Raw genomic sequence first — 50,588 nt, forward strand, 5'->3', positions numbered from 1 at the left:
ACTTGGCTTGACAATCCGTCAAAAGAATAAATGAAGTGAAATCAAGGATGCCGCTGAAATCATATGACAATGCATCTAAGCTGTGAGGCTTTTGCCCTTTGGTTATCAGGTGTCAAGCACAGAAGCATATTCAGATAACACACGGCCGGACCTAAGATAAGAGCTATCTAAGGTCCGGTCACGTCATAGATGCGGAAACGTTATAAGAAATCCCCCAAAATAATCGAAATGAAAGGAGGACATATCATAGAACACTTTTCGTTTATTTATCAAGTTGAAACGGCAAGTTTAAATAAATAAATTAAAGAACTAGAAAGACTTATTCATTCCCTAAACCTGTCGGACCAATTAGAATTGCACGGAAAATTAAGTATACAGACATTACAAGTCATCAAGGATCATAAGGATCAGATTAGTATTCATAAGCATGTTAAAGAGCATATGATTTGGTACTACTTTAGACAGCAAGAGTGGACAGAAGCTGTTTTGGAAGAAGTAATTAAAATCTATGAGCAGGAAAGATTTATTGCAATGGAAAGCATTATTGTAAGTTCGTTAAAGGAAGATAAAGTAGAAGAACATCAGATTGAAAAGATAAGAAGAGCATTCAACACAAAAGAAGTTAAAAAGCAGATTGATAGATGGCTTAAAAGAAATAAGAAAGAATAATGCAACATAATCAATGAAGAAGAGGACATCTTATAGCATTATATTCACGCGTTGGACATTCGTCCTAGGTCCGGTAGTCGCCGGACACCCAGCATACGCTGGGTTCATGAATACAACAACGTTATGTGAAATACCATGCAACAATTTTAAAAATCTATTAAAACAAAAACAAGAAAATGAGGGAAACGCCCAATGACGTTGCAAGACTTATTTAATGACAAACCAACCAAACTATGGAACAAAAGAATGATTGAATATGGAGATGACCTTTTTACAGAAGAGAGATTATTAATGTGTGATAAAGTCCTAGATAACTATCTAAACCAATTAATATTATTACAAGAAACCAAATATCCTGAAAGTATTATGAAGGCTGTTGAAGAAATTGTAATTACGTTTAATGAATTGAATGATACGAACGATTATTTTATTGAAACAATGGAACGTGAAGAATTGGCTGAATTTATAGATAAGGCAGCAAGACTAGCTGGATTAGAAATTGAGGAGGATCAAGATATTACAGAAGAATGGAGAGAATGGTGATGCTGAATTAAACAGGATTTGTAAGTTGTTTCAATGAAGTCATGGTACTTCACATGACATAATATCCTCGCATCGGGTATATGCCCTCGGTCCGGCATTTAAGCATTTCGGAGAAGTAGCAGGCAGCTGGACACATCCGACTTCGCCGGACGTCGTGAATACAGAAACGTTAAGTGAAATTCTATTGCGAAAATGTAAATAAATAACAAGGAGAACAATAATGTACGTAATAAGAGCGACACAAAAACTGCTAAAAGAAATGGATTGTAAAGTACAAAAAACAGATATATCTATTCCGTTAAATACATGGCATGCCAATATGTTCACTTTGAATAGAAGAAAAACAATCGTATTCATGAATGACTTATCAAGATTAAGTTTAACGATCGTAGGAGTTAAAAAGGCACAATTAAAAAATGTAGAAGAGTTATTCGTTAATGAACTAAGGAATTATTTAATGAGTGAGGAAATCGAAGAAAAAGTAATCAGCAGATATATCGAAGACAATGAAGGTATGATTATCACAACTACTAATAATCGAAGTGTGATAGGAACATTAAATGAAATTATCTATACGATGAAAATCATAGAGCAAGAATTTAATGAAGGAATAGAAAGAAATCAATGGAATAACCGATTCATCTATAAAGCTATAAAATATGAGTATCCCATCGAGGTGTTTAAGAAGGCGATGGAAGAAAACTACGGAGGATAAATGAAAGTAAGCGTAAAGAGGCAATGGAATCAGATAACATACTATTCAAGCAGCGGCTCCTTGTGGAGCCTGGATTTGCGAGAAGGATTTCGAAGGAGGCATTTCAGCAGACAACCCTTCGGGTTCATGAATACAGAAACGTTAGACGAAACCTGTGCGAGATAAAATAATCAAAAACAAAAAAAGATAACTTAATATAGAATCAACTCAATGGAGGTGTAACTAATGTTGAAACTAGAACGAGCCATAAAAAATGATGCACAAAAACTTGCGGAAATACAAAAGGCCAGCTTTGATGAAGAATCAAAACATTTCAATAATAACGAAATCGGTGGTCCACTAGGATATGATTTCATAAGCTGGCAAGAAGAAATGATGCAAAATTGTGAATATTTCAAGGTGCTTTTTAATGGAGAAATAATAGGGGGGGCTTTGATATTTATAGAAAGCAACCAAGTTCATATATGGTCGAGTAAGATTTCCAAAGTATTGTTGAACATAATTTCATCAGTTCGAATGTTTAAGTCAAGACATGTCGAATATGTTTTTGATAAAGAAAATTAAAGAAAAATTCACTTCATGTGTAAAAGGGATATCAGCTGATTAGTTATAAACCTTTTCAAAAAGATGACAGGGATTTCGTCTGCTACTATGTAATTCAAGCAAAGGCTAAAAAAAATATCAGAGGCGATGAATATGATGAATTTAGAGTCAGAAAGATTACTTATTGAAGGGATTCCAAAAGGTCTTTATAACACAAGAAGAAAATCAAAAAACAAGGATTATGCAATTAAGGCTGTTAAATTAATAAAGGTACAACCAAATCTATTAGAAGACATTAAAGAACTATGGAACAAGGTTACTAATAATAGTGGAATATCACACAATCATCAAATGGATGTTGTAAAGGTGCCCTATAAGAAGAATTACATACAAGGATAATCCTCATGGTATTTTCAGGGATGGAATTGCAACGCATAACATAATATTCAAGCAACGGCACTGGAGGCGACTCAAAACGTCAGTATGTTGTCCGTGGCAGCGCGGTTGATGAAGGATCGCAGAGTATGGCGCTTAGTCTTGCCTGTTTAGCGCTTTACGGAATCGAAGCCACGCTGATCGACCTTGTGCTCACGGTATTCTGCATATTTGTCATCCTGCTGGGTATCGGCATAGCTCTTCCAAACTTGTCTGAGCATGGCCCTCGTGGATTACCATGATGTCCTAGGGACCTCAGGAGCTATGTTTGGACTCGGCTATTATTTGCTGGTGAGTATGATTACGAGCGGCATGAGTTTGATTCATAACGGTGCGCTACTTACGATGCCTTTATACTTTCTTGTACTGGTTCTGTCCATGCTGTTGGTCAGTTTGATGCAAAATCCCAAGGAACAACAGGCAGCAACATAGCCGAGCGTTTCCTATGCAGCAAGGAGCCATCCAACCAGCCTTCCTGCAATGTGAAGGAAACACAAAAGCCCGCGTCGGACGCGGGCTTTTCGTATTTATTTTCCCCTGATCAGCACGGGGTTCTTCATAATCAATTGTGGCGGATTCCCGATTAAGTGTTCATATCCTTTATTGCCGGAATATTAATTTCTTTAACGCAGGCTGCCTTGGACAGGTTGACTATGCATTTTACAATGGAAACCATATCCGCTAGGGGGATACGTGTCCCATTATATTCGTCAAGTGCCCGTTCACTTCCCTCTTCATATGGAATTTCAGCTGCCAGCTCCCCCGGGTTGATACACGTAACGGCAATGCCGTCGTGTCTTGTATGTTCTCTCAAGGCCTCCGTGATCCCTCGAATCGCAAATTTGGAGGCGACAAAAGCAACCTGGGTGTTGTTTGCATTATTCAGACCAGCTGTAGAGCCAATGAGAATGATTTTTCCAGCTTTCGATTGACGAAGGTGAGGTAATAACGATTGAATACATACAATGGCTGAGGTGACATTTACATGTATCAGTTGACTTATATCAGCAGGCTCATCTTTGTCGAATGTGTAGTGATCTTCAAATCCTTCCTTTTCCCAGATTCCGACATTGTAAATGAGAACATCCAGTGTGCCATTCCCGAGTTTATTGACGACAAGTGTGGCTGCGTTGAGATCAGACAGATCTGCCTGTATCCATATTCGTTCTACACCATCGTTCAGCTTCAAGTTGTCAGGCTTGGTGCGAGAAACTACCCAGACCTTATCGCCCTGTTGGGGCACACCCCTGACAAATGCATCTCCTAATCCTTTGCTTGCACCGAACACAAGATAGGTTTTCACTTCTAATTCTCCTTTTTTACGCACTTAATAGCAAAAATATGTTTCTGCGCCTATTCCTCCCCGGTAGCCAGCGGATTATCCTCATAGCTAATCCAATCGCTCCAGCTTCCATAATACAGCACTTGCAAATTTTACGTCCAGTTTGAAGTGATTGAGTGATATCTGAAGATCCCCACCGACTGATATTTTAACTTGCTAAAATTTAAGTTGATGTCCTTAAAAGTTAGATTTCTTGCTTCATCCGTACAACTTTCGCAGAGCCAAAATCAGCTCAATAGTACATGAAGCTAAGGTTTGATATCAGAGTCAACTCCAGCAATGGGGTGCTGCTTTGCCCAACTATATCTTGCACACTTGCCAGCATCTGAGGCTGTACGTTCACCTCAAAGGAAGACGGAATCTGAACGGGTACATCCGTAGTCACCGGAAACTTGGCATTTTGCCAAGCGGAGAAGCTTTCGTCCATGACATACACCTGTTCATGACCGATGTAGCGAAGCAGCCACCATAGCAGAGATGCATTCATCCCGCTTTGATCGTCATAAGCAACAATACGACTATTGGAGCCGATGCCAGCTTTGACAAGGCGGTTTGCAAGTGCAACCGGATCAGGAAGCAGGTGACGTCCTCCGTGCGCAGATCCCATGGGTTACAAGTGCCCTTCCCAGCGGTCAGACGAAGGGGTAATGGAGGAATCCATCATCAGAACACCGATGCCTGCACCAAAGTTGGCCATATACAGGAAAAAACTTTTCTCTGCCAGTAATCATTTTATACTAAAATTTGGGAATTGAAATTGAAATTGAAATCGAAATCGAGAGGGAATGATTGTGTTATATGTAAATGTAATTTACAATAATGACTGTAGAAAAATACATATTTTAAGGAGAGTTAGATGAGAAAAAAGTATATAATAGCGTTGTTAAGTGTGATTATGTTGTTTGGAGTAGTACCCGCATACGGGGTGGGAGCTCCTTGAGATTCTCTAGTTTGGGATAGTGATATTGAGTTTAAAAGATTCTTTGGAATTAACATTACGACATTCACAGATAACAAAAGCACAACAAAGACGATTTATCCTAAGTCTGTTCGAGATTCAAAAATGGTTGGAGAGTGGATATATTTCTTGGTAGCGGATGGGACAGATGAGTGGTTTTATAAGATTGCTAAAATTAAAAAAGATGGTTCAGCGTTTACTTATATAAGCCAGGATGCAGATTTTTCAAGTTTTGAAGTTGTAGGAGATACGATTAACTTTTTGAAAAGGAGAAAAGGCGAGGATTTTCAAACTCCATTGTCTTTTGGCTCAATGAGAACAGATGGCACAAAGGAAAAGATTGTTATGTCTAAACCTCCTTTTAACGATATCGGAATTAATAACTTTATCAGGATTAACAAAGGGTATATATACTATAAAGACTATGGTAATGGCAAATTGTATCGTATGAAGAAAGATGGTACAGGAGCTAAGGTAATATCCTCAAAAGGTGTGTCGACATACGAATTTTATGGCGATGTTTTGTTTTTTTCGGCGGTGGTGAAAGGACGCTATAATGACAGTTATATAGGTGTCCTTGCAGATCTGAATGGAACTAGAAAAATAACATTTGTCTCGAAGGAGGATAGTCTTTACCCTATAGCATATGTCGATAATAAGTTCTATTATACAACTGATAAGCCCCAAGACAACTTAGGCAATTTTAAGAGTGATATGCATGTTTATAATCGCTATACAGGTAAAAAGAACAAGTTGCTTTCTTTGGATACTAATGATCGGTTTTTGGGAAAAGTAGAGGGTGGTTTTGCATTCCTGTCTTTTAAGAAAGAAACCGTGTATAAGGTTGGATTTGATGGGAAAGTGAAAAAATAATAATTAGCCCTGATCCATGAAAAAACAGATAGACTATTGCAGCAGAGATATTAGACACTAGTGAAAGCCCACGGTGAGCGTGAGCTTTTTGTACTTTCCTACACTTATTTTATAATTCCCCGGTAGCCACCAGATTCTCCTCATAACTAATCCAATCCGACCAACTTCCGGAATACAACTTCACATTTGAGTATCCCGCTTCTTCCAGCGCAATCACATTCGGGCAATCTGCTCCACTTCAGTTCCTTGCAGATACAAATAAAGGGTCTTGTACCGTTCATACATCGGACGATCCTTTGCTTTTTTCATCGCGGTTTTGATTTCTTGAAATGCAACAGTGTTTACCATTTTTCTTTTCCTGCCTGTCTTAGTGGTTTCCTACTTACTTCGACATGCAGAAGCTAATTCCTTACCATTGTTTTCTAATCCTTAGTTCAACTTATCTAGTCGCTCCAGCTGCACTCATATGTATATGTTATAGCGTCTGAGTATCATATCGCCTATGTTACAATAGGGTGAAACAGGAGGAGTCATTTATTGAATAAACAAAAAATTGTGATTATTGGAGCAGGGATTGTTGGGGCGTCCCTGGCCTATCATCTGGCCAAACGAAATCAAGGTGTAACCGTTATTGAACGACACTCCGCCGCGGCGCGTGAAGTCACAGATAAATCTTTTGCCTGGATACATACGACTCATAGGGTGGCTCCCGAATACTGGCATTTGTACGATGCAGCTTTGGAAGCATATCATGCGCTTCAGCAAGAGTTACCCGAACTGAAAATTCATTGGCATGGGGCGCTGACTTGGGACACTCCACCCCTAAGGGAGCAACTTCACCTTCAAAAATTAAACCGGGAGCAGCTTGAGGCATTGGAGCCGAATCTGAAGGAATATCCGGATGAAGCGATATATGCCAGCGAAGAAGGTGCGGTAGACCCCATCGGGTTAACGGAGCTGTTGTTGAGCAAAGCGCGGGAGTACGGAGCCAATGTTCAGTTCGGTACCAACGTTACACAGCTGCAGCAAGAAGATTCCCGCCTGGTCGGCGTCCATACGTCCAAGGGTTTTCTGGAGTCGGATGTAGTGGTATTGGCCGCAGGTACAGGCATACCCGAACTTTGCAACCCGTTAGGTTGTCCCGTGCCGGTAACGTCGTCGCCTTCCATTCTGATTCGGATGAAGACTGCGAATAAACGGATACGTACATTAATCTCAAATGCGCAATTTGAAGCGCGTCAACTGACGGATTATACGCTGCTGGCTGCGGAAGATTATATCGACGAGTCGGAGGAAAACGGACCAGAGGCGGTCGGTAAGCGAGCGTTCGACACGTTGCGTCGCAGTCTGAAGGACGGGAATCAACTGGAACTGGAAAGCATAAAGGTTGGGATGAGACCCATGCCTGAAGACGGCTATCCGATCGTGGGCTTCCAAGATCACATCAAGGGACTTTATCTGGCGGTGATGCATTCTGCGATTACGCTGGCGCCGCTGATTGCGCATCTGGCTGCAAGTGAAATCATCGATCAGGAATCAAGAAGTGAATTAGACCCTTGTCGACTCTCACGATTCTAGGACTACTCGAAAACGCAAAAGAGTACATCGTTACATGAGCGATGTACTCCAAATTACATACTGTATATCTGCTTAAGCCTTCTACTCTTCCCCAGTCGCAATAGAATTCTCACTGTAAGAAATCCAATCGCTCCAGCTTCCCGGATATAACCGCACCTTACTAAATCCTGCCTCATTCAAGGCCAGAGCATTCGGGCAGGCGGATACGCCTGAGCCGCAATATACGATAATTTCTGCATTCCGATCAAGGCTGGTAAAGTGCTGTTCCAGTTGTTTCGCATTCTTAAAAGTACCCTTTTCGTCCAATACCTCTTTCCAAAAATAATTCACCGCACCGGGAATATGCCCTGCTGCTTGATCTATGGGCTCTTCCAGTCCCAGGTAGCGCGGCCGCTCTCTGGAGTCGATCAATGTATAGGAGCCAATGGGAACCGAACCTTCGGACACACGTCGCACTTCTTCCATACTTGTGAGCATTTGCGGCTGTACCTTCGCTACAAAGGTTGAGGGAATGCGAATCGGCTGGTCTGCCGTGACCGGGAACTTCGCTTCCTTCCAGGCGCTGTAGCCTTCTTCCAGCACGTACACCTGCTCATGACCCAAATAGCGCAGCAGCCACCAGAAGCGGGAGGCCATCATGCCGCCTTGATCATCGTAGGCGATGATGCGTGAATCTGCGTTAATTCCGGCGCGACTCAGGCGGGCGGCTAATGTGTCAGCATCCGGTAAAGGATGGCGTCCACCATGCTCACCTAGAGGAGCCGTGAGGTCTTCCTCCAGATCGAAGTGAACAGCCCCCGGGATATGATCCTCATTAAATTGAGCCCGTCCCGCTCCGGCTTGTCCGAGCAGGGAGCGGCAGTCGGCGATGATGATATCTGGCTCATATAGTCTAGCTAACAACCAGCGTTTGGATACGATGGATTTCATAGGTATTCCGCCTTTCCATTTTATTATTGAGATCGTTCAATTGAGTACCGTTCATGAAAATGGGGTAAATAAGTTATGAGCCTATCTTAAGGGGAAGCTCGTTGTCGGGCAATTCACTTTGGTGGACGACTTGCTTCTTGAAATCTGTTCCGTACCGGATAAAAATCCATACCCCGAACAGGATGAAGAAGCCTGCGCCAAATTGTAAGGCAGAAAGTTTTTCTCCTAGCAATACCCAAGCCAGCAGGGAAGAAATAACGGGTTCGCCGAGTACTGCCATCGACACTGCGGTGGCGTTAATGTATTTGAGCAGCCAGTTAAACAGGTAGTGGCCGAACAAGGTGGGCACTATGGCGAGCAACAGGAACAATCCCCATTCCCGTGGTGCATATCCGGTAAAAGGAATTGCGTTGACCATATTATACAGTGCAAGCGATGTGGCCGCGATGGCGAATACCCAAAAGTTATACACAAAGGCGCTCAAATGCTCGCGCAAATGCTTGCCCATCAGCATATGGATAGAGACGGCCACCATCCCCAGAAAAGATAAGGCATCTCCAAGCAAGGCTTGTCCCGAGGCATGAAAATCCCCGGCTCCGATCGCCAGCGAGCCAACAAGAGCCAGGCCCATTCCGATGAGCATAGCACGGTTTGTGCGTGTACGGAAAAATAAAAAAGAACCGAGCATGACAAGGATCGGCTCCAATGTCATAATAACGGTAGAGCTTGCAACGGTGGTCAGTCGCAGCGAGCCCATCCAGAGCAAGAAGTGCAGCCCTAGTGCAATACCGGACCAAAGGATCAGTATCCATTGCTTGCGGCTCAGGCTGAATAGCTCGGCACGGTATTTCCAGACCAAAGGCAGCATGACGAGATTGGTCAGGTACAAACGGTACATAGCGATGACGGACACCTCGGCTTCAGACCATCTTACGAAGATCGAGGAGAACGAAATAGCGATAATACCTACGATGTACAGTAATTCAAAGGAAAATGACGGTTTGTGCGCTTGATTCATGTGACAGCTCCATCCAGTACGGAGGAAGAATAATACGTGTAGGGTTCCTTCCATCGGTATCTCAAAAATTAGGTTTAATACAGCCCATTATACCGTGCCTGACATCTGTGTGGAATATAAAAAGCGATGCAGGAAGAAGGATTTTAAGTATGGAGCTGCGTAGAACTTTTGCAGAACAAACTCGTCTATCATAGTGGAGGTGGATTTTATGAAAAAACGCAGCACCTTTTCAATTATACTGTTAACTGTAGTGGCAGTGCTGGCTCTGTCAGCCTGTGGAACGAAACCGCAAACCAATAATACCGCACCTCAAGGGGGAGACCAACCACAGACGCAACAGCCACAAGTGAAACCGGAGCCAAGCGCCGAGTCGGAGGCCAAAAAGGGAACAGGCGTATACAACGGAGCCGCTGACCCGCACACGGTTGAAATTGAAACCAATGGCCAAGCCCAATCTTTCCAACTGGGTGAAGGACTGGACACGGTGGTAGCCGGACTTGAGGAAGGCGATTCAGTCGCATTTGAATACAACGAAAAAGCAGTGGAGGGCGACGCGGTTGCCAAGCAACTGATTTTGACGAAAATACAAAAAGTAGAAGCTGCAACAGACAGCACGCCAAACGGCAGCTCTAGTCAGGCAGTAGGCGGTGAACGCTCGAAAACGCAAGCTTTTGAGCTTAGCCTTGAAGGGAAAAAGGAAAAGCAGACAGCTACATTGGCAAAAGGAGAGGGATATACACTGTATGTGTTTGATCCCATGTCCCTGTTTCCTGATCAAAACCGTGTAGCCTTGGCTGTTGATGATAACTATTACGCTGAAATTACGAAGCTGCCCTCCGATGTAAATCTGGACGAGCTTCAAAAGAAAGGCGAAAAGGATCTGGCTTCCGTCGGTAAAGCGGTGAAGGTAGATAAAGCCGAAGTGCCTCAAGCGCTGACCAGCAGCCGTCTGTTCCTGCAAGCGAACGGTTCGAAGGTCACACGCCAATATATTGTTGTAGAACATAAACCAGGCGGCTTCATCCTGAAGGTAAACATTCCTCACGGCGAGCCTGCCGAGGGCTTCGAATCCTTCATTTATACATCGCTGGAGAGCCTGCAAGCCAACAAGTAACTCGAATCTGTAATTGCGGGACCTGTACTTTTGTGCTATAAAGGATGAGAGAATAAGATCATTCCGGCTTGCGAAGTCGTATGAAGCGATGAAGGAGTTGTTCGATTTACTATGTCCATCGAAATGAACACACAAGAAGTCATCAACGTGATTAAAAACAGTAAGAAAAAAACACCTGTTAAAGTATATGTAAAAGGGGCTTTGGCTTCCGCAGCATTCGGCGAGAATGTTCAAGCTTTTATTTCCGGAGACAGTGGCGTTGTATTTGGCGATTGGGCCGACATCAAGCCTGTTCTGGACAGTGTTAACGCTAATGAAGAAGACTATGTGGTGGAAAACGACCGCCGCAATTCCGCAGTGCCTATGCTCGATCTGAAAGGCATTAATGCCCGCATCGAGCCAGGCGCGTATATTCGCGATATGGTTGGTATCGGTAATAACGCAGTCATTATGATGGGTGCAGTCATTAACATCGGTGTCACCATTGGTGAAGGCACAATGATTGATATGAATGCTGTACTGGGCGGCCGTGTTAAAGTAGGTAACATGTGTCACATCGGTGCAGGCGTAGTCCTTGCGGGTGTTATTGAACCTCCATCTGCACAGCCTGTTGTGGTAGAAGACGATGTATTGATCGGTGCGAACGCGGTCGTATTGGAAGGTGTGCGAATTGGTAAAGGTGCAGTCGTTGCAGCCGGAGCTGTCGTAACCGAAGATGTACCTGAATACTCCGTAGTTGCCGGTACACCTGCACGCGTGATCAAACAGGTCGACGATAAGACCAAATCAAAAACTGAAATCTTGAAGGATTTGCGCGTTCTGTAAGACTGAAAAAGAGTTTTAAATGCACAATGGGTGAACGATACCTTGTCAGTGGCATGATGCATTGACAGCACAATTTAGGGACGAAGCACAACGGACAAGGCTCGGCGGCTGCGCCGGGCTTTTGTCCTTTTGTTCTTTTGTCTGATAAACCTGATGAGTTAGGAAAAGGAGGCGGATCAGCGGAATGAGCACGGTCGATTATCGTTCTTTTGTTCAAATACGAAGAGATTTGCATCAAATTCCTGAGCCTGGCTTTGAGGAATTTAAAACGCAGCAATATCTGCTGAATTATTTGGCAACGCTCCCTCAGGAGCATCTGGACATTCGTACATGGCGTACTGGCGTACTGGTGTTGATTCATGGAACGGCTCCTGTGCGCCGCTATGGATATCGCTGTGATATGGATGGTTTGCCAATTGTGGAAGAGACGGGCTATGATTTCCGTTCGACCCATCCCGGCTACATGCATGCTTGCGGTCATGATTTACATATGACAATTGGATTGGGGATTGTTTCTCACTTTGCAAGCCACCCGATCAAGGATGACCTGGTTGTATTGTTTCAGCCTGCCGAGGAAGGGCCTGGCGGAGCATTGCCTATGCGGGACAGCACGGAATTTGCAGATTGGATACCCGATGAAATCGTGGCGCTGCATGTTGCACCCGAATATCCGGTTGGCACGATTGCGACTCGCCCGGGCATCCTATTTGCCAATACGTCGGAGCTTTTCATCGACTTGAAGGGTACAGGCGGACATGCGGCATATCCGCACAAAGCGAATGACATGGTGGTGGCGGCCTGTCAGTTGGTCGGACAACTGCAAACGGTTGTGGCCCGTAATGTGAACCCGCTGGATTCAGCGGTCATTACGATTGGCAAGGTCGGCGGTGGTACGAAGCAGAACATTATTGCTGAAACAGCCCGTTTGGAGGGTACGATCCGAACGTTGTCAGCCGATACGATGACACTGGTCAAATCAAGGATTGAAGCGCTGGTGCGCGGTGTTGAAGCTGGGTTTGAATGCCATGCAGAAATTCATTATGGCTCGAATTATTTACAAGTGTTCAATGAGGCCAAGGTGACAGAGGAATTTATGAACTGGGTCCGTGAACGGCAGGATGTACAACTCATTGAATGCGGTGAAGCGATGACCGGAGAGGACTTCGGATATTTTCTGGAGCGGATTCCGGGTCTAATGTTCTGGCTTGGTGTTGATACGCCTTATGGTCTGCACCATGCCAAGCTGGAGCCTGCGGAGGAAGCCATTGGGGTGGCGATTCGTGTGCTGACAGACTATTTCACATGGAAATCCCAAGGTTCAAGGATATAGTCTGAATAAATAGGTTTAATGAAATGAATGAAATGGAATGAAGTCGAATGTTGAGGGAGGGTGTTATGGGAGAGCAAACCATCATCCGATTCGAACGGGTGACCAAGCAATATGACAACGATCCACCGGTGCTGGCTGATGTCAGCTTTGAGATTGAACGTGGCAAATTCTATACGCTGCTGGGGCCCTCCGGCTGCGGTAAAACAACAATTTTGCGTATGATTGCGGGTTTTGCAGAGCCGACGGAAGGCTCGATTTATTTGAATGACAAGCTGATTAATCGTGTTCCAGCCAATGAACGGCAGGTCAATACGGTTTTTCAGGACTATGCCTTATTTCCACATCTGAATGTGTTTGAAAATGTGGCTTTCGGTCTGCGGATCAAAAAGATGAACCAAAAGGCCATTCAGGAGAAGGTTGCGCAGGCATTGTCGTTTGTCAATCTGGAGGGCTACGACGAACGGGAAATTTCTGAGATGTCTGGAGGGCAACGCCAGCGTGTTGCCATTGCACGGGCTATAGTCAATGAGCCGGACGTTCTGCTGCTGGATGAGCCGCTGTCTGCACTGGATTTAAAGCTGCGGACAGAAATGCAGTACATTTTGCGTGAAATGCAGCAGCGTCTTGGGATCACCTTTATTTTCGTTACGCATGATCAGGAGGAAGCGCTGGCGATGTCGGACGAAATTTTTGTTGTGAATAAAGGAAAGATCGAGCAGAGCGGTACACCGAATGATATTTATGATGAGCCGATCAATCGGTTTGTTGCTGATTTTATCGGGGAATCCAATATTGTGCCAGGACGCATGATCGCGGATTATCAGGTGGAGTTTAACGGTCGACAGTTTGAATGTGTCGATGGAGGATTGCGTCCGAATGAACCGATTGAAATTGTCATTCGACCCGAGGACTTGGAGATTACAACTGTTACAGAGGGCAAGCTGCGAGTAAAGGTGGATACCCAACTGTTCCGTGGTGTTCACTATGAAATTAGCTGCTATGATGATTCAGGCCAGGAGTGGCTGGTGCATTCTACCAAAAAGGCGGAGCTGGGTAGTGAAATCGGCCTCCATTTTGACCCGGAAGCGATCCATGTGATGCGGTTCGGGGAAACAGAGGAAGAATTTGATCGCCGTCTGGAAGCCTATGAAGAGGTGGAGCAGCATGTCCGGTAATACGAGAGCAGCGTATCTGCTGCCTTACTATTTATGGATTGTGCTGTTCGTAGCAGCTCCGGTCGTGCTTGTGTTTTACTATTCGCTATTTGATGTAGACGGTCATTTCACGTTCAGTAACTATGTACAATTTCTGACACCTGTCTATTTGAGCATGACGCTTAGCTCGTTTTGGTATGCGCTGTTGATTACGGTATTTTCGCTGTTAGTGGCTTATCCGGCGGCGTATTTGCTGACCCGAACCAAGCATAAGCAACTGTGGCTGTTGCTCATTATTTTGCCGACGTGGATTAACCTACTGCTTAAAACATATGCTTTTATCGGGATTTTTGGTACTTATGGTCCGGTGAATGCTGTGTTGGGCTTGGTCGGGTTGGGTGGTCAGCAATTATTGTTTACCAGCTCCAGCTTTGTGTTTGTATCGGTTTATATTTTTGTGCCGTTTATGATTTTGCCCATCTACAACGCGCTGGAAGGGCTGAACCCTTCACTGCTAGACGCCGCGCGTGATCTGGGCGCTTCCAAGTGGACGGCGTTTCGCCGGGTTATTTTCCCATTAACGCTATCTGGTGTGCGATCCGGGTGTATGGCGGTATTCATCCCGGCGCTGTCGCTGTTTATGATTACCCGTCTGATTGCGGGCAACCGCGTCATTACATTGGGAACGGCGATTGAGCAGCATTTTCTGGTCACACAGGATTGGGGCATGGGCTCTACGGTGGCGGTGTTCCTGATTTTGGCGATGGCAATCCTTATGCTGATAACCTCGGGAACGAAACAGAGGGTGCGGCATGGCAAATAAAAACCGGTTCGGGAATATTTATTTGGTGCTCATCTTTCTCGTGTTGTATGCGCCTATTCTGTACTTGATGTATTATTCGTTCAATAGCGGCGGGACGATGCACGAATTTGAAGGTTTTACGCTCCAATACTATAAAGAGGTGTTTGCAGACACTCGGCTGATTATTATTGTCATTAATACTTTGGTCATTGCGTTGCTATCATCTGCGCTGGCCACGATTATTGGCATCATGGGAGCGCTGGCTATTCACCAGATGCAAAACCGTCGGGTCAAAAATACACTGTTGTCGCTCAACAATGTGCTGATCGTGAACCCGGACGTCATTATTGGCGCATCCTTCCTCATTTTGTTCACGATGGTGGGGATCAAGCTGGGTTTTTACTCGGTGTTGCTGTCCCATATTGCATTTAGTGTGCCGATTGCGGTCATTATGATTTTGCCGCGGCTTCAGGAAATGAGTCCATCGCTGGTGGATGCGGCCCGGGATTTGGGTGCCAGCCGGATGGATGTGCTGACCAAGGTGATTTTACCTTTTATCAAGCCGGGGATTTACGCGGGCTTCTTTATGGCGCTAACCTACTCGCTGGACGATTTTGCGGTGACCTTTTTTGTGACAGGCAGCGGCTATTCGACCTTATCGGTGGAAATTTACTCGCGTGCCCGCCAAGGGGTTTCCCTGTCCATTAATGCGCTGTCCACGCTCATTTTCCTGTTTACCGTGCTGTTGGTGGTGGGTTACTACTTTATTATGCGCAAGGCGAATCGGAATGGGAAAAAGGAGCCTGCGGCGGAAATGGGGGTACCTAGATGAAGTCGCTTGTGCGCGTGTTTCTGTCGATTTTTATCATCTCGTTCGGTCTGATGGGAGTGGCGGCATGGCTCAATTCCAGTCAAGGCTATTCCGGTGGCAATACGCTGACGGTCTACAACTGGGGAGACTATATCGACCCTGAGCTGCTGGCAAGGTTCCAGAAGGAGACGGGGATTACCGTCATTTATCAGACGTTTGACTCCAATGAGGCGATGCTGACGAAAATTGAGCAGGGAGGAACATCGTTTGATGTAGCGGTTCCTTCGGAATATGCTTTGGCTAAAATGAAGCAGGAGCACCTGTTGCTCCCGCTGGATCACAGCAAGCTGCCGAATTTGAAGCATGTGGATGCTCATTTTCTGAACCTTTCGTTTGACCCGAAAAACCAATACTCTGTGCCGTATTTTTGGGGTACGGTTGGGATTGTGTTCAACCCGGAGCTAACGAAGGGCATTGATTTTCATAGCTGGGATGGTCTGTGGAATCCAAAGCTGCGTAACAACCTCCTGCTGGTCGATGGTGCGAGGGAAGTCGTGGGTATGTCGCTGAACAGCCTCCACTATTCCTTGAACGATACGAATGAGGCGCATTTGCAGCGGGCTTTAGCGAAGCTGGAGAAATTAGCGCCCAATGTCAAGGCCGTTGTCGGTGACGAGATTAAAATGCTGCTGGCAAACGAGGAAGCTGCTGCCGGGGTTGTGTGGTCCGGCGATGCGTCCGAAATCATGGACGAGAACGACAAGCTGGATTACATCGTGCCGGATGAAGGCTCGAACCTGTGGTTTGATAACATGGTTATTCCGAAAACCGCCACCCATGTGGACGCGGCCCATAAGTTTATCAATTTCATGATGCAGCCCGACGTAGCCGCCCAAAATGCCGAATTTGTAGGCTATTCCACACCTAACGCGGATGGAAAGAAGCTGTTGCCCGAAGATATATCCGGTGATGAGCGCTTCTATCCACCATCTGAAATTACGGATAAGCTGGAGGTCTACGACAACCTGGGCAAGCGGATGCTGGCTCATTACAATGAATTGTTCCTGCAATTCAAAATGCATTTAAAGTAGGAGAGTGGAGGGGCGCGTGGATTCAGGTTTGAGCTTTAGAGGCCGCTGCGGGGGCGGATGATGCTTCCCATCGCCACCGCCCCCGGATTTCCGGAATGAAGCCAGGTTTTAGGGGGAAATCCGGGGACAAAAGCGACCGCATCGCTTGTCCAGCACCATTCCGCCCCCTCCGCTGTGCCGTGCTTCAAGCTACACGAATGAATCCACACGCCCATGTGGGAGTAGTAGTCGAACAAACAAGCTCTTGAATCACCTGTACGGGTGATTCAAGAGCCTGTTTTATTTTACTCACCGCGCAAAGCGGTGAGAGGGGTACTTCTTTTCCCCTGCGCCCCACACACGTTAGAGACTTGTGGGACTTTAAGGCGGGCAGTGAGCGAAGCGGGCTATTTGAATCTGAAGAAGCGACAGCGTTCGCCTTTGCAGGGGGATTCTTACCACTAAATGTTTTATACAATCCAAGAATCCCCCTGCAACAGCGATCGGAAGATCAAATGGACCGCGAAGCGCTTCCTCCCACCTTAACTCCTCACAATTCCTCTAACAAACCCTTCTATTTTATCCAACCCTTGCTCCAGCACATTCTGCCCATAAGCATAGGACAACCGAATGTACCCTTCGCCATAGGAGGAAAAGGCATCTCCGGGCACGACAGCCACCCCATGCTCTTCCAGCAGCTTCAGGGTGAAATCCATCGAGCTTAAGCCAAAATGGGCGATGGAAGGAAAAAGATAAAAGGCCCCCTCCGGCTTTTCAAGCGGAATGCCCATGTCGGTTAGTCTTCCATGCACATAATCACGGCGCTTGCGGTATTCCTCGCGCATCGGAAGTGCATCGTCGACACCGACGGTCAAGGCTTCCAGCGCAGCATATTGGCTAATCGAACTGGCACAAGTCACGTTGTATTGATGAACCTTGACCATGTGCTGTGTAATTGCCGCAGGTGCAAGTGTGAAACCAATACGCCAGCCTGTCATGGAGTGCGATTTGGATAAGCCGTTGATGACGATGGTACGCTCTTGCATGCCGGGAAGGGCTGCAAGAGACACGTGTGGCGCATCGTAAATGAGTTCACTGTATATTTCATCTGAAATGATAAACAGATCACGGTCTCTCAGCAAATCTGCGACGGCTTCCAGCTCTTCGCGGCTCATCACTCGTCCGGTTGGGTTCGAAGGATATCCGAGGATGACGGCTTTTGTCCGTTCGGTCAAATAAGGCTCCAGCACCTCAGCGGTCAGCTTAAAACCGCTGTTGCGGGTGTCAGCCAGCACGGGCACCCCACCTGACAAGCGGATCAATGGCTCGTAGCCGGGGTAGATGGGCACAGGCAAAATGACCTCGTCACCGGGTGACAAAATGGTGCGCAGGGTAATGTCCAGCGCTTCGCTGGCTCCGTTCGTTACGATAACCTCATCCTGTCCACGGTAATTCAGTCCGTATTTATGGGCTACAAACGCTGCTGCCGCTTCTCGCAGTTCGGGCAGTCCCGGATTTGGCGTATAGGAGGTGCGTCCTTCGTTAATCGCCTGGTGGGCGGCTTCCATAATATGCGGAGGGGTAGGGAAATCCGGCTGTCCAATCGTTAAGGACAGGGTTCCGGGCAATGCGGCAACTTTATTGGCAATTTTGCGGATGCCGCTGATTTGAATGTTTTTAACCTGATCGTTAAGCAAGTGCTCCATAGCGTGTGTGCCACCTTTTTCTGTATTAGAACAAGTTTACAATAATTTGATCTGATTATGCTACGGCGGGAAGCATTCATTTTACATAATTCAGGTACTGGTTTGACTATTTTATGGTATGTTTAAACATGGAATATATATTGTAAGCGTGACCATAGCTAAAATTGGGAGGAGCGCGTCTTTTAATGAAACAAGAATACATAGCAGTAACGTTACCCAGGAAATTAAAAAGGTTTGGGGTCACATGGCTCAGTGTGGCATTGGTACTGTCGGGTGGAGGGCCGGGGTTACTGTCCGATGGAAAAGCTTCAGCAGAGCCTGCATCTTTAGTAGAAACGGGGGTACCATCATCACCCACGTCTGTTGGGACAAGCGTATACGTAGATGTCTACGTGCCGGGTAAGCTCCGTATCCATGATATACAAGGAGCGGCTCATCGTTCACCTTATGAGGGGCAAAAGGTAACGGATGTTGAAGGAATAGTGACGATGGTGAAGGGAAGCAACTTCTTTATCCAGGAGGCGGACGATAGGGTGGATCAGGATGAAAAAACATCCGAGGCCATTTTAGTGTACAAGTCTGGCAGCGGTGTGCAGGTTGGGGATGAGGTATGGGTCAGCGGCTCTGTGAAGGAATATACAGAAAGAACCTATGCCAGCAAGCCAGTCGACCTGACGACCACGGAAATTGTTGCTTCTTCGGTTTCGGTGATCGCCAAGGATCGTCCACTGCCGACTCCGATTTTGCTTGGAAAAGAGGGGCGCGTGATGCCGACATCTGTTGTGGATAATGACGGAATGACGGTGTTTGATCCGCAGGAGGATGGATTGGACTTTTTCGAAAGTCTGGAGGCCATGCGCGTAGAGTTGAAGGATGCACGAGTCATCGGCCTTTATGGTTATGAAATTCCGGTCAGGATTGATAACGGGGCGAACACAGGCGAGGTATTGACCGAAGCAGGCGGCTTGATGCTGACCGAAGAAAGTCTGAATCCGCAGCGGATTTTGATCGACGCCAAACCTTCGGTTCCGTTGAAAACAGGGGATCGTTTTGCGGGTCCCATCACGGGAATTGTGAGCTATAGCTTTAGCAATTTCAAGCTGTTGCCGGAGCGTCTGCCGGATATTGTGTCAGGTGGTCTCCAGCCAGCCAACACACGTCTGGTACAGGATGATCGTAAGCTGACGGTCGCTTCCTTTAACGTGGAAAATTTCGATCCCGGTGATGGAAAACGGATTGATCAGCTCGGACAGGCCATCGCCGTGAATTTGAACCACCCGGATATTGTAGGACTGTTAGAGGTTCAGGACAATAACGGTGAGAAGGATGACGGCACCACAGATGCTTCGGAAAGCTTTCGGGTGCTGATTGAGGCGATTCGTGCTCATGGAGGACCGGAGTATGCTTTTACAGATATAGCACCTGAAAATAATAAGGATGGCGGCGCTCCTGGCGGCAATATCCGGGTCGGCTTCCTCTACAATCCGCAACGTGTCACGCTGATGGACAAGCCGAAGGGAGATTCGGTTACATCTGTGACCTATGGAGAGCAGGGGCTTTCACTCAATCCCGGTCGTATTGATCCGCTGCATGCGGCATTTGAATACTCACGCAAGCCGTTGGCTGCTGAATTTGAGTTTGACGGTCAGCAGGTGATCGTGATCGCGAACCATTTTAATTCCAAAGGAGGCGATCAGGCGCCATTCGGAGGGATTCAGCCCCCCGTACGAAGCAGCGAAATACAGCGGGCGAAGATTGCAACGATTGTGAATGGTTTTGTGAAGTCGGTACTGGCTCAAAACCATCAGGCGAATATCGTCATATTGGGAGATTTAAATGATTTTCAATTTTCCGAAACGCTCGCTTGGGTCCGGGGACAGGAATTGACGAATCTGGTAGATAAGCTGGATGAGAAGGAGCGGTATTCGTATATTTATGAGGGGAATTCGCAAACACTGGATCATTTGCTGGTCAGTCCGTCCATAAGTGAATCATCCGTGCTGGATATTGTTCATATCAATGCGGATTTTAGCGCGGCGGACGGGCGGGTAAGTGATCATGATCCATTGGTTGCTCAAATTGGCTTGCCACGCCAAACAGTGGAACCGCCAACAGATGGCGAGAGTGGTCGGAATAAAGATGATGACGATGATCAGCAGGAGAGCAATGGCAGCAACAACACCGGGAATCATAGTGGAACGACGAATAACGGACAGGGTGAGACTGCGAATAGCGGGCAGAATGGTAACGGTTCGTCAGGTGTTAATGTGGTGCAAGCCAAGTCCATAGTAACAGAGCAAAACGGACTGAAAAGAGCAGTCGCACAGGTACCAGCCGCTGACATACACAATGCGATTCGGAACGGGGCGAATGGTACGCTCGTAGTCCGTGCAGGAGAGCAAGCGGATGCTAAGCTATTCGAAGTGAATCTAAACGGAGATGCTTTGGGTGCCGTCTTGAACGACCGTATTCACACCCTGCGAGTAGAAACGCCACAGGGCGGCTATGAAATAGCAACAGGTCGTTTGTCTGTTCAAAAGCTGGCTGACACCTGGCAGGTGCCTGTACAACAAATTTCCCTGAGCTTTACGGTTACGTCGAACGAAGGATTGACTAATCGCACAGATTTTCCGACAGGGCGCAGGCTGGTGCGGGCTGTTGATGTTGTGGCCGAGTTACGAAGCGAAGATGGACGCAAGCAGCCGTTGGCAGGTAGCGATAATTTCAGTAAAGGGTATGAACGTTATCTGCTACGTGTTCCTGCAACGGTAGCTATGAGCCAGCTTGCTGTAGTAAAGGTATCCACCAACCAAGCCGGACAGTTGTCCTATCATCCGGTTCCGTTTACCGCTTCTGGCGAGGAACTGACTGTGTATGGACGTTCGGGTGGAACCTATGTCGTGCTGGATGGCGGAGAAGCTAATGCAAGCAGATCGCATGGTGACGGGCTTTGACGATGTGCAATCGGAATCGTGGTATGCGGATTCTGTGCGTATCGCGGCCTCTGCTGGACTGATCAACGGTTATGCTGACGGCAGCTTCAGACCTGATGCTCCGGTATCGAGGGAGGAGCTGGCTGTGATTGTAGAGCGAGCCCTGCGCTTCGCCGGGACTGTAGAAGATACAACGGCAGGAAGTGCCTCAGCGTCATTAACGGATACACAAGCCATTTCTATATGGCAGCTCCGGCTGTCAACACGCTGTCCGGCTTAGGCATTATGAAGGGAGACGTGAAGGGACGTTTTGCTCCAGCTGCATCGGTGACGAGGGCAGAAGCAGCGGCTGTATTATCTCGAACTCTGGATAAGTTGAATTGGGAACAGTAGTATAATAATTGAAATGTCAGATTGATTGACTTTCTACGGTAGTTAAGTTATCTTTTGTTGGAGAAGCAGCATGAAAATTTGATTTTATAACTGATGAAGAGGTGAAATGTCATGGCAGTAACAGCCAAACAAATTTTTGTGAATTTACCAGTAAAAAATCTGCAACAGTCCATTGATTTTTTCTCAGCAATCGGATTTGAATTTAACGCGCAGTTCACCGATGAGCATGCAACCTGTATGATTGTCAGTGAGCAAATATTTGTTATGTTGCTGGTTGAAGAGCGTTTTAAAGCATTCACTACAAAAGAAATTTCGGATGCAACGAAAACAACAGAAGCGATTGTTGCCTTATCGGTGGAGAGTCGAGAAAAGGTGGATGAAATTGTCCACAAGGCTCTGGCAGCGGGCGGCAAGCCTTCAAACGAACCTCAGGATCACGGCTTTATGTACGGATGGAGCTTTCAGGATATAGATGGGCACCTGTGGGAGCTCTTTTATATGGCAGAGCAATAAGATGAAATAAAGCCAGACATACAGAAATTAAAGTAACACCATGGAAAGTAAGCGATCCTTAAAGGATGGTTTGCTTTCTTTATTATTATCAACATCACCGGGGAGGAATCACCATGTCTAATGAAATAGCAGTCTATCCCGTTCAAGCTCTGAACGATGCACTGACAGATACACTGACCCGGTTGTTGATCGATGTGGTGGCGGACGGTGCTTCTATTGGATTTTTACCGCCAATGGCTTATCAGGAAGCAGCAACTTATTGGAATAGCGTCCTTCAGGACGGTGTAGTCCTGTAGATTGCGGAGAAGGACGGCGTGCTTGTGGGGACTGTGCAGCTTCATCTGGCTACTAAGGCCAACGCCGCTCACCGTGCGGAAAACCACTTAATCCGTACCTGAGCCGTGGCTGAGTATTTGACGAATAACGGAGACATATACAGGTAATAATAGATTGTTATACGATTATATTTGCTTTTTTAACTATTTGACTGGAAAAGTAAGGGAATGAGAACGTATAATGAAGTGGAGATCGTCTAAAGGTTATCTTGATGCCAATTCGGCGGTCGGATTGAAGATCGTAGTATATATAGCGGAGGAATCGAAGAATATGAGGCTGGAGCATGATTTTCTAGGTACCAAGGAAGTGCCGTCAGACGCCTATTACGGTATACAAACACTGAGGGCAAAAGAGAATTTTCCAATTACCGGCCAACGGCTTCATCCTGAGCTGATTAAAGCCATGGCGATCGTCAAAAAGGCAGCAGCAACGGTAAACATGGAGCTGACCCGCTTACATCGTCCTAAGGCGGAGGCCATTATTCAGGCAGCTGACGAGGTTATTCAAGGGCAGTTGCACGACCATTTCATCGTCGATCCGATTCAGGGCGGCGCAGGCACGTCCATTAATATGAATACAAATGAAGTAATTGCGAACCGGGCGCTGGAGCTAATCGGCAAGCAGCGTGGAGATTATCAGGAGATCAGTCCCAACAACCATGTCAACATGGCACAATCGACAAACGACGCTTTTCCAACGGCTGTCCATCTGGCTGTTCTAAGTATGATTGACAAGCTGTTGGTCACCATGAGCGAGCTTCAGGAGGCGTTTTCCCGTAAGGCGAAAGAGTTTGACAGTGTGATTAAAATGGGACGAACCCACTTGCAGGATGCAGTACCGATCCGACTGGGACAGGAGTTTCAGGCTTATGCGCGTGTGTTGGGTCGTGATATCGGACGTGTCCGTGCCACGAAGCAGCATTTGCTGACAGTCAATATGGGGGCAACTGCAGTTGGCACTGGTTTGAACGCGGATCGCCGTTATATTCAGCGTGTCGCCGAGGTGCTGGCGGAAATAAGTGGTTTCCCTGTGGAGGCTGACGAAAATCTCGTCGATGCCACTCAAAACACAGATGCCTATACGGAAGTGTCTGCTGCGTTAAAAATTTGCATGATGAACATGTCCAAAGTAGCAAATGACATCCGCCTGATGGCCTCAGGGCCGCGTGCCGGTCTCGGAGAGCTGAGCCTGCCCGCCCGTCAGCCGGGTTCATCCATTATGCCGGGTAAAGTAAATCCGGTCATGTGTGAGGTCATCAACCAGATTGCTTTTCAGGTCATTGGAAATGATCATACGATCTGTCTCGCTTCCGAGTCTGGTCAGCTAGAGTTGAACGTGATGGAGCCTGTGCTTGTCTACAACCTGCTGCAATCGCTGGAAATTATGAAGCAGGGCTTTCATGTTTTCCGCATTCATTGTGTGGACGGAATTGAAGCGAACGTGGAGCGGTGCCGTGAATATGTCGAAAACAGCGTAGGTATTATTACCGCGCTCAATCCCCACCTCGGATATGAGGTCGTATCACGCATCGCCCGTGAGGCGATTACAACTGGCAAATCGGTACGCGAGTTGTGTCTGTTGTATAATGTGCTAACTGAGGAAGAACTGGACATTATTTTGGACCCGTATCAAATGACTCAGCCGGGTATTGCCGGAGAGTCGCTGCTGAATAGGGAATAATAGTGCGGAGTTTAGAATGCAGGCAGCATTGAGGCAAAATGAAGACAGCCCCGTCGAATCCGGCGGGGCTGTCCTTGTGTAACACGGTGTCAGCGTGAAATGTGGAATGCCCTGCTAAGGAGAATACACCGACCGCTGCACGCCTATTGTAGAAAAGGGGAAGAGGAATGCTGCTGGAGCAATTATCCGCATATAAGGAATTAGGAATAGGATTCATTATACTACTACTGTTACTTGTACTCATCATCAGAGGACTGATACGTCGGCGCAGAAATCGGATTTTACGTGATCTGGACCCGCGAAAAATTGGGATTCAGGATATAGACCGCATGGAGGATGGCTCGGAATTTGAGCTTTATCTGCAACGGTTGTTATCTGCGCTTGGCTATAAGGACATTTACAAAACGACCAGTAGCCGGGATTTTGGAGCGGATCTGGTGTTCACAGACCGTGAAGGGGTCAGAGTCGTGATTCAGGCCAAGCGTTATGCAGTACAAAATCCGGTCGGTTTGGGCGCAGTGCAGGAAATTTATACCTCCATGCGTTATTATGCCGCTGACAAGTCTGTCGTCATCACTTCCGGGCGCTACACGGAATCCTGTAAAACACTCGCTGCTGTCAACGGAGTTAAGCTATTGGACCGCAACGACTTGGTGGACATGATGGATTGGTTCAAGGCTAAACGCCGTGAGGAGGTCATGGATCTATTAGAAAGCAAAGCCGACGTGATTGCCTCCAAATGGAGCAGGAGCAAATGATAAAAGGGACTTTACTAGGCGGCGAGATGAAGCCTGGAAGTTCAGTCCCTTTTATTTTTAACATGATGCCGTACTTATAAGAGACTCTGTTTACAATGAATTTACAGAAAATCTTATGAAAAAAAATGACTTTATAACCGATATAAAGATGTTGGGGATTTGCAAATTATGCTGAGGTGATATGTCATGAAGAAACAGGTTCAGTTATTAACATTGAGGTGGGTTCCCATTGTCACTATTTTTGCTTTACTGCTGGGTGCATGTGGACAGCCGGCAGCACAAACCAAGGCGCAACCGATTAAGGTAGGAATTGTACTGTCAGATATTGGTCTGGGTGATCAGTCTTATAGCGACGCGGCTTTTCGGGGTTTGGTCAAGGCACGGGACGAGGGGAAAATCGTTTTTGAATATCGGGAAATTTCCGAGACCAAAACATATGATGCTGCTTTTGAACAGCTTGTTCAAGAAAAAGCCGATTTGATTATCGGGCTGGGGTACATGGTGAAAGAAAGTTTGGAAACCGTTGCGAAAAAATATCCGGATCTTAAATTTGTAATTGTAGATGAAAAATCCGATTTACCGAATGTGGCTTCCATTATTTTTAAAGAAGAAGAGGGCAGCTTTTTGGCAGGGGTCATTGCAGGAATGGCGAGCCGTACCGATCACGTAGGCTTTATCGGGGGAGTAGAGTCTCCGCTGTTGAAAAAGTTTGAGGTTGGATATCTGGCAGGGGTTCGCTCCGTTAAGCCTGATGCCAAGGTTACCGCTACGTATGCGGGAGATTTCGGCAAGGCGGAGTTGGGCTCGGAGATTGCACGCGATATGATCAATCGGGATCGAATTGATGTGATCTATGCGGCGGCCGGTCTTACAGGTGTAGGTGCGTTACAGGAGGCACAAAAGCAGGAAAAGTTCGCAATCGGGGTCGACAGCGACCAGTTTTTCATTGCGGAAAAAGCAGTAGTGACCTCGATGATTAAAAATGTGGATATCGCCATTTATACAGCAGTCAAAAGCTTTGCAGATCATCAAAGAAAATTTACGGACCAGAATATGGTGTTCGGTCTTGCGAAAGAAGGCATCGGTTTGGCGCCTATTCGTGTTTTGACATTGAACCCGGATCAGCAAAAGCTGCTGGATGACTTGAAGGAAAAGGTCAAGTCCGGCAGTCTTACTGTGCCCACCCAATAAATTTTCGTAAAACGGAGGATGATTCCTGATGAAACTGCAAGGTAAACTGGTGCTTAACGCGATGGTTTCCCTGATCGCATGCCTGGCTTTAGTGGCCTATATTATTTTTCAATTGATCCGTATCAACTCGCAAAGCAGTAGTCTCGTTCCAGCTATGCTGAATGTACAGCAGCTCAATGCTTATTTGATTCAGTCAGGACAGGCGCTGCAAAACTACTCTTCTTCCATGACAGAGAGCAATAAAACGGATGTGCAAAACCAACTGGGACAGGCGGAAAAAACGATCACTTTGCTTTCGCAAGGCATGATGCAGACCGAAGCGCAGCAAAAGCGTCTGAATACCGTTAAAACCAAATTCAGCGAATTGAAGGCTGCGACGGATAAAGCGATGAGCAACGGAAGCAGCCCTGAATCCAAACGTAATGCGATGCGTGTACAGGGTATCCAGAACGATGTGTTCATGCTGGATATTCTAACGAAGACGCGTTATGACGAATATACAGAGGAATTGACCAAGAGTATCCGCTTTACTTGGCAATTGGCCTTGGCAGGTGCTGTTCTGCTTCTAGTGGCGGTGGGACTATATAATACATATACATCCAGGCAGCTTGCCCTTAGAACCCGCAAATTGACGGATGCCGCGAAGCAAATTGCCGATGGAAATTTGACGGTGCAGCTTGCGCAAACGAAGGGACGTGATGAGCTGGACGAGCTCAACGAATCGTTCCGGTTCATGATCGGGAACTTGCGTAACATTGTGCTCTCTATTGACCAGTCGGGGAATCGTGTTGATCTGATGGCTAGGGATATTGACCAGCATAATGTGGCCATGAAGGAAATTGTGACGCAAGTTAGCACCTCAACAGAGGAACTGGCGATTGGTAGTCAAAAGATTGCCGAGGATCTGTCGACCACCGTTGGCGTTGTGGATGAGATGCAGCAGAAGTTTGAAGCGAATTTACTGGAAACCACGCAGTCCTCTACATATAGCGAAGACGCATTGCGTGTCATTGAGCAAGGTGCGCGTGTGATGAGCGATCAGCTACGCATTGTAGCGGAAAATCGTTCAGCGATGTCTGAGGTGGAGCAGACGGTCATGGAGCTGGAGGCCAATGCAGCCGAGATTACAATCATGACCGGCTATGTATCCGAGATTGCCAGTCAGACGTCGCTGCTATCCTTGAATGCTTCAATTGAGGCTGCGCGTGCGGGTGAGGCTGGAAAAGGCTTTGCTGTCGTTGCTGATGAAGTCAAAAAGCTGGCGAATCAATCGGAGTCGGCTGTGAAGCAAATTTATAACGCTGTCGAGGGCATTACGCAGGCTATGAATAAGGTGAAGAACTCTGTGGCGCAAAGTCAGGGACTGTTCCGTGAGCAGGAGAAGGCAACTTCGTCTACCGGGGAATCGTTCACGGAGATTAGCGGCAAAGTACAGCAAATTGCCAGCCAAGTCAGCAAGCTGTCGGTGGATATGAATGTATCTCGGGAACTGAGTGTACAGGTACAGCAAGCCATTGAGAACATTAGCGCGATTACCCAGCAATCCGCCGCAGGCAGTGAGGAAATTACCGCCTCTACGGTGGAACAGAAGCGTTCCTTTGAGGAATCGGCAGAGAAGGTGAAAGAGCTTCGTCAGATTCGTGAGGAGATGCAACGAGAGCTGGATCGTTTTCAGGTGGAAAAAACAGGATAAGCAACATAAAACCAACACCCGAAGAAGAAGTCTTACCCATGCAGGGAGGCTTCTTCTTTTTTTGAAAAGCGTCTAACGATTTATAATAATATCCATATTTTATTACTCTCCGTAGAGCTAAATAGGCAGGGAATTCCACATCTTACGTCAAATAGATTTAGGGAGTATATGTTAGCACACACGTTGTTGGCAAGAGATCATGGAAAACGAAGTCCGGAAGGATGAAGTTACGGGAATGCTACGATTAAAGCTTCGATTAATCCTGAAAAATAAACAGACAAGGCTGATTCTGCTGCTCACACTAAGCGTATCACTCATTATTAGTGTGATCGGCTTGCTATCGTATTCGGGATACCGCAAGGGTTTGGATACCGAATTAAACACACCAAACATAGAACTGCTGCAAATTAATCTGGATGTGACTAATAGGGCATTTCGTGAGTCCGATAATAAGGCACTGGATGCGGCCTATTCCCGGGATGTTGAGGCATTTGCACGTTTGCAAACGGATGAAAAATCGCAATCAAACAACGCTTCCGTTATCAAACGGCTTCAAAAATACTTGAAAGCCCTTTCTTCGCATGAAGAGATTCATTCGGCTGAAGTTATTTCTTTTGAAAATCATGCTCTCGTATCCAGCGAATACGGCTACTTGTCCGATTGGGACCAAGCGCCGGATACGACTTGGGTTCCCTGGATTCGGGACATTCAAAGGAAGCCATTACTGATTAAGCGAAGATGGTACGGCACGAATCATGAAAATGGAACAGTAGAACTGCTTTCGCTGGCAAGACCCGTGGTAAAGGATGGGCAGGTCATCGGTGCGGTGCTGGTCGATCTGGATTACGACCGCTTTTTCTCCAAGCTGTATATTCATTTATCCAACTCGCAATATGTGTACGATCTGGAGGGCGAACTGATCTATCCCAAGTTAAAATCATCAGTGCCCTTAAACGAAATGGACAGGGTTTTGAAAGAATTGGATGTGAGCCCCTATGCTTATGTGAAGGTAGGGGGGATGGAGTATATGGTGAACCAGACTTTTTCCGATGTGACGGGCTGGCGTCTGGTGTCACTTGTTCCTATGGACAAGCTGCTGAAGCATGTTAAGCTGGCCCGCAACATGATGTTGTGGTTGGCCTTTATTTCTATACTGGCGGGTTGCTCAGCGGTCTACTATTACAATTATGCGGCGTTTCGCCCTATGAAAAGAATTAATAGCCTACTGAATTCGGGCTACAAAGGAACGCGTCAAGGTGGATTGTATGATCTGGAGCCGGTCATTGGCAAGCTGGTTGGGGAGTTCCATCGCAAATCACTTGTGGTGGAGCGAAGTTTACCCGAGCTGCGTTCCAAATATATTGAAGATGTCATCCAGCGTAGAATGGGCATACAGGAAATGCGTATGAAATGGGAACAGTATTTTTCCGATTGGGACGGCAGCTCTTTGGCTGTGATGATCGTGTCGATTGATCGGTATTCTACTTGGGCAGCAAGCTTTCCAGAGGAAGATAAAATGCTGCTCAAATATGCGCTGAATAATATTTTGCTGGAATGGCTTGAACCTCACTGGAAGGCGGTAAGCGCGCCAGAGGAGCAAAGCGGGTTCGTTGTACTGCTACAGTTCAGTGAGCACGAGGATGAAGCTGTAGATGGGACTAGGACTGAGACTGATGCTGATGCTGATGCCAATGCCAAAGCCAATGTCCAAGAAAGTGTTCTGCTCCGCAAAAGCGCAGACAGGCTGATTCAGGTTGTGGGTGAGCATCTTCCCCTGACTATTTCTATAGGAATTGGTTATATATTCTCGGATATCTATGAGGCACGTCAGTCTTTTGTAACAGGGAGAGAAGCCCTTGGTCTGCGTTTGTATGAGGGATATGGACGTTCGCATATGAGTACCTACAGCATAGGGGAGGGCGCTCACGTCTCATCAGCGGTGGGAAACCGGAATGTGGAAATCATTCGTGCCATAGAGTCACAGGAAGCCGGAGCAAGTATAAAGCTGATCAGTCAATGGGGAGAAGAACTTCGTCTTCACAGGACCTCCCCGATGCAGGTTTACTTGTCTGTACATGAGTTGATGGAGGAATTGCTGAAATGGTGCATGACTCATAGTGTGACGCCGCCAGATCAGCTGGTAGATCACCACTGGAATCAGATTCTGACGCTTGATCTTCCAGACATGGAGAAGCAAATGTTTTCGATTGTGGCTGATATCGAGGAAGAGCTTATTGGACACAGACAGTCCAAGGAGTTTGTACGTGTACAGGAGATGATGGATTACATGCAACATCATTTGCATTTAAATATCGGGCTTCAGGAAATTGCAGATCAGGTCCATATGAGCGTGTCATCGGTGAGCAGTATGTTCAAGGAAGAGACAGGTTGCACTGTATACGACTACTTGACTGGTTTGCGAATGAAAAAAGCGTGCGCTTTACTGTGTGAAACACATCTGAAAATTGCAGAGATTGCAGATCAGGTCGGCTACCGGAATGAAAACAGCTTTATCCGTGTATTCCGCAAACATAAACAAGTGACACCTGGGAAATTCAGGGAAATAAACAGATGTTCCAATGGATATGCAGATCCGCCAAAAGGTCGACATTTTGGGGATTTGGAAGATAAATTCGAAGATTAAGCGATAGCTGTGCCCCCTGCGTTGCGGTACATTGACTTCATGTAAACGCAAAAATCATGGCTGAAAACGTCTGGGGGTGAAAACGGGTGCGTGACTGGCCCAGTTCATTTTTCGGAAAAGAGGAAACGTAATGAAGAACAAGCCATGGCAAAAATATGTGCTGGTTGCGGCGGGAGTGGCTTTTCTTTCTGCCTTGAGTATCAGTGAATATGTGGATCAACACGCTTTGCATGACCACAGTGGTGCATTTCCTGTGAAGCCTATTACCCTCGTCGTTCCTTATGCGGCGGGTGGCGGGACGGATATCACGGCAAGAGCATTGGCGAAAGCCGCCGAAAAGCATCTCGGTCAGCCGATCATCGTCGTTAACCGGACGGGTGGAGGCGGTTCGGTCGGGCTGATGGAAGGGGCTGAGGCGCAGGCGGACGGCTACACTGTAACGTATCTGGTTGCGGAGCTGACCACACTGCCACATCTGGGACTGCTGCCGCTCACCTATGAGCGCTTTAAACCGCTGGTCCAAACCAATATGGACCCTTCTGCCATCACGGTTAGAGCGGATGCGCCCTGGACGACGGCCGAAGCATTTCTGGAGGACGCTCATGCTCATCCCGGCAAGCTGAAAATGGGCAATGCAGGCACAGGGAGCATCTGGCACCTCGCTGCTGCGATGCTGGAGCAAAAAAGCGGAGTCCGCTTTACCCATATCCCTTATGAGGGAGCAGGGCCAGCCGTTTCAGCGTTGATGAGCGGCTTCGTGGATGCTGTGCCGGTCAGTCCTGCGGAAGTGAAAAAGGATGTGGACCAAGGGAAGCTACGCATACTGGCGATACAGGCAGATAGCATTTCGGAAGCGTTTCCAAATGTGCCGACGTTACAGCAGGCTACTGGGCTGCGTGTACATTTTATCGGGACTTGGAGAGGGCTGGCTGTGCCCAAGGATACGCCGGATGAGATTGCTCAAACCCTGGCGGACGCACTGATCAAGGGGACGAAAGAGGAGGAATTCAGGGAAGAAATGCGTAGGCATGGATTGGGGCTGCGTGTTAAGGATGCTGAAGCATTCGCACGACAGTTGAAGGAAAGCCATGACACCTTCGCAAGCCTAATTCCCGAACTTGGCTTGAGCCGCAAGTAAAACGGCCTTGTTTTTGCACTGGCAAAGACGAAAGGGTTGAATGAAGCTATGAAAATCAAACAACGCATTGATAAAATTCCAGGGGGCATTATGCTGGTGCCGCTGTTTATAGGCGCATTGGTTCATACTTTTATGCCTTGGTCCGGAGACTACTTTGGATCGTTCACCAAGGGGCTAATGACGGGGACGGTACCGATTTTGGCGGTGTGGTTTTTTTGTATGGGTGCTTCGATTGATGTACGAGCTACAGGTACCGTATTGCGTAAATCAGGTACACTCGTATTGACTAAAATTGCAGTCGCTTGGGTGGTGGCGATCATTGCGTCTAAACTGCTGCCCGTTGGTGGCGTGGAAAGCGGGCTTTTTGCCGGACTGTCGGTATTGGCGCTGATTTCCTCCATGGATATGACGAATGGCGGGCTATACGCCTCCATTATGCAGCAATATGGTTCCAAGGAAGAGGCGGGGGCATTCGTACTGATGTCGCTGGAATCCGGTCCATTAGTGACCATGCTTATTTTGGGCAGTACCGGACTGGCTGTTTTTGAGCCGCAGGCCTTTGTGGGGGCGGTATTACCATTTCTGGTCGGGTTCATGCTGGGGAATCTGGATCACGATTTCCGTAAATATTTTGGTAGCGCTACGCATGCGCTTATTCCCTTCTTCGGTTTTGCACTGGGCTGTTCCATTGATCTGAGTGTGATTGTTCAAACCGGCTTGCTCGGAATAATATTAGGTATTTTCGTTATTATCATTACAGGCATTCCGCTGATCCTGGCGGACAAATATATCGGCGGTGGCAACGGCACTGCGGGAATCGCAGCCTCCAGCACGGCAGGTGCAGCGGTAGCGAATCCGGTCATTGTGGCCAATATAAAGCCAGAATTTCTGCCAGTAGCGCAATCAGCAACAGCATTAGTTGCTGCTTCGGTCATCGTTACCTCTATTTTGGTACCTATTCTCACGGCTTACTGGGCCAAATATATGAAACATAAGGAAAAATCCAAGGGAGCGGGGCCTGTAAACCCAGGTGCCAATGTGCCTAAATAAAGCTCGGATGATCTTTAGTCTCTCCATTACCCGGGAAATGCTTTTGCAGATACGTCTCCTATCCTAACATCACAAACTTGTCCTAAAACGCTACTGCAAACATACATATGTAAGCAGAGGAGCGTGATGGAATTGGAAAACAAGGTGCGTCGCTACTATCAGTTAAAGCAGAAGCAAAAAGAAATTGAGGGTGAACTGACTGATTTGCGTAATGACATTACAGCTCATTGTGCACAGCAGGGAGTGGCAGATTGGGAAATTGGCAGTTATCGGGTTAAAGTTGTACAGCAGCACCGTAAGGAATATGACCATACCAAGCTGTATGATTCACTACCTGATCCGCAGCTATGGCGCTTGTTTTCCAAACCGGATACTTCGAAGATTGCCAGTTTGCTTAAACTCAAGGTCATCGCAGAGGAGCAATTAAAAGATGCTGTTTCTCTCAAAACGGTGACCCTATTACAGGTGGATAAAAAATAAAATGTAGATCATAGCGTTACTTTACAAAGTGCTGTAGCCTCAGAAAGGTTATTCGGTATGCGTCCGAATAGCCTTTTTCGCCTTTCCAATTTGCGTGATAGCTTTGGAGTGGCGTACTCTAGTAAAAGTTGGTTGAGACGGAGGAAGTATACATTGAACATGGAGACTGCTGTCAGTAAAGTATTTTTATATGTTTTCTCAATTTTAGTTGCGTTGGCTTCCTGTCATGGATTCATGTTGTACTGGATGTGGCAGTTACCGGAGCTTACGGACGAATTTTCTGATCTGGAAAATGGACTTGCTCTATTTGCCGCGGGTATCGTGTTTGCCTTCATTGCTTTTGTTGTTCACCTCATTCTACAACTCCTAATTTTCGCTCATCTACTTCATCGTAACGGCTACTCTATACATGTGAAAACAGTGCTATTCCCCTAGGAAACAAACAACAATACAATCCTCCGTATTTGTCTGTTGGTGGTTCTGTTGATTTGGATCGTTTATGCTACCATTTTACATACAATTCCGCTGTTTTCGGTCATTAGTTTTACGCTGGTTTTTATCAATTATAGTATTTGGCTGTTGCAATTTTTGACGGAGAGACAAGGCAGGGAGGTTCGATTGTAAGGGGACTTATCAAAGGAAGAAGAAAAGAGCTGACTCCCGTTTGCGGTGGGGCCAGCTCTCTTTTACTGTTGTTATCCTTGGCCGTTAAGCACCTGCCGAAAGTAAAACCGATACGTATTATAAAGGAACGTTTGAAGTGGAAGCTGAACCTCCAACTCTGTATCCACCTCTACGCTATGTTCAGCTACTTATCGGACAAGCCTTTTCCCAGCCCTTTGAGAAAATGAATGCCAAAACCCATCGCCCGGTTTACATCCGGATCGTTCATGGCCTTCATGAGATCGCGCAGGCGGATCTTTTTGTTCTGTTTTAAATGCTCTTCCGCTTCGTTCAGGCCGGAAGTGACGCTGCCTACCAGCTTTTTCATCTGCTCGGGGTCTACCTCGGACAGCATACCGGCTGCTCCCATCAGATTATTAATGATATTCGTAACAGGCTTGCGCGTCGCTTGTCCTACAGCAATTTTGGCGATGCTTTCCTTGGCTTTCAGCATAGACTGAGCCGCTTCGAGAAGACCGCTATCATGCAGCTCACGCACAATTTCGAGCGTCTTCTGCAACGCCGCCCCGTTGTCCGCCAGATCAGCAGTAAGCTGATCCAGCGATTGCTTTTGTCGTTCTTCTTCTGTCAACACACGTTTTCGCACGATTGAAATAGGCTTAGCCATGAGTCTGACCTCCTTATTTTTGATCCACCAGGTCGACGTAACCGGGGCGATTCCATTTCCGATCTACTTCAACCCCATTTTGCGGATGACGCTTTTTGTAGCGAGGGTTGATACGTGGCAGCGGATTTTGACCATCTACCTCCAAAATGTGCATTCGTACCTTGTTTTGTTTATAAGCCGGTGTGTTGGTGATTACATCGAATGCTCCGCCAGTTAACAGGTTCACGGCGCTGTCATGGCTGCTGGAGTGCATAGGTACGTAGACATCGGTTCCCTGCATCCGGTCGGTGACGAGAACACGCAGCTTCACGGCACCATATGGCGACTCCAGACGAACCAGCGATCCGTCCCTGACTCCGCGCTCCTCGGCTAATTCCGGCGACACCTCCACAAATACACTTGGAAGCTTGAGCTGGATACCCGGCGATTTGGTCGTCAGATTTCCTTCATGGAATTGTTCGAGCAGTCGACCATTGTTTAAGGTCAGATCGAACTCAGCCGGGTATTGTTTAGGCGGTACATATTCGAAAAGACCAAGACGCGCCTTTTTATCCGGGAAGTTAAAGCCGTTGGTGTGTAAAAGCGGTGTGCTGCTGCCATCCGGCGATCCCCAGTGGAAGCTGTTCCAGCCTTCCAATACGTCATAATTACACTGGGAGAAAAATGGAGTGAGTGATGCCATTTCCTCAAATATTTCACTTGGATGGCTGTAGCTCCAATCAAATCCCATGTGCTTGGCAAATTGGCTGAAAATCCACCAGTCCGGTTTGCTGTCTCCTACAGGCTTGAGCGCCTCATATAAACGCTGTACACGACGCTCGGTGTTCGTAAAGGTTCCGTCTTTTTCGAGCGAAGGTACGGCTGGCAAAATGACATCCGCAAATTCTGCTGTTTTGCTCAGAAATACGTCCTGAACGACGAGGAAATCCAGGTTCGCCAGCATTTCCTGTGTATGGTTGGAGTCCGCATCCACCCACGCCATTTCTTCTCCGGCGATATACATGGCTTTTAGCTCACCTGTCTCAATGGCCTCCAGCATTTGGATATTGTCCAGTCCGCGCTGGCCTGGAATTTGTACGCCGTAGGCCGCTTCGAACTTGGCACGAATGTCATCGTTGGTGACAGGCTGATAACCCGGAAAAATATCCGGCATCGTACCCATATCAGCAGCACCCTGAACATTGTTATGTCCGCGAAGCGGATACGCGCCTGCACCTGGACGCATAAAGTTTCCGGTCACCAGCAGCAGGTTGGCAATTGCAATAGACGTATAGGAGCCTGCGATGTTTTGCGTCACACCCATGCCCCAGCAAATGGCAGTACCGTCGGCTTCATGGACCATAGTCGCGACCTCAATCAGCGTTTCTTTGGAAATGCCCGTTTCCTGCTCTGCAAATTCCAAGGTGAAGCTCTCCAGCAACTTCAAATATTCGGGATAAAAGTTTACATGCTCTTCAATGAATGCTGCGTCATGCCAGTTTTGATCAATGATGTACTTGGTTACTGCGGATAACCATACATAATCTGTACCCTGCCTTGGACGAATGAACAGGTCCGCACGATCCGCCATTTCATGCTTGCGCAGGTCGACCGCGATCAGCTTTTGACCGTGCAGCTTATGCGCACGTTTAATACGGGTAGCCAGCACCGGATGTCCTTCTCCCGGCGCACAGCCGACCAGCATGACCAGACCTGCTTGGGCAATGTCTTTAATCGTACCGCTGTCGCCGCCAATGCCTCCAGTGTGTTGCAGCCCCCATGAGGCGGGGGATTGGCAATACCGCGAACAGTTATCGACGTTATTCGTTTGGAATACCTGACGCGCCAACTTTTGCATCAGATAGTTTTCTTCATTCGTAAATTTGGACGAGGAAATAAAGCCGAGCGCTTCACCGCCATACGTTTCTTTAATAGCACCCATTTTGCTGGCCATCAGGCTTAATGCTTCTTCCCAGGTCGCTTCTACAAATTCGTCACCTTGGCGAATCAAAGGGGTAGTCAAACGTTGATCACTGTTCACAAAATCCCAGCCGAATTTCCCTTTAACGCATGTCGAGATGCCGTTCACAGGTCCTTCAGAAGTAGGCTGTACCTTCAGAATTTTGCGGCCTTTGGTCCAAACCTCAAAGCTGCAACCTACGCCGCAAAAGGTGCAAACGGTTTTGGTTTTTTTCGTACGGGTTTCACGCATCGCTGCTTCTGCTTCGGAAATGGCAAAAATACCGCTATAGCCCGGCTCCACTTCCTTAATTAAATCTACCATCGGATTTAACAAGTCCTTCTCCATGCCACTCATGAAGCCTGCTTCACCCAGCATGGATTTCTCCATCAAGGCGTTACAAGGACAGACCGTTACACACTGACCGCAGCTGACGCACGAGGAATCGTTAATTGCAACACCATCATCCCAAATGACGCGAGGACGTTCTGCTTCCCAGTCGAGGGACAGGGTTTCATTGACCTGAAGGTTTTGACATACCTCTACGCATTGGCCGCAGGCAATGCACTGATTCGGGTCATAACGGTAAAACGGATGGGACATATCGACTTCCGTCGGATCAGCCTTGGGCCGATATGGATATTTTTGATGCTCAATTTCCATAAGCTCTGCCGTATTATGCAAGGAACAATTACCATTGTTGTTATCACATACGGTGCAGTAGAGGAGGTGATTTTCCAGCAACCGATCCATGGCTTCTGTTTGGGCTGCTTTGGCGCGATCCGAGTTTAATTGAATATGCATTCCGTCCGCAGCAAGTGTGGAGCAGGAGCGAACGAGCTTGCCGTTAACTTCCACGATGCAGGTATCACAGGTGCGGATCGGATCGACCTCGGGAACATAACATAGTTGGGGATGGGCGATATTGTTTTCGTTAATGACTTTAAGAATCGTTGTGCTATCTTTGGTCTTCAGTTCCTGTCCGTTTAATGTAATTTTGATCGTACTATCAATCACGGTTCAGACTCCTTTCAGATTTGAAATGTAAAAATTAGAAATAAAAAAACTCCACCATAAACACAAGTGCTCGTGATGAAGCACTTGTGTTTATGGTGGAGTAGTGACCAAGCTCTAGGTCCTGGAGGCCAATCCGCCATATGCGTATGTATTAATAACAGACGGTACACACCGCTTGTATATCAATAACCTGAATATGTCATTTTCTGCATGTCATCAGGTGTAACTATAACGTAAAATTTAAGATAGTTCAATGGTACATTATTAAAATTTTAATTGATAATGATTATCGTTTGAGAAAACGAAAAAGCATTGACAAACGTTCGAGGATTGCTAACAATAAGAATGTAATCTATTGCAGAGCATTCGTGAATGGAGTGTGCGTGGGGAATCGCGTATACTTTATTTGTCGCAGCGCTTGTTAGCTTGATTTTTCTATATCACATGATGTGAGGATTCGTAGAATCCTGATGTAGATAAATTAACCGGCATTTAGCAGATTCTTCGATGTGTTCGATGGCGAAGGATTTGTTGTGATGTCGGTTTTTTGGTTCTGGATAAAATGAATTGAAGACGGATTGAGGTGAGCGGGATGGCGAACCGGAGCGAAGATCAATGGAATCGTCCGTTACGGGACTTGAGAATATCCGTCATAGACCGGTGTAATTTTCGGTGTCGGTATTGTATGCCGGAAGAAATCTTTGGCCATGACTATCCGTTTTTGCCAAAAGAAAAAATATTGACCTTTGAGGAAATTATCCGGCTTTCCCGTATTTTTGTCTCTCTGGGAGTTACCAAGCTGCGCATTACGGGCGGCGAGCCGTTGCTGAGAAAGGACCTGGCTTCGCTCATTCATTCGTTAACTCAGCTCGAAGGAGTTGAAGATATGGCGATGACGACGAACGGCGTATTTCTTCCTAAATATGCAGCGACGCTTCGAGAGGCAGGATTGAAGAGAGTGACAGTCAGTTTGGATTCGCTCGATGATGATCGCTTCCGTCGGATGAACGGGGGAAGAAGCAGCGTGCAAGCCGTGCTGGATGGTATTGATGCGGCAGCACAAGCGGGAATGCAGGTGAAAATCAATATGGTTGTGCAAAAGGGCTTCAACGATCAGGATATTGTGCCCATGGCCGACTATTTTCAAAAGAAAAAGCATATTTTGCGGTTTGTTGAGTTTATGGATGTAGGTAACACCAATGGCTGGAAATTGGATCAGGTCGTCTCCAAGCAGCAGATCATCGAAGCCATCCATAAGCAAATGCCGCTGGAGCCTGTCCCGCCCCATTACAAAGGTGAGGTAGCGACGCGTTACAGGTATCAGAACGGCGAAGGGGAAGTTGGCATTATTTCGTCTGTTACAGATGCCTTTTGCTCCACATGTACACGGGCGAGGATTTCCGCTGAAGGCTCCTTGTACACATGCTTATTTGCTTCTCAAGGGTACGAGCTGCGGGGGATGTTACGTTCTGAACAGTCCGATGACGAGATAAGAGCTTACATGGAGCGGGTGTGGAGAGGGCGTACAGACCGCTATTCGGAGGAACGGCTGAACCATACGCAGCAATTAGCATCCAAAATTGAAATGTCACACATCGGCGGGTGAACCGAAACGCCAGCCTGCCCAAAACAAGGGAGTGGAGCACATGGAAAAGCCAGCTGAGGTCAAACGCGAGATTCTCCGTTATCGTGACGGTCAGATCAAGCGTGATGAGGACACTGTGGTGACGGAGCATCCGGTGACGATCAAAATCAATCAGCAGGAATTTGCCACCATGGTTTGTACACCGGAGTATGTGGAGGATATGGCTGTAGGCTTTTTGGCCTCGGAAGGTGTCATTCAACGGTATGATGATATCGAAGATATTTGGGTTCAGGAAAAAGAAGGCTTTGTTCATATTAAAACCCGGCGGATGAATGAGTTCTATCAAAACTTTCACTCCAAAAGGTACATTACCTCCTGCTGTGGGAAAAGCAGACAGGGCTTCTACTTTATGAATGATGCCAAAGTGGCAAAAAGAATGAACGACACCCATGTCATGCTGTCTTTTGACGACTGCTTCCGGCTGATGAATTTGATGCAACATTCGGCTCACACGTTTCAGGAGACGGGAGGCGTCCATAATGCCGCACTGTGTGACAAGGACGGAATCATCCTGTCGAGAATGGATATTGGCCGCCACAATGCGCTGGATAAAATCTATGGGTATTGCTTGAAACATGATATTGTATTACAAGATAAAATCATTGTATTCAGTGGGCGCATTTCGTCTGAAATTTTGTTGAAGGTCGCCAAGATTGGCTGTGAAGTGGTGTTGTCCAAGTCGGCTCCGACAGAACTTGCGCTTGAATTGGCAGAGGATTTGGGCATTACCACGGTAGGTTTTATACGAAGTCATTCTCTGAATGTGTATACGCATCCCCAGCGGATTGAGGAACTGGTTGAATCTAAAATATAATGTGAACATTTTTGGGGGTGAACATGTTAAGTGAAATATCATATTCAAGTATTTGCCGGCCTTGCGGAGCAGATGGGCGGGCCCATCATCACAGTACCCACCGATCAGGAAACGATGACTATTGCCGCGTTAAAAGACCTGCTATCCGAGCGCTTTCCAGAAGTAGCCGCGCAGTTGCGGGGTTCTTTTGTTGCCAAAAACCAGGCTTATGCCGCACCGGAGGATCTGGTGAGTATAGCTGACGAAATTGCGATCATTCCCCCGGTTTCAGGAGGGTAAATTCGATATAGGCTAAGCGAGTTCGATAGGATAGGTGCAGAGGGGGGTCAAATGGTTATGCAATACCGTATTCAACTATTCGCGGGTATGGCAGAGCAGCTTGGTCAATCCGTGATCACGCTGGAGTTTCCGCAGGAAACAGTGACCATTGCAGATATTCGAAAAAAGCTGAATGAGCAATATTCGGAAGCGGCTTCACAGCTGCAAGGTTCTTTTTTTACGAATAATAAAAAACTGGCTTCTCCAGAGGAACTAATACATCCATCAGATACAATCACGCTTCTTCAGTCCGCACCAGGGATGGAAACGGTCGTTTCGCCATGTGGCTTGTTTGCGATTACGTACGATCCGATTGATGCCGATGAGGTGACCGCGAAGGTGCAGGACCCCTCCCATGGAGCTTCCCTGACCTTTAATGGAACGACTCGGGAATATACACAAGGTCAGCGTACGGTGTTGCTGGAATATGAGGCGTATGTCCCGATGGCGATGAACACGATGAAGCAGATTGGTGACGAGATTGCAGAGCGTTGGCCGTCTACACGTACGGCGATTACACATCGGCTGGGTACGGTGAGGATTGGAGAGACGAGCGTTGTGATTGCTGTTTCTGCTGCACACCGCGATACTTGCTACGAAGCCAGCCGCCGTGCGATTGAACGCTTGAAGCAAATCGTGCCGATCTGGAAAAAGGAAGTGTGGGAGGACGGCTCGGAATGGAAGGGGCATCAGCTAGGAGGTTGGAACCCTCATGGGGCGAAAAATCACGATGTCTGAAATGAAGAAGGATCAGAACATGGACGTCGATGTAGAAGTAGAAGCGCAGCCGCACGCGTCTCATGCCCGATATTCGAGACAAGAGCTGTTTACGAAAATTGGGCCGGCCGGACAGCAACATATCCGCAGCAAGCACGTGCTTATCATTGGGGCTGGAGCGCTGGGTACCGCTAATGCGGACATGCTGGTGCGAGCGGGCATCGGGCGACTGACGCTGGTGGATCGCGATTATGTAGATTGGAGCAATTTGCAACGCCAACAGCTCTACGATGAAGCGGACGCTCGTGATCATATGCCGAAGGCGGTGGCAGCACAGAAGCGATTGCAGCAAGTCAATTCCGACGTGGACATCCGCGCGCTAATTCGGGACGTATCGCTGGAGGAAATCGACGAGATTGCAGCAGGTGTGGACCTCATCGTAGATGCCACTGACAATTTTGATACACGCCTGCTCATGAACGATTACGCGGTCAAGCACCAAATTCCCTGGATTTACGGGGCTTGTGTAGGTAGCTACGGGACGACCTTTACCATCGTGCCGGGACAGACACCGTGCCTGTATTGCCTGCTCGGAACCGTACCGCTAGGCGGCGCGACCTGCGATACGGTGGGTGTGATTAGCCCGGCTGTACAGATGGTGGCAGCCTACCAAAGCGCCGAAGCACTGAAGCTCCTCACCGGGGACGACTCAGCGCTGCAAGGCAAGCTGATTTCCTTTGATCTGTGGAACAATCAGCATCAGGCGATCCAGATCAGCGCCATGAAGAAAGCCGACTGCCCAACGTGTGGGGAGCATCCGGTGTATCCTTTTTTACAATCGGAGTATCAATCCAAGTCGGCTGTTTTGTGTGGACGTGATACGGTTCAAATCCGCCCTGCCTCCGGTGCTGTGCGCGATCTGAATGAAGCGGCGCGTCTACTGTCCCGTCAGGGAGGCAAAGTTGAGCATAATCCATATCTGGTATCCGTAGTGATTGGAGCGCATCGGCTGGTTCTATTTCAGGATGGACGCGTTCTGATCCATGGCACCAAGGATATTGCTGAGGCGAGATCTATTGTTCACAAATATTTGGGCTGACCCAATAGAGTTGAACCGTTATGAGGTGTACATCGTTAGACCCATTTCGGAATTTATAGGACAGGGGAAGAGTAAGTTGAAAATGAAAATCGGGTACATATTCACGTTGGTTGGATTGTTGGCATGGGTGCTGGCTGGTTGCTCGTCTTCGGCTGCTGTACAGCCGACACAGTCTGCGCCAAAAACAGAGATCATCGTATCTGCCGCAGCGAGCCTTCAGGATAGTCTGAATACACTCAAGGACCAGTATGAAAAGCAGCATACGGATATCAAACTTACCTTTAACTATGCTTCATCTGGCACATTGCAAAAACAGATTGAGCAAGGCGCACCCGCTGACGTATTTATTTCGGCAGGTATGAAGCAAATGAAGGCATTGACCGATGCTTCTTTAGTAGAAAAGGATAGCATACTGCTCCAAAATAAACTGGTTGTAGTCGTTCCACAGGATAAGTCGAAAAGCACGGATAGCAAAAGCATTACACTCCATGATCTGACAAGCCCGTCCTTCCTGAAAGTAGCTGTCGGGGAGCCAACTACCGTTCCTGCTGGACAATATTCCAAAGAAGCGCTGACGAAAGCCGGACTATGGGACAAGCTGGAGCCGAAGCTGGTATTCGCCAAGGACGTAAGACAGGTATTAAACTATGTGGAAACAGGCAACGTCGATGCGGGACTCGTCTACCTGACGGATGCCAAATCATCCGATAAAGCAGTCGTTGCACTGGAAGTGTCTGAGGAATTGCATGCTCCGATTCTATATCCAGAAGGTATTGTAAAAGCAACGAAACACAGCAAGGAAGCTGGTGAGTTTCTCGATTTTCTGCGTACGGATGAAGCGATGAGCGTATTCAGCAAGGACGGATTTTCAGCTCCTACAGAAACGACTGGAAAATAGCATCCATCTATAAAGGAGGGGGTCCCGTTGGATTGGTCAGCTTTACTTCCTCCGGTTATGGTATCCGTCAAAGTCGCAGTTGTCGCCAGCATCTTTGTATTTCTGTTAGCTACCGTGGTGGCTCGGATGATGGCGAACTGCAAGCTGCGGAGGGGAACCAGCGTGATCGAGACGGTCTTGCTTCTTCCGCTCGTCTTGCCCCCCACGGTCGTTGGCTTTATTTTGCTCATCCTGCTGGGGAGGAAAAGCTGGATCGGTACAGCCTTCGAAAGCCTGTTCCAGCAGACGATTGTATTTACGTGGGGAGCTGCGGTGGTGGCAGCTGTAGTTGTGGCTTTTCCACTGGCTTATCGGACGATCAAGGCAGGCTTTGAAGCCGTCGATCCCGAGGTAGAGCAGGCTGCACGCGCGCAAGGCGCCAACGAGTGGCAAGTGTTTCGCTACATCACGATGCCTCTCGCCTACCGCCCGCTTATCTCGGGATACATTCTTGGATTTGCCCGGGGATTAGGAGAATTTGGCGCTACGCTGATGCTTGCGGGTAACATTCCCGAACAGACCCAAACCCTGTCTACGGCGATTTACACCGCATCCGAGGCCGGGAATATGACACTCTCCTGGAGCTGGGTAGCCGTCATCATACTGTTCTCTTTTATCATGTTGATGCTTTCAAACCGATTGGTGAGGGATTAGCCCGCTATAGAGTATGAAACCTACGCAGTCTGCCGATGGGCAGGCTGTGTTTTATTTGCTTAAGTTCAGCATATATCACAAAGCATGTTCCAAAAATCACTTTCCTTCGATCTCTGTTTTATATGAGAGAAATCGGTTATGATGGAAATAGTAACAAGGATTTTAGTAGATTTAGGAGAGCGGTGCGATATGAGAAAGGAAACAGGTTTTAACGAAATTATTCGCAAAGTACGTAAAGAGCTATTTGGAAAAGGCCCGGAACGCATACATACAACCTTTGTAGATAACATGGCCATCACGATGCTGTACGGTAATTTAACCCCTTCTGAAAAGTTTCTGGCACAAGAGGTTGCCGGGAAAGAGATGGTGCATGCAGCCCGAACCAAAATGGTTCAAAAAATCTATCCCGTACAGTTCAACAAAGAACTGGAGGATTACATGGATTCCCGACTGCTGCACCTTTTTTCGGATATTAAGGTGGAGGAAGATATAGCTATTTCTGTTTTTGTATTTGAGGATACGATTGTTGCAAAATAGGATGAAGGAGAGGCAATCTATACGTGATTTCTTCTCCGATGTTGATATTGGGACCATTGGTAGAGAATAAAGCATCCGACACAAAAGCCCAGAATAGCCACCAAGGCCGCCACCAGCACCATCGCCGAGAACACATAAGCGACAATACTCCATTGGAACGTAAATCCTGCCAGAGCCACCAGCAGAAAAAAGACGGCAAGGAGCTGATTAAATCTTTGCTGTCCCCGGTCCTCCTGCACATATGAGGAAGGGCTTTTCTTTAAAAATAGCTTGGCTACACGCATCACCGGATTGAAGTTGAAAAGCACACCAAGCAACCCCGCAACCAGTGGAATAGCTAACACCCCATACGCCCCTGTAATCCAGGTAAAGACTACAGACAGCACAATTACCCATTGATTAGTCCTGACCAGCGGACGCGGAATCGAGGCTGGAACTTGATTCATATATATCATCCTTTTCACATCGGAATAAAATAATTGAGATCATTATAACGTAATGCTTGGGGAATAGATAGCTGAAAAATGGCTTGTATGACTGTCACTATAGACCCATTACCAAAGACATGGTAAAGTTTTGGTATATATTCGGTAAAGGGGTCAGTTTATGAAAAAGGTATTGTTATATTTATGCGTAGCAGGAGTCGTTCTATCGGGCTGTACTACTTCCAAGAGCGGTACCACAAGTACAGAGAGTGCTCCAAGTTCAAATGCATCAGGAGGCTCCGCCAGTTCAACTGTACATGAGACGGTAGCGTCTGAAAATAAGGGATATCAAGGTAAAATTTCATTTCGCAACGTAGGCTGGGGGATGAGTAAAGAGCAAGTAAAGGCATCTGAAGATATGAAGGTTGAGGAAGAAGATCAAGAGGCGATTGCCTATTATTCCAAGATATTGGGACTGGAAAGCGGACTCATGTACTTTTTTGTGGATGATCAATTGGTTCGTGCAGGTTATTTAGGGGCCTCACTTGCAAAACTAACGGGCGCTACTGAAAGTAAATAAAAGAGAAGCAGACAATATTGCAGATGCTGCAACTTTTTTTATGTTTTAACTACCAAAATATGGTATAACATCATTAGATATTAATGTATTGTATATTTATATGTAAAATATAATTAAAATTGGAGGTATATTCTATGATTAATGAATTATTTCTTCATGAAATGTCTATACTTTTTCTCTTAGGAAGTGAAGTTCTGCTCTTCATTTTTGCGCTTATATTTATCATTAACATTTTTTAAAAAAACAAAGCAATGCATCGTTTGGATGAGATTTTAACAGAAACAACCCAACTAACAAAATCGAAGTAAGGAGAGGATTCTAATAGGGACCTGGACTATATCTGTAACCATGATCTACTGGTTCTGCTTTATTCATATTTTTATATGTTCATGTGCGTTGATCTACCTTTTCAAAATAAGAAAAACAAATCAATTATTCCATAGAAAAATAGAATTGCTCAGTAAGCATTTAGAAAAACTAAAAGAGCAGCTTGACAAAAAGTATTAAATTGCCAGAGAGGTCATTTTGAAATGAAATCAAGTTGGGTTCAGATGGGCGTTGCTCCCTATAATGAAATTTTGAATTTTAACTCAGCTTGTGGCGCTATACCCGCATCTGCAAGTTCGTCGTTTCTTAGAGGGCGATGTATGGTAAGATAATTAGACTTATAATTTGGTGCGAACCCCAAGCGCACATGAAATCCCCAGGACATTCGCACCCCGCGCCAGATAAGGGATTCAGCGATTTCGAGGTGTATTTTTTAACATTTATTGGTGAGTTGGAAAGAGATTCGCGAAAAAGCGTTTACAAAGCCTTGCTGGGTAAGGCTTTGTAACGCGTGCTGTCGCTCCTTATGTAGGAGCGTGGATTGAAATTTCTTACAGAGCAGCTCCCATTTACCCAATGTGCGCAAGTCGCTCCTTATGTAGGAACGTGAATTGAAAGCACGTATTTCTCATACCACACATGTATCACAGCTATGACGTTCCTCATTTTTCTTTGAAACATAAAAAAGGTTTGCTGTAGAACTTGGCAAGCCTTTTTTGTGTTGGTTAAAATGCTAATGGACTCATCTTGATGAACTAATTTTTTTATAGTTGTGGAACTGCTCGGACTACCACCCTAAAAAGCTGAACACCAAAAAAGAAGCCTGTTTTAAAACAGACTCCTTAATCTATTCCTACGCTTAACATGCACAAACCACGCTATTCTGTTTCTTCAAACTGCATTAGCACGGAAATGTCCTTGATCTCCAGAGCATGAGCGATCTTTTCAAGCATAAGCAAGTTTACTTCTTGTCTCCCATTTTTACAAAGCTGTGAAATTCTCGCTTGATTAACACCTGATTTTTCCGAAAGTTGCATTTGTGTCATATTGCGCTCTTTTAACACTTCTTTAAGTCTTATATTTAATTTTAGCAAGAAAAAGAAACCTCCTAAAAACTCATTGACATTATTCATTTATGCGAATAATATAATGCATATACGATTTATTCGCCAATGCGAATATATTACCAACCCAAAGGGATGTAACGAACATACCCTTAGCTTTGCTATTGCTATTTTACCAGAATTTCAATGGAGGATGATACCTGTGACTGAAAAACGGAAAGCGAATGTGCAAGCGATCAAGGATATTGTACGCATGAATCAGGTGTGGGAGCAAGAAAAGGGAGAGCAGGGAGCAGCAGAGCTACACTATTATCATATTGTGGATGCACTTCAACGAAAATGGAAAACCATCGGTGTCAATGTTTCGGACGCGATTGAGGTTTTTGAAAGAGGGCATAACGATGCATGGACACGGATTATTGAGCCAGCTCCTTGGAACCCTAATTTAACCACTAATGATTTAATTCACCTGCTCAAAATCAGTCCCGAAGCTGTGCAGATTCGTCATGCTATGCAAATCATACTGAATACCGTTGAAAGACGCAATGCGTTCATCCGTCGTATCATCAATGTGAATGAACAGGCAATCCAGCAGCTACTCTACCTGATGAAAGACGAATACCTGCGTTATGAGCAACTCTCGAATAAAGCCTTTATGGCGATGTATGCTATGAATCCGGTCGAAGCCTTATCTGTATATTTTCTGGAATCCGTAGATGTGCATATGTACTGGGAATGGTGTGATGCTGGCGGTACAGGCGAACAGGCCATTCAGTATAAGCATGAGGACCCTCACATGACGTTGATTCAAGCGATTGAAAGAGTAGAAGAGAAAATGTATGCCCGTACATAACAAACCATAGGTGTAGTTGCTACGCTAACGACAAAATGGCTTGGGTGGGCAGTTGGCTAGTCTCCTGCAAAGGATGTGAGGGCTGTGGAGGTTAAAGATGCTTTGACATTAATGATGATGTTCGGTACGCTGCTGGTTGCGTTGATCGGATTAATTGTCACCATCTTAATCGCATTGAACCAACACAACAGAAAGTAGACGGCCCACTTATAGCGAATTTCAAACCCGTTTGTTACCATTCAATGAAATGGGTATAGACCATACAACATAGAGGAGGATATATATAAGGTGGATATTCAACAAAAGAAAAAAGGGTTGATGCCAAAGAGTCTGTAGAAGAACTCACCCGTGATTTTTGAGGAAAAGAAATCCAGCGGTTGGGGAGTGAGTTTTACTGAAATCAACGGTATATTGGATGATATCGCATTTCAGTCCGAAGAGGCCCAAAGCTATATAAAGGAATATGGTGAATCTATCGAAGAGTTACTCCAGTTCGAACAGCCGAACTTTAGACGAACTTACTTCATGTACCTAAACGCGCCAGCGGCAAGACTTTTACCTATATCGGTTCCTTTACCGGATATTATTTTCAAGCGTTCGGGGCAGATTCCGTCTATTTATTTTATGATAGAGAATTGGGTAAAGCGGTTATTTGCTTCCAGTATTGGTAGGGATATAGAAAAAGCTCCCCTGATGGGAGCTTTAAATCTTAATTTTTTTTCATTTCCACATCATGCTTTTTGGCAAGTGTGTTGAGTTGTTCTTGAAAATCTCTGCTTAGCTTTCTACTCTCGCTGAGCTTGGCGTTACTTTCATTGACTAAGTTCAGATCCTGTTTATCCAACGCATCTACCATCGTAATCATGGCTTCATTCTGGATATTAACGGCCTTGATGTAGATTTCGTGAAGGGCTCTTACCTCAGGAGTTTCCGTTTTTACAGCTTCTACTTTTTCGACAAATTTGCTGTATTCCGGTATGATTTCATCATTTAAAGTATTATATAGTGTTAGATCATCTGCGTTATCATCTTTAGTCATGGCTTCATACTTGTCAGTTACTGCTGTTTCATCTTTTGCCAAGGGAAGCATCCCATCATTGATATACGTAATTAAATCTTTTTTAACCGGATCAGTAGAGCAGGCTGCCAAAATGGAAAAGCAACATAATACCAACATAAATACGCTAAGTTTTTTCATCTGTATTCCCCTTTTTATGTATGTTATGGATAATTCGATGTGACTGTAGTCCAAAAGAACTATCCATATCTTTTATTATATCGTATAAATAAGAAAATGGTAGGGTTTTTATGGTAAAACAGTGTCGAAACTAAGTTGATTGATCTGCTCACTAAAAATAGGGTATCATATAGAAGACGCTTCGGTGCGAACCCCAAGCGCACATGAAAACCCCGGGTCCTTCGCACCTCGAAATTTGTCGAAAAGTGTTGGAATGGCTATTTAACCTTAAAAGTCAATAGTTGATTCAAGCTTATTGGGCATCAGTTTTTACGATAATGTGTGGAATTGATATCGTTAGGGTATGAATTACTGCATTTTCGCTGTCGCACTCTATATGAGTGCGTGGATTGAAATACACGTGTCAATTGATCTGATGATGTACCATCCAGTCGGTCGCACTCTATATGAGTGCGTGGATTGAAATCTCAGAACCTCTGATCGTGTTGCTGTCAACCTTACAGTCGCACTCTATATGAGTGCGTGGATTGAAATTTCTAGCTTAACTGTAGCATCTATGATACCTCTTTGAGTCGCACTCTATATGAGTGCGTGGATTGAAATTACATAGCGACCAAATGTGATGCGGTTTTTGACCAACGTCGCACTCTATATGAGTGCGTGGATTGAAATTACGTGGATGACTTTTATTACAACTTGCTGCACTCTGTCGCACTCTATATGAGTGCGTGGATTGAAATCCATATATCCTTAGAATCAAATCCTAGGCCATCAGTTGTCGCACTCTATATGAGTGCGTGGATTGAAATTTACATAGTTCTTAACATTATCATTTAAAGAATTAGAGTCGCACTCTATATGAGTGCGTGGATTGAAATCTACCCCTCCCTGAAGAGTATCAAGCAACGTCAAGTCGCACTCTATATGAGTGCGTGGATTGAAATCTATCTGACGACTTTATTGACGGTGGAATGATCAAAGGTCGCACTCTATATGAGTGCGTGGATTGAAATTATGACGGTTCTGCTGAAATCATTCCAACGGACAACGTCGCACTCTATATGAGTGCGTGGATTGAAATTTCCTCCTTCGTACTTACAGTAACTTTTTTAATCCGTCGCACTCTATATGAGTGCGTGGATTGAAATACTTTTAAATTCAGCCATTTCCTCGATCCACAAAAAGTCGCACTCTATATGAGTGCGTGGATTGAAATTTTAGTCGAGTAACTTTTACCTTGGTTGTAGTGAAGTCGCACTCTATATGAGTGCGTGGATTGAAATAAACCATAAATCAGCTGAACGATCGAATTGCAGAGTCGCACTCTATATGAGTGCGTGGATTGAAATCACAATCACCCGAGCGGAGATACCCGGCCGTCTGAGGAAGTCGCACTCTATATGAGTGCGTGGATTGAAATCAGCAGTAATTCAAAACGCATCAGCGGCAGTAACAAGTCGCACTCTATATGAGTGCGTGGATTGAAATTAATGCCTCAGCAATCGGAAAATACATAATAGCAAAGTCGCACTCTATATGAGTGCGTGGATTGAAATATCACGGTCTGCATGAATCGAATCAATTGATCGTCGGGTCGCACTCTATATGAGTGCGTGGATTGAAATTTCCATAAATACATGGGCGAACAAGGCGATTACACGTCGCACTCTATATGAGTGCGTGGATTGAAATAGATTTTAAATAACTTGAAAGATGTTAGTGACCAAGTCGCACTCTATATGAGTGCGTGGATTGAAATATGTTAAAGATTTGATTAAATGGTGGTGATTATGATGTCGCACTCTATATGAGTGCGTGGATTGAAATTCCAAAAGCATATTCCCAAACCGTTCCGTCAGGAGTCGCACTCTATATGAGTGCGTGGATTGAAATCTATATACTGGAATGCGAGACAGCGGATGTTCGCAAAGTCGCACTCTATATGAGT

Annotated in this window: 51 protein-coding genes, 2 pseudogenes and 1 CRISPR repeat array; of the genes and pseudogenes, 41 read left to right on the top strand and 12 right to left on the bottom strand. The window is 46.3% G+C overall.

The annotated features are described in order from the left end of the window. Positions 1–354 precede the first annotated feature (354 nt). The 6 genes and pseudogenes from ACIFQM_RS22940 (at position 355) to ACIFQM_RS22965 (ending at position 3,337) form a co-directional block, all read left to right on the top strand. Positions 355–669 carry a hypothetical protein gene (locus tag ACIFQM_RS22940; protein ID WP_430048201.1) on the top strand — a complete coding sequence of 105 codons (315 nt, stop codon included), beginning with the start codon at positions 355–357 and terminating at the stop codon, positions 667–669. Positions 670–861: 192 nt separating this feature from the next. After that, positions 862–1,212, top strand: a complete 351-nt coding sequence (locus tag ACIFQM_RS22945; protein ID WP_430040829.1) for a hypothetical protein — start codon at positions 862–864, stop codon at positions 1,210–1,212. 220 nt (positions 1,213–1,432) lie between these two features. After that, positions 1,433–1,927, top strand: coding sequence for a DUF6933 domain-containing protein (locus ACIFQM_RS22950; RefSeq protein WP_430040830.1), 495 nt, complete (start codon positions 1,433–1,435; stop codon positions 1,925–1,927). Between the two features lie 225 nt (positions 1,928–2,152). Beyond that, positions 2,153–2,389: pseudogene (locus ACIFQM_RS22955) on the top strand (GNAT family N-acetyltransferase); the annotation flags it as partial. Positions 2,390–2,623: 234 nt separating this feature from the next. After that, positions 2,624–2,869, top strand: coding sequence for a DUF6979 family protein (locus ACIFQM_RS22960; protein ID WP_430048206.1), 246 nt, complete (start codon positions 2,624–2,626; stop codon positions 2,867–2,869). Between the two features lie 300 nt (positions 2,870–3,169). After that, positions 3,170–3,337 (top strand): hypothetical protein, encoded by a 168-nt coding sequence (locus ACIFQM_RS22965; protein WP_430040832.1) that lies wholly within the window; start codon positions 3,170–3,172, stop codon positions 3,335–3,337. Positions 3,338–3,488: 151 nt separating this feature from the next. On the opposite strand, the gene ACIFQM_RS22970 is transcribed toward ACIFQM_RS22965, so the two are convergent. Together ACIFQM_RS22970 and ACIFQM_RS22975 are read right to left on the bottom strand one after the other, a co-directional pair. Further along, positions 3,489–4,208, bottom strand: coding sequence for an SDR family NAD(P)-dependent oxidoreductase (locus tag ACIFQM_RS22970; protein ID WP_430040833.1), 720 nt, complete (start codon positions 4,206–4,208; stop codon positions 3,489–3,491). Between the two features lie 271 nt (positions 4,209–4,479). Beyond that, positions 4,480–4,854: a sulfurtransferase gene (locus tag ACIFQM_RS22975; protein WP_430040834.1), complete on the bottom strand. Its 375-nt coding sequence runs from the start codon at positions 4,852–4,854 to the stop codon at positions 4,480–4,482. Between the two features lie 387 nt (positions 4,855–5,241). Here ACIFQM_RS22975 and ACIFQM_RS22980 point away from each other — a divergent pair, with 387 nt between their 5' ends. After that, positions 5,242–6,078, top strand: coding sequence for a DUF5050 domain-containing protein (locus ACIFQM_RS22980; RefSeq protein WP_430048232.1), 837 nt, complete (start codon positions 5,242–5,244; stop codon positions 6,076–6,078). A gap of 109 nt (positions 6,079–6,187) precedes the next feature. Here ACIFQM_RS22980 and ACIFQM_RS22985 read toward each other — a convergent pair. Together ACIFQM_RS22985 and ACIFQM_RS22990 are read right to left on the bottom strand one after the other, a co-directional pair. Then, a pseudogene (locus ACIFQM_RS22985) lies at positions 6,188–6,304 on the bottom strand (sulfurtransferase); the annotation flags it as partial. Beyond that, positions 6,292–6,426 (bottom strand): hypothetical protein, encoded by a 135-nt coding sequence (locus tag ACIFQM_RS22990; RefSeq protein ID WP_430048208.1) that lies wholly within the window; start codon positions 6,424–6,426, stop codon positions 6,292–6,294. The pseudogene ACIFQM_RS22985 and the gene ACIFQM_RS22990, both read right to left, overlap by 13 nt. Positions 6,427–6,615: 189 nt before the next feature. On the opposite strand from ACIFQM_RS22990, the gene ACIFQM_RS22995 reads away from it, so the two are divergent. Further along, a complete protein-coding gene (locus ACIFQM_RS22995) occupies positions 6,616–7,656 on the top strand; it encodes an NAD(P)/FAD-dependent oxidoreductase (protein WP_430066175.1) in 1,041 nt (346 codons plus the stop codon). Positions 7,657–7,737: 81 nt separating this feature from the next. Here the strand turns inward: ACIFQM_RS22995 and ACIFQM_RS23000 are convergent, their stop codons facing one another. Both ACIFQM_RS23000 and ACIFQM_RS23005 read right to left on the bottom strand, forming a co-directional pair. Further along, positions 7,738–8,586, bottom strand: a complete 849-nt coding sequence (locus ACIFQM_RS23000; RefSeq protein WP_430066177.1) for a sulfurtransferase — start codon at positions 8,584–8,586, stop codon at positions 7,738–7,740. Positions 8,587–8,659: 73 nt separating this feature from the next. After that, positions 8,660–9,604 (bottom strand): DMT family transporter, encoded by a 945-nt coding sequence (locus ACIFQM_RS23005; protein WP_430066179.1) that lies wholly within the window; start codon positions 9,602–9,604, stop codon positions 8,660–8,662. A gap of 208 nt (positions 9,605–9,812) precedes the next feature. Here ACIFQM_RS23005 and ACIFQM_RS23010 point away from each other — a divergent pair, with 208 nt between their 5' ends. The 7 genes from ACIFQM_RS23010 (at position 9,813) to ACIFQM_RS23040 (ending at position 16,731) form a co-directional block, all read left to right on the top strand. Then, positions 9,813–10,718 (top strand): hypothetical protein, encoded by a 906-nt coding sequence (locus ACIFQM_RS23010; RefSeq protein ID WP_430040843.1) that lies wholly within the window; start codon positions 9,813–9,815, stop codon positions 10,716–10,718. Positions 10,719–10,829: 111 nt separating this feature from the next. Beyond that, entirely contained in the window at positions 10,830–11,543 is a 714-nt protein-coding gene (gene dapD / locus ACIFQM_RS23015) for a 2,3,4,5-tetrahydropyridine-2,6-dicarboxylate N-acetyltransferase (RefSeq protein ID WP_430040844.1), read from the top strand. A gap of 184 nt (positions 11,544–11,727) precedes the next feature. Continuing rightward, positions 11,728–12,873 carry an N-acetyldiaminopimelate deacetylase gene (locus tag ACIFQM_RS23020; protein WP_430066181.1) on the top strand — a complete coding sequence of 382 codons (1,146 nt, stop codon included), beginning with the start codon at positions 11,728–11,730 and terminating at the stop codon, positions 12,871–12,873. A 65-nt stretch (positions 12,874–12,938) separates the two neighbouring features. Then, positions 12,939–14,048 (top strand): ABC transporter ATP-binding protein, encoded by a 1,110-nt coding sequence (locus ACIFQM_RS23025; RefSeq protein ID WP_430040846.1) that lies wholly within the window; start codon positions 12,939–12,941, stop codon positions 14,046–14,048. After that, complete coding sequence (locus tag ACIFQM_RS23030; RefSeq protein ID WP_430040875.1) at positions 14,038–14,850, top strand: ABC transporter permease; 813 nt, start codon at positions 14,038–14,040, stop codon at positions 14,848–14,850. The genes ACIFQM_RS23025 and ACIFQM_RS23030 overlap by 11 nt, the downstream gene beginning before the upstream one ends. Beyond that, positions 14,840–15,661 carry an ABC transporter permease gene (locus ACIFQM_RS23035; protein WP_430066183.1) on the top strand — a complete coding sequence of 274 codons (822 nt, stop codon included), beginning with the start codon at positions 14,840–14,842 and terminating at the stop codon, positions 15,659–15,661. The genes ACIFQM_RS23030 and ACIFQM_RS23035 overlap by 11 nt, the downstream gene beginning before the upstream one ends. Beyond that, entirely contained in the window at positions 15,658–16,731 is a 1,074-nt protein-coding gene (locus ACIFQM_RS23040) for an ABC transporter substrate-binding protein (protein WP_430066185.1), read from the top strand. The genes ACIFQM_RS23035 and ACIFQM_RS23040 overlap by 4 nt, the downstream gene beginning before the upstream one ends. A 521-nt stretch (positions 16,732–17,252) precedes the next feature. Here the strand turns inward: ACIFQM_RS23040 and ACIFQM_RS23045 are convergent. Further along, entirely contained in the window at positions 17,253–18,416 is a 1,164-nt protein-coding gene (locus ACIFQM_RS23045; RefSeq protein WP_430066187.1) for an aminotransferase A, read from the bottom strand. Positions 18,417–18,601: 185 nt separating this feature from the next. Between ACIFQM_RS23045 and ACIFQM_RS23050 the strand changes: the two genes are divergently transcribed. From ACIFQM_RS23050 to ACIFQM_RS23115, 14 genes are all read left to right on the top strand, one after another. Further along, on the top strand, positions 18,602–21,370 hold the full coding sequence (locus tag ACIFQM_RS23050; RefSeq protein ID WP_430066189.1) for an endonuclease/exonuclease/phosphatase family protein: 2,769 nt from the start codon (positions 18,602–18,604) through the stop codon (positions 21,368–21,370). Beyond that, complete coding sequence (locus ACIFQM_RS23055; protein WP_430040852.1) at positions 21,339–21,629, top strand: S-layer homology domain-containing protein; 291 nt, start codon at positions 21,339–21,341, stop codon at positions 21,627–21,629. The genes ACIFQM_RS23050 and ACIFQM_RS23055 overlap by 32 nt, the downstream gene beginning before the upstream one ends. A 5-nt stretch (positions 21,630–21,634) precedes the next feature. After that, positions 21,635–21,742: an S-layer homology domain-containing protein gene (locus ACIFQM_RS23060; protein WP_430040876.1), complete on the top strand. Its 108-nt coding sequence runs from the start codon at positions 21,635–21,637 to the stop codon at positions 21,740–21,742. A gap of 111 nt (positions 21,743–21,853) precedes the next feature. Then, complete coding sequence (locus tag ACIFQM_RS23065) at positions 21,854–22,255, top strand: VOC family protein (protein ID WP_430040853.1); 402 nt, start codon at positions 21,854–21,856, stop codon at positions 22,253–22,255. Positions 22,256–22,368: 113 nt separating this feature from the next. Then, positions 22,369–22,551, top strand: a complete 183-nt coding sequence (locus tag ACIFQM_RS23070; RefSeq protein WP_430040854.1) for a hypothetical protein — start codon at positions 22,369–22,371, stop codon at positions 22,549–22,551. A 310-nt stretch (positions 22,552–22,861) separates the two neighbouring features. Next, the gene (aspA, locus tag ACIFQM_RS23075; protein WP_430048357.1) at positions 22,862–24,271 is read left to right on the top strand and encodes an aspartate ammonia-lyase; all 1,410 of its coding nucleotides are present in this window, start codon (positions 22,862–22,864) and stop codon (positions 24,269–24,271) included. Positions 24,272–24,438: 167 nt separating this feature from the next. Beyond that, positions 24,439–25,029, top strand: a complete 591-nt coding sequence (locus tag ACIFQM_RS23080; RefSeq protein WP_430040855.1) for a restriction endonuclease — start codon at positions 24,439–24,441, stop codon at positions 25,027–25,029. Between the two features lie 186 nt (positions 25,030–25,215). Next, positions 25,216–26,220, top strand: coding sequence for a BMP family lipoprotein (locus tag ACIFQM_RS23085; RefSeq protein ID WP_430040856.1), 1,005 nt, complete (start codon positions 25,216–25,218; stop codon positions 26,218–26,220). A 28-nt stretch (positions 26,221–26,248) separates the two neighbouring features. Beyond that, positions 26,249–27,913, top strand: coding sequence for a methyl-accepting chemotaxis protein (locus tag ACIFQM_RS23090; protein ID WP_430040857.1), 1,665 nt, complete (start codon positions 26,249–26,251; stop codon positions 27,911–27,913). A 199-nt stretch (positions 27,914–28,112) separates the two neighbouring features. After that, entirely contained in the window at positions 28,113–30,557 is a 2,445-nt protein-coding gene (locus tag ACIFQM_RS23095) for an AraC family transcriptional regulator (RefSeq protein ID WP_430040858.1), read from the top strand. 130 nt (positions 30,558–30,687) lie between these two features. Beyond that, complete coding sequence (locus tag ACIFQM_RS23100; protein ID WP_430040859.1) at positions 30,688–31,695, top strand: tripartite tricarboxylate transporter substrate binding protein; 1,008 nt, start codon at positions 30,688–30,690, stop codon at positions 31,693–31,695. 48 nt (positions 31,696–31,743) lie between these two features. Then, a complete protein-coding gene (gene kdgT / locus ACIFQM_RS23105) occupies positions 31,744–32,745 on the top strand; it encodes a 2-keto-3-deoxygluconate transporter (protein WP_430040860.1) in 1,002 nt (333 codons plus the stop codon). A gap of 126 nt (positions 32,746–32,871) precedes the next feature. After that, the gene (locus tag ACIFQM_RS23110) at positions 32,872–33,225 is read left to right on the top strand and encodes a hypothetical protein (RefSeq protein WP_044647347.1); all 354 of its coding nucleotides are present in this window, start codon (positions 32,872–32,874) and stop codon (positions 33,223–33,225) included. A gap of 153 nt (positions 33,226–33,378) precedes the next feature. After that, on the top strand, positions 33,379–33,660 hold the full coding sequence (locus ACIFQM_RS23115) for a hypothetical protein (protein WP_430040861.1): 282 nt from the start codon (positions 33,379–33,381) through the stop codon (positions 33,658–33,660). A gap of 373 nt (positions 33,661–34,033) precedes the next feature. On the opposite strand, the gene ACIFQM_RS23120 is transcribed toward ACIFQM_RS23115, so the two are convergent. Next, positions 34,034–34,516 (bottom strand): DUF1641 domain-containing protein, encoded by a 483-nt coding sequence (locus tag ACIFQM_RS23120; protein ID WP_430040862.1) that lies wholly within the window; start codon positions 34,514–34,516, stop codon positions 34,034–34,036. Positions 34,517–34,529: 13 nt separating this feature from the next. Continuing rightward, the gene (gene fdhF, locus ACIFQM_RS23125; protein ID WP_430066191.1) at positions 34,530–37,472 is read right to left on the bottom strand and encodes a formate dehydrogenase subunit alpha; all 2,943 of its coding nucleotides are present in this window, start codon (positions 37,470–37,472) and stop codon (positions 34,530–34,532) included. Positions 37,473–38,064: 592 nt separating this feature from the next. Between fdhF and moaA the strand changes: the two genes are divergently transcribed. The 8 genes from moaA (at position 38,065) to ACIFQM_RS23165 (ending at position 44,193) form a co-directional block, all read left to right on the top strand. Continuing rightward, positions 38,065–39,078, top strand: a complete 1,014-nt coding sequence (moaA, locus tag ACIFQM_RS23130) for a GTP 3',8-cyclase MoaA (protein WP_430040864.1) — start codon at positions 38,065–38,067, stop codon at positions 39,076–39,078. 40 nt (positions 39,079–39,118) lie between these two features. Then, positions 39,119–39,931: a formate dehydrogenase accessory sulfurtransferase FdhD gene (gene fdhD, locus ACIFQM_RS23135; RefSeq protein WP_430066193.1), complete on the top strand. Its 813-nt coding sequence runs from the start codon at positions 39,119–39,121 to the stop codon at positions 39,929–39,931. Positions 39,932–39,961: 30 nt separating this feature from the next. Beyond that, entirely contained in the window at positions 39,962–40,210 is a 249-nt protein-coding gene (locus ACIFQM_RS23140) for a MoaD/ThiS family protein (RefSeq protein WP_283652616.1), read from the top strand. A gap of 57 nt (positions 40,211–40,267) precedes the next feature. Continuing rightward, the gene (locus tag ACIFQM_RS23145) at positions 40,268–40,987 is read left to right on the top strand and encodes a molybdenum cofactor biosynthesis protein MoaE (RefSeq protein ID WP_430066196.1); all 720 of its coding nucleotides are present in this window, start codon (positions 40,268–40,270) and stop codon (positions 40,985–40,987) included. Next, positions 40,980–42,065, top strand: a complete 1,086-nt coding sequence (locus tag ACIFQM_RS23150) for a thiazole biosynthesis adenylyltransferase ThiF (RefSeq protein WP_430040879.1) — start codon at positions 40,980–40,982, stop codon at positions 42,063–42,065. The genes ACIFQM_RS23145 and ACIFQM_RS23150 overlap by 8 nt, the downstream gene beginning before the upstream one ends. A gap of 76 nt (positions 42,066–42,141) precedes the next feature. Continuing rightward, positions 42,142–42,963, top strand: a complete 822-nt coding sequence (gene modA / locus ACIFQM_RS23155) for a molybdate ABC transporter substrate-binding protein (protein ID WP_430066198.1) — start codon at positions 42,142–42,144, stop codon at positions 42,961–42,963. Positions 42,964–42,990: 27 nt separating this feature from the next. Further along, complete coding sequence (gene modB / locus ACIFQM_RS23160) at positions 42,991–43,656, top strand: molybdate ABC transporter permease subunit (protein WP_430066200.1); 666 nt, start codon at positions 42,991–42,993, stop codon at positions 43,654–43,656. Positions 43,657–43,845: 189 nt separating this feature from the next. Next, positions 43,846–44,193, top strand: a complete 348-nt coding sequence (locus tag ACIFQM_RS23165; RefSeq protein ID WP_044647337.1) for a DUF2294 domain-containing protein — start codon at positions 43,846–43,848, stop codon at positions 44,191–44,193. A 17-nt stretch (positions 44,194–44,210) separates the two neighbouring features. On the opposite strand, the gene ACIFQM_RS23170 is transcribed toward ACIFQM_RS23165, so the two are convergent. Further along, on the bottom strand, positions 44,211–44,639 hold the full coding sequence (locus tag ACIFQM_RS23170; protein ID WP_430040869.1) for a DUF4395 domain-containing protein: 429 nt from the start codon (positions 44,637–44,639) through the stop codon (positions 44,211–44,213). A gap of 160 nt (positions 44,640–44,799) precedes the next feature. Between ACIFQM_RS23170 and ACIFQM_RS23175 the strand changes: the two genes are divergently transcribed. Then, the gene (locus tag ACIFQM_RS23175; protein ID WP_430040870.1) at positions 44,800–45,198 is read left to right on the top strand and encodes a hypothetical protein; all 399 of its coding nucleotides are present in this window, start codon (positions 44,800–44,802) and stop codon (positions 45,196–45,198) included. 1,205 nt (positions 45,199–46,403) lie between these two features. Here ACIFQM_RS23175 and ACIFQM_RS23180 read toward each other — a convergent pair. Next, positions 46,404–46,619, bottom strand: coding sequence for a helix-turn-helix domain-containing protein (locus ACIFQM_RS23180; RefSeq protein ID WP_014282582.1), 216 nt, complete (start codon positions 46,617–46,619; stop codon positions 46,404–46,406). Positions 46,620–46,791: 172 nt separating this feature from the next. Between ACIFQM_RS23180 and ACIFQM_RS23185 the strand changes: the two genes are divergently transcribed. The 3 genes from ACIFQM_RS23185 (at position 46,792) to ACIFQM_RS23195 (ending at position 48,198) form a co-directional block, all read left to right on the top strand. After that, complete coding sequence (locus tag ACIFQM_RS23185) at positions 46,792–47,442, top strand: hypothetical protein (RefSeq protein ID WP_430040872.1); 651 nt, start codon at positions 46,792–46,794, stop codon at positions 47,440–47,442. 84 nt (positions 47,443–47,526) lie between these two features. After that, on the top strand, positions 47,527–47,640 hold the full coding sequence (locus tag ACIFQM_RS23190) for a putative holin-like toxin (RefSeq protein WP_223264084.1): 114 nt from the start codon (positions 47,527–47,529) through the stop codon (positions 47,638–47,640). Between the two features lie 150 nt (positions 47,641–47,790). After that, on the top strand, positions 47,791–48,198 hold the full coding sequence (locus ACIFQM_RS23195; RefSeq protein WP_430040873.1) for a hypothetical protein: 408 nt from the start codon (positions 47,791–47,793) through the stop codon (positions 48,196–48,198). Here the strand turns inward: ACIFQM_RS23195 and ACIFQM_RS23200 are convergent. Then, on the bottom strand, positions 48,152–48,640 hold the full coding sequence (locus ACIFQM_RS23200) for a hypothetical protein (RefSeq protein WP_430040874.1): 489 nt from the start codon (positions 48,638–48,640) through the stop codon (positions 48,152–48,154). The genes ACIFQM_RS23195 and ACIFQM_RS23200 overlap by 47 nt on opposite strands. Before the next feature lie 364 nt (positions 48,641–49,004). Next, a CRISPR array of direct repeats spans positions 49,005–50,533; the repeat unit is 32 nt; unit sequence GTCGCACTCTATATGAGTGCGTGGATTGAAAT. The last annotated feature ends 55 nt before the right edge of the window (positions 50,534–50,588 follow it).

The organism is Paenibacillus sp. NRS-1782 (genome assembly GCF_050467685.1).
In the GTDB taxonomy this organism is placed as follows: Bacteria; Bacillota; Bacilli; order Paenibacillales; family Paenibacillaceae; genus Paenibacillus; species Paenibacillus terrae_A.

Coding starts and splice junctions, on each gene's coding strand:
- ACIFQM_RS22965 (WP_430040832.1), top strand. CDS start 3,170: ATGTTTGGACTCGGCTATTATTTGCTGGTGAGTATGATTACGAGCGGC.
- ACIFQM_RS23040 (WP_430066185.1), top strand. CDS start 15,658: ATGAAGTCGCTTGTGCGCGTGTTTCTGTCGATTTTTATCATCTCGTTC.
- ACIFQM_RS23045 (WP_430066187.1), bottom strand. CDS start 18,416: ATGGAGCACTTGCTTAACGATCAGGTTAAAAACATTCAAATCAGCGGC.
- ACIFQM_RS23085 (WP_430040856.1), top strand. CDS start 25,216: ATGAAGAAACAGGTTCAGTTATTAACATTGAGGTGGGTTCCCATTGTC.
- ACIFQM_RS23050 (WP_430066189.1), top strand. CDS start 18,602: ATGAAACAAGAATACATAGCAGTAACGTTACCCAGGAAATTAAAAAGG.
- ACIFQM_RS23120 (WP_430040862.1), bottom strand. CDS start 34,516: ATGGCTAAGCCTATTTCAATCGTGCGAAAACGTGTGTTGACAGAAGAA.
- ACIFQM_RS23110 (WP_044647347.1), top strand. CDS start 32,872: ATGGAATTGGAAAACAAGGTGCGTCGCTACTATCAGTTAAAGCAGAAG.
- ACIFQM_RS23055 (WP_430040852.1), top strand. CDS start 21,339: ATGCAAGCAGATCGCATGGTGACGGGCTTTGACGATGTGCAATCGGAA.
- moaA (WP_430040864.1), top strand. CDS start 38,065: ATGGCGAACCGGAGCGAAGATCAATGGAATCGTCCGTTACGGGACTTG.
- ACIFQM_RS22990 (WP_430048208.1), bottom strand. CDS start 6,426: ATGGTAAACACTGTTGCATTTCAAGAAATCAAAACCGCGATGAAAAAA.
- ACIFQM_RS23025 (WP_430040846.1), top strand. CDS start 12,939: ATGGGAGAGCAAACCATCATCCGATTCGAACGGGTGACCAAGCAATAT.
- ACIFQM_RS23165 (WP_044647337.1), top strand. CDS start 43,846: ATGAGAAAGGAAACAGGTTTTAACGAAATTATTCGCAAAGTACGTAAA.
- ACIFQM_RS23150 (WP_430040879.1), top strand. CDS start 40,980: ATGTCTGAAATGAAGAAGGATCAGAACATGGACGTCGATGTAGAAGTA.
- ACIFQM_RS23100 (WP_430040859.1), top strand. CDS start 30,688: ATGAAGAACAAGCCATGGCAAAAATATGTGCTGGTTGCGGCGGGAGTG.
- ACIFQM_RS23005 (WP_430066179.1), bottom strand. CDS start 9,604: ATGAATCAAGCGCACAAACCGTCATTTTCCTTTGAATTACTGTACATC.
- ACIFQM_RS23035 (WP_430066183.1), top strand. CDS start 14,840: ATGGCAAATAAAAACCGGTTCGGGAATATTTATTTGGTGCTCATCTTT.
- ACIFQM_RS23145 (WP_430066196.1), top strand. CDS start 40,268: ATGCAATACCGTATTCAACTATTCGCGGGTATGGCAGAGCAGCTTGGT.
- ACIFQM_RS23070 (WP_430040854.1), top strand. CDS start 22,369: ATGTCTAATGAAATAGCAGTCTATCCCGTTCAAGCTCTGAACGATGCA.
- ACIFQM_RS22975 (WP_430040834.1), bottom strand. CDS start 4,854: ATGGGATCTGCGCACGGAGGACGTCACCTGCTTCCTGATCCGGTTGCA.
- ACIFQM_RS23095 (WP_430040858.1), top strand. CDS start 28,113: ATGGAAAACGAAGTCCGGAAGGATGAAGTTACGGGAATGCTACGATTA.
- ACIFQM_RS22945 (WP_430040829.1), top strand. CDS start 862: ATGACGTTGCAAGACTTATTTAATGACAAACCAACCAAACTATGGAAC.
- ACIFQM_RS22950 (WP_430040830.1), top strand. CDS start 1,433: ATGTACGTAATAAGAGCGACACAAAAACTGCTAAAAGAAATGGATTGT.
- aspA (WP_430048357.1), top strand. CDS start 22,862: ATGAGGCTGGAGCATGATTTTCTAGGTACCAAGGAAGTGCCGTCAGAC.
- ACIFQM_RS23200 (WP_430040874.1), bottom strand. CDS start 48,640: ATGAAAAAACTTAGCGTATTTATGTTGGTATTATGTTGCTTTTCCATT.
- ACIFQM_RS23030 (WP_430040875.1), top strand. CDS start 14,038: ATGTCCGGTAATACGAGAGCAGCGTATCTGCTGCCTTACTATTTATGG.
- ACIFQM_RS23000 (WP_430066177.1), bottom strand. CDS start 8,586: ATGAAATCCATCGTATCCAAACGCTGGTTGTTAGCTAGACTATATGAG.
- ACIFQM_RS23020 (WP_430066181.1), top strand. CDS start 11,728: ATGAGCACGGTCGATTATCGTTCTTTTGTTCAAATACGAAGAGATTTG.
- ACIFQM_RS23060 (WP_430040876.1), top strand. CDS start 21,635: ATGAAGGGAGACGTGAAGGGACGTTTTGCTCCAGCTGCATCGGTGACG.
- ACIFQM_RS22960 (WP_430048206.1), top strand. CDS start 2,624: ATGATGAATTTAGAGTCAGAAAGATTACTTATTGAAGGGATTCCAAAA.
- ACIFQM_RS23175 (WP_430040870.1), top strand. CDS start 44,800: ATGAAAAAGGTATTGTTATATTTATGCGTAGCAGGAGTCGTTCTATCG.
- fdhD (WP_430066193.1), top strand. CDS start 39,119: ATGGAAAAGCCAGCTGAGGTCAAACGCGAGATTCTCCGTTATCGTGAC.
- ACIFQM_RS23080 (WP_430040855.1), top strand. CDS start 24,439: ATGCTGCTGGAGCAATTATCCGCATATAAGGAATTAGGAATAGGATTC.
- kdgT (WP_430040860.1), top strand. CDS start 31,744: ATGAAAATCAAACAACGCATTGATAAAATTCCAGGGGGCATTATGCTG.
- dapD (WP_430040844.1), top strand. CDS start 10,830: ATGTCCATCGAAATGAACACACAAGAAGTCATCAACGTGATTAAAAAC.
- ACIFQM_RS23170 (WP_430040869.1), bottom strand. CDS start 44,639: ATGAATCAAGTTCCAGCCTCGATTCCGCGTCCGCTGGTCAGGACTAAT.
- ACIFQM_RS23065 (WP_430040853.1), top strand. CDS start 21,854: ATGGCAGTAACAGCCAAACAAATTTTTGTGAATTTACCAGTAAAAAAT.
- ACIFQM_RS23010 (WP_430040843.1), top strand. CDS start 9,813: ATGAAAAAACGCAGCACCTTTTCAATTATACTGTTAACTGTAGTGGCA.
- ACIFQM_RS23090 (WP_430040857.1), top strand. CDS start 26,249: ATGAAACTGCAAGGTAAACTGGTGCTTAACGCGATGGTTTCCCTGATC.